This window comes from Paenibacillus sp. NPDC055715, from assembly GCF_053617595.1.
Window position 1 is genome coordinate 1 of the sequence record NZ_JBSHGA010000007.1, and the last position, 57,312, is coordinate 57,312.

Annotated in this window: 56 protein-coding genes, 1 rRNA gene, 2 pseudogenes and 1 riboswitch; of the genes and pseudogenes, 18 read left to right on the forward strand and 41 right to left on the reverse strand. The window is 47.7% G+C overall.

From position 1 onward, the window contains the following. From ACWGOO_RS13100 to ACWGOO_RS13130, 7 genes and pseudogenes are all read right to left on the reverse strand, one after another. Positions 1-82 (reverse strand): 16S ribosomal RNA (locus ACWGOO_RS13100); the annotation flags it as partial. 500 nt (positions 83-582) lie between these two features. Next, positions 583-1,953, reverse strand: a complete 1,371-nt coding sequence (locus ACWGOO_RS13105) for an NCS2 family permease (RefSeq protein ID WP_452484029.1) — start codon at positions 1,951-1,953, stop codon at positions 583-585. A gap of 437 nt (positions 1,954-2,390) precedes the next feature. Then, positions 2,391-2,693, reverse strand: a pseudogene (locus ACWGOO_RS13110) (zinc-binding dehydrogenase); the annotation flags it as partial. 82 nt (positions 2,694-2,775) lie between these two features. Continuing rightward, the gene (locus tag ACWGOO_RS13115) at positions 2,776-3,162 is read right to left on the reverse strand and encodes a MarR family winged helix-turn-helix transcriptional regulator (protein ID WP_452484031.1); all 387 of its coding nucleotides are present in this window, start codon (positions 3,160-3,162) and stop codon (positions 2,776-2,778) included. Between the two features lie 156 nt (positions 3,163-3,318). Further along, a pseudogene (locus ACWGOO_RS13120) lies at positions 3,319-3,486 on the reverse strand (LLM class flavin-dependent oxidoreductase); the annotation flags it as partial. A 124-nt stretch (positions 3,487-3,610) separates the two neighbouring features. Next, a complete protein-coding gene (locus ACWGOO_RS13125) occupies positions 3,611-4,066 on the reverse strand; it encodes a LysR substrate-binding domain-containing protein (protein WP_452484033.1) in 456 nt (151 codons plus the stop codon). Further along, positions 3,996-4,277, reverse strand: coding sequence for a helix-turn-helix domain-containing protein (locus ACWGOO_RS13130; protein WP_452484482.1), 282 nt, complete (start codon positions 4,275-4,277; stop codon positions 3,996-3,998). The genes ACWGOO_RS13125 and ACWGOO_RS13130 overlap by 71 nt, the downstream gene beginning before the upstream one ends. 148 nt (positions 4,278-4,425) lie before the next feature. Between ACWGOO_RS13130 and ACWGOO_RS13135 the strand changes: the two genes are divergently transcribed. Beyond that, positions 4,426-5,199: a Gfo/Idh/MocA family protein gene (locus ACWGOO_RS13135; protein WP_452484035.1), complete on the forward strand. Its 774-nt coding sequence runs from the start codon at positions 4,426-4,428 to the stop codon at positions 5,197-5,199. Between the two features lie 112 nt (positions 5,200-5,311). Here the strand turns inward: ACWGOO_RS13135 and guaA are convergent, their stop codons facing one another. After that, the gene (guaA, locus tag ACWGOO_RS13140; RefSeq protein WP_452484037.1) at positions 5,312-6,850 is read right to left on the reverse strand and encodes a glutamine-hydrolyzing GMP synthase; all 1,539 of its coding nucleotides are present in this window, start codon (positions 6,848-6,850) and stop codon (positions 5,312-5,314) included. Positions 6,851-6,994: 144 nt separating this feature from the next. Between guaA and ACWGOO_RS13145 the strand changes: the two genes are divergently transcribed. Further along, positions 6,995-7,651, forward strand: a complete 657-nt coding sequence (locus ACWGOO_RS13145) for a DedA family protein (RefSeq protein WP_452484039.1) — start codon at positions 6,995-6,997, stop codon at positions 7,649-7,651. Positions 7,652-7,682: 31 nt separating this feature from the next. Here the strand turns inward: ACWGOO_RS13145 and ACWGOO_RS13150 are convergent, their stop codons facing one another. From ACWGOO_RS13150 to ACWGOO_RS13170, 5 genes are all read right to left on the reverse strand, one after another. After that, the gene (locus ACWGOO_RS13150; protein WP_452484040.1) at positions 7,683-7,829 is read right to left on the reverse strand and encodes a hypothetical protein; all 147 of its coding nucleotides are present in this window, start codon (positions 7,827-7,829) and stop codon (positions 7,683-7,685) included. Between the two features lie 234 nt (positions 7,830-8,063). After that, positions 8,064-8,543 carry a thioredoxin-dependent thiol peroxidase gene (gene bcp / locus ACWGOO_RS13155; protein ID WP_452484042.1) on the reverse strand — a complete coding sequence of 160 codons (480 nt, stop codon included), beginning with the start codon at positions 8,541-8,543 and terminating at the stop codon, positions 8,064-8,066. Between the two features lie 30 nt (positions 8,544-8,573). Next, on the reverse strand, positions 8,574-9,362 hold the full coding sequence (locus ACWGOO_RS13160; RefSeq protein WP_452484044.1) for an ABC transporter permease: 789 nt from the start codon (positions 9,360-9,362) through the stop codon (positions 8,574-8,576). Between the two features lie 4 nt (positions 9,363-9,366). Further along, entirely contained in the window at positions 9,367-10,161 is a 795-nt protein-coding gene (locus ACWGOO_RS13165) for an ABC transporter permease (protein ID WP_452484046.1), read from the reverse strand. After that, on the reverse strand, positions 10,154-11,203 hold the full coding sequence (locus tag ACWGOO_RS13170) for an ABC transporter ATP-binding protein (RefSeq protein WP_452484048.1): 1,050 nt from the start codon (positions 11,201-11,203) through the stop codon (positions 10,154-10,156). Before ACWGOO_RS13170 ends, ACWGOO_RS13165 begins: the two co-directional genes overlap by 8 nt. A gap of 104 nt (positions 11,204-11,307) precedes the next feature. Between ACWGOO_RS13170 and ACWGOO_RS13175 the strand changes: the two genes are divergently transcribed. The 6 genes from ACWGOO_RS13175 (at position 11,308) to ACWGOO_RS13200 (ending at position 17,276) form a co-directional block, all read left to right on the forward strand. Further along, positions 11,308-12,429: an LCP family protein gene (locus ACWGOO_RS13175; protein WP_452484050.1), complete on the forward strand. Its 1,122-nt coding sequence runs from the start codon at positions 11,308-11,310 to the stop codon at positions 12,427-12,429. Between the two features lie 84 nt (positions 12,430-12,513). Then, positions 12,514-13,842: a glutamate-1-semialdehyde 2,1-aminomutase gene (locus ACWGOO_RS13180; RefSeq protein WP_452484484.1), complete on the forward strand. Its 1,329-nt coding sequence runs from the start codon at positions 12,514-12,516 to the stop codon at positions 13,840-13,842. Positions 13,843-14,070: 228 nt separating this feature from the next. Beyond that, positions 14,071-15,030, forward strand: coding sequence for a DMT family transporter (locus ACWGOO_RS13185; RefSeq protein ID WP_452484052.1), 960 nt, complete (start codon positions 14,071-14,073; stop codon positions 15,028-15,030). 21 nt (positions 15,031-15,051) lie between these two features. Then, entirely contained in the window at positions 15,052-15,180 is a 129-nt protein-coding gene (locus ACWGOO_RS13190) for a hypothetical protein (protein ID WP_452484054.1), read from the forward strand. Between the two features lie 197 nt (positions 15,181-15,377). Next, complete coding sequence (locus tag ACWGOO_RS13195) at positions 15,378-15,968, forward strand: MarR family winged helix-turn-helix transcriptional regulator (protein ID WP_452484056.1); 591 nt, start codon at positions 15,378-15,380, stop codon at positions 15,966-15,968. A 42-nt stretch (positions 15,969-16,010) separates the two neighbouring features. Continuing rightward, on the forward strand, positions 16,011-17,276 hold the full coding sequence (locus tag ACWGOO_RS13200; protein WP_452484058.1) for an acyl-CoA thioesterase/bile acid-CoA:amino acid N-acyltransferase family protein: 1,266 nt from the start codon (positions 16,011-16,013) through the stop codon (positions 17,274-17,276). A 348-nt stretch (positions 17,277-17,624) separates the two neighbouring features. Here ACWGOO_RS13200 and ACWGOO_RS13205 read toward each other — a convergent pair whose 3' ends face one another. From ACWGOO_RS13205 to ACWGOO_RS13230, 6 genes are all read right to left on the reverse strand, one after another. Then, positions 17,625-17,867 carry a hypothetical protein gene (locus ACWGOO_RS13205; RefSeq protein ID WP_452484060.1) on the reverse strand — a complete coding sequence of 81 codons (243 nt, stop codon included), beginning with the start codon at positions 17,865-17,867 and terminating at the stop codon, positions 17,625-17,627. 34 nt (positions 17,868-17,901) lie between these two features. Continuing rightward, complete coding sequence (locus ACWGOO_RS13210) at positions 17,902-18,768, reverse strand: inositol monophosphatase family protein (protein WP_452484062.1); 867 nt, start codon at positions 18,766-18,768, stop codon at positions 17,902-17,904. Between the two features lie 161 nt (positions 18,769-18,929). Continuing rightward, positions 18,930-19,931 carry a UV DNA damage repair endonuclease UvsE gene (uvsE, locus tag ACWGOO_RS13215; protein ID WP_452484064.1) on the reverse strand — a complete coding sequence of 334 codons (1,002 nt, stop codon included), beginning with the start codon at positions 19,929-19,931 and terminating at the stop codon, positions 18,930-18,932. A 130-nt stretch (positions 19,932-20,061) separates the two neighbouring features. Beyond that, complete coding sequence (locus ACWGOO_RS13220; protein ID WP_354454903.1) at positions 20,062-20,376, reverse strand: hypothetical protein; 315 nt, start codon at positions 20,374-20,376, stop codon at positions 20,062-20,064. 100 nt (positions 20,377-20,476) lie between these two features. Continuing rightward, positions 20,477-21,565, reverse strand: a complete 1,089-nt coding sequence (locus ACWGOO_RS13225) for a D-alanine--D-alanine ligase (RefSeq protein ID WP_452484066.1) — start codon at positions 21,563-21,565, stop codon at positions 20,477-20,479. Between the two features lie 72 nt (positions 21,566-21,637). Next, positions 21,638-22,633, reverse strand: coding sequence for an amidase domain-containing protein (locus ACWGOO_RS13230; RefSeq protein ID WP_452484068.1), 996 nt, complete (start codon positions 22,631-22,633; stop codon positions 21,638-21,640). Between the two features lie 457 nt (positions 22,634-23,090). On the opposite strand from ACWGOO_RS13230, the gene acnA reads away from it, so the two are divergent. Further along, positions 23,091-25,802 carry an aconitate hydratase AcnA gene (gene acnA, locus ACWGOO_RS13235; RefSeq protein WP_452484070.1) on the forward strand — a complete coding sequence of 904 codons (2,712 nt, stop codon included), beginning with the start codon at positions 23,091-23,093 and terminating at the stop codon, positions 25,800-25,802. 216 nt (positions 25,803-26,018) lie between these two features. Here the strand turns inward: acnA and ACWGOO_RS13240 are convergent, their stop codons facing one another. The 3 genes from ACWGOO_RS13240 to ACWGOO_RS13250 all read right to left on the reverse strand — a co-directional run bounded on the left by ACWGOO_RS13240 (position 26,019) and on the right by ACWGOO_RS13250 (position 27,736). Next, positions 26,019-26,252, reverse strand: coding sequence for a hypothetical protein (locus ACWGOO_RS13240; protein ID WP_452484071.1), 234 nt, complete (start codon positions 26,250-26,252; stop codon positions 26,019-26,021). Further along, a complete protein-coding gene (locus tag ACWGOO_RS13245; RefSeq protein ID WP_452484073.1) occupies positions 26,239-26,643 on the reverse strand; it encodes an AAA family ATPase in 405 nt (134 codons plus the stop codon). The genes ACWGOO_RS13240 and ACWGOO_RS13245 overlap by 14 nt, the downstream gene beginning before the upstream one ends. A gap of 256 nt (positions 26,644-26,899) precedes the next feature. Continuing rightward, positions 26,900-27,736, reverse strand: a complete 837-nt coding sequence (locus ACWGOO_RS13250) for a YitT family protein (protein WP_452484075.1) — start codon at positions 27,734-27,736, stop codon at positions 26,900-26,902. Between the two features lie 482 nt (positions 27,737-28,218). Here ACWGOO_RS13250 and ACWGOO_RS13255 point away from each other — a divergent pair, with 482 nt between their 5' ends. Further along, entirely contained in the window at positions 28,219-28,371 is a 153-nt protein-coding gene (locus tag ACWGOO_RS13255; protein WP_354454896.1) for a hypothetical protein, read from the forward strand. 192 nt (positions 28,372-28,563) lie between these two features. Here ACWGOO_RS13255 and thiC read toward each other — a convergent pair whose 3' ends face one another. Continuing rightward, a complete protein-coding gene (thiC, locus tag ACWGOO_RS13260; RefSeq protein ID WP_452484077.1) occupies positions 28,564-30,351 on the reverse strand; it encodes a phosphomethylpyrimidine synthase ThiC in 1,788 nt (595 codons plus the stop codon). Positions 30,352-30,533: 182 nt separating this feature from the next. Then, a riboswitch (TPP riboswitch) is annotated at positions 30,534-30,646 on the reverse strand. Positions 30,647-30,900: 254 nt separating this feature from the next. Next, complete coding sequence (locus ACWGOO_RS13265; protein WP_452484079.1) at positions 30,901-31,644, reverse strand: IclR family transcriptional regulator; 744 nt, start codon at positions 31,642-31,644, stop codon at positions 30,901-30,903. 299 nt (positions 31,645-31,943) lie between these two features. Here ACWGOO_RS13265 and ACWGOO_RS13270 point away from each other — a divergent pair, with 299 nt between their 5' ends. Next, positions 31,944-32,981 (forward strand): alpha/beta hydrolase, encoded by a 1,038-nt coding sequence (locus ACWGOO_RS13270; protein ID WP_452484081.1) that lies wholly within the window; start codon positions 31,944-31,946, stop codon positions 32,979-32,981. Between the two features lie 256 nt (positions 32,982-33,237). After that, positions 33,238-34,629: a Fe-Mn family superoxide dismutase gene (locus ACWGOO_RS13275; protein WP_452484083.1), complete on the forward strand. Its 1,392-nt coding sequence runs from the start codon at positions 33,238-33,240 to the stop codon at positions 34,627-34,629. 36 nt (positions 34,630-34,665) lie between these two features. On the opposite strand, the gene ACWGOO_RS13280 is transcribed toward ACWGOO_RS13275, so the two are convergent. From ACWGOO_RS13280 to ACWGOO_RS13310, 7 genes are all read right to left on the reverse strand, one after another. Continuing rightward, positions 34,666-35,496, reverse strand: a complete 831-nt coding sequence (locus ACWGOO_RS13280; protein WP_452484085.1) for a lipoate--protein ligase family protein — start codon at positions 35,494-35,496, stop codon at positions 34,666-34,668. Between the two features lie 208 nt (positions 35,497-35,704). After that, a complete protein-coding gene (gene folE, locus ACWGOO_RS13285) occupies positions 35,705-36,298 on the reverse strand; it encodes a GTP cyclohydrolase I FolE (RefSeq protein WP_452484087.1) in 594 nt (197 codons plus the stop codon). A 54-nt stretch (positions 36,299-36,352) separates the two neighbouring features. After that, positions 36,353-36,607 (reverse strand): YneF family protein, encoded by a 255-nt coding sequence (locus ACWGOO_RS13290; protein ID WP_452484088.1) that lies wholly within the window; start codon positions 36,605-36,607, stop codon positions 36,353-36,355. 107 nt (positions 36,608-36,714) lie between these two features. Then, positions 36,715-38,448 carry a tRNA epoxyqueuosine(34) reductase QueG gene (queG, locus tag ACWGOO_RS13295; RefSeq protein WP_452484090.1) on the reverse strand — a complete coding sequence of 578 codons (1,734 nt, stop codon included), beginning with the start codon at positions 38,446-38,448 and terminating at the stop codon, positions 36,715-36,717. A 55-nt stretch (positions 38,449-38,503) separates the two neighbouring features. Beyond that, positions 38,504-38,941 carry a ribonuclease HI gene (rnhA, locus tag ACWGOO_RS13300; protein WP_452484092.1) on the reverse strand — a complete coding sequence of 146 codons (438 nt, stop codon included), beginning with the start codon at positions 38,939-38,941 and terminating at the stop codon, positions 38,504-38,506. Between the two features lie 101 nt (positions 38,942-39,042). Then, positions 39,043-39,627, reverse strand: coding sequence for a signal peptidase I (gene lepB / locus ACWGOO_RS13305; protein ID WP_452484094.1), 585 nt, complete (start codon positions 39,625-39,627; stop codon positions 39,043-39,045). A gap of 130 nt (positions 39,628-39,757) precedes the next feature. Further along, positions 39,758-40,183: a GNAT family N-acetyltransferase gene (locus tag ACWGOO_RS13310; RefSeq protein ID WP_452484096.1), complete on the reverse strand. Its 426-nt coding sequence runs from the start codon at positions 40,181-40,183 to the stop codon at positions 39,758-39,760. A gap of 522 nt (positions 40,184-40,705) precedes the next feature. On the opposite strand from ACWGOO_RS13310, the gene ACWGOO_RS13315 reads away from it, so the two are divergent. Beyond that, positions 40,706-41,320, forward strand: coding sequence for a superoxide dismutase (locus ACWGOO_RS13315; RefSeq protein WP_452484097.1), 615 nt, complete (start codon positions 40,706-40,708; stop codon positions 41,318-41,320). Positions 41,321-41,458: 138 nt separating this feature from the next. On the opposite strand, the gene ACWGOO_RS13320 is transcribed toward ACWGOO_RS13315, so the two are convergent. Continuing rightward, positions 41,459-42,337: a helix-turn-helix transcriptional regulator gene (locus ACWGOO_RS13320; RefSeq protein WP_452484099.1), complete on the reverse strand. Its 879-nt coding sequence runs from the start codon at positions 42,335-42,337 to the stop codon at positions 41,459-41,461. A 164-nt stretch (positions 42,338-42,501) separates the two neighbouring features. Here ACWGOO_RS13320 and yiaY point away from each other — a divergent pair, with 164 nt between their 5' ends. Then, on the forward strand, positions 42,502-43,656 hold the full coding sequence (gene yiaY, locus ACWGOO_RS13325) for an L-threonine dehydrogenase (RefSeq protein WP_452484101.1): 1,155 nt from the start codon (positions 42,502-42,504) through the stop codon (positions 43,654-43,656). Positions 43,657-44,036: 380 nt separating this feature from the next. On the opposite strand, the gene mutY is transcribed toward yiaY, so the two are convergent. Both mutY and acpS read right to left on the reverse strand, forming a co-directional pair. Next, the gene (gene mutY, locus ACWGOO_RS13330; RefSeq protein ID WP_452484486.1) at positions 44,037-45,266 is read right to left on the reverse strand and encodes an A/G-specific adenine glycosylase; all 1,230 of its coding nucleotides are present in this window, start codon (positions 45,264-45,266) and stop codon (positions 44,037-44,039) included. Between the two features lie 4 nt (positions 45,267-45,270). Continuing rightward, positions 45,271-45,675 carry a holo-ACP synthase gene (acpS, locus tag ACWGOO_RS13335; protein ID WP_452484103.1) on the reverse strand — a complete coding sequence of 135 codons (405 nt, stop codon included), beginning with the start codon at positions 45,673-45,675 and terminating at the stop codon, positions 45,271-45,273. 178 nt (positions 45,676-45,853) lie between these two features. Between acpS and ACWGOO_RS13340 the strand changes: the two genes are divergently transcribed. Further along, the gene (locus ACWGOO_RS13340) at positions 45,854-46,681 is read left to right on the forward strand and encodes an alpha/beta hydrolase family protein (RefSeq protein ID WP_452484105.1); all 828 of its coding nucleotides are present in this window, start codon (positions 45,854-45,856) and stop codon (positions 46,679-46,681) included. 91 nt (positions 46,682-46,772) lie between these two features. Here ACWGOO_RS13340 and nadE read toward each other — a convergent pair whose 3' ends face one another. The 3 genes from nadE to ACWGOO_RS13355 all read right to left on the reverse strand — a co-directional run bounded on the left by nadE (position 46,773) and on the right by ACWGOO_RS13355 (position 50,001). Further along, complete coding sequence (gene nadE / locus ACWGOO_RS13345) at positions 46,773-47,582, reverse strand: ammonia-dependent NAD(+) synthetase (protein ID WP_452484107.1); 810 nt, start codon at positions 47,580-47,582, stop codon at positions 46,773-46,775. A 102-nt stretch (positions 47,583-47,684) separates the two neighbouring features. Further along, positions 47,685-48,119, reverse strand: coding sequence for a BrxA/BrxB family bacilliredoxin (locus ACWGOO_RS13350; RefSeq protein WP_452484109.1), 435 nt, complete (start codon positions 48,117-48,119; stop codon positions 47,685-47,687). 142 nt (positions 48,120-48,261) lie between these two features. Next, positions 48,262-50,001 carry a two-component system sensor histidine kinase NtrB gene (locus ACWGOO_RS13355; RefSeq protein WP_452484111.1) on the reverse strand — a complete coding sequence of 580 codons (1,740 nt, stop codon included), beginning with the start codon at positions 49,999-50,001 and terminating at the stop codon, positions 48,262-48,264. Between the two features lie 304 nt (positions 50,002-50,305). Here ACWGOO_RS13355 and ACWGOO_RS13360 point away from each other — a divergent pair, with 304 nt between their 5' ends. Then, positions 50,306-51,571, forward strand: a complete 1,266-nt coding sequence (locus ACWGOO_RS13360; RefSeq protein WP_452484113.1) for an NAD(P)/FAD-dependent oxidoreductase — start codon at positions 50,306-50,308, stop codon at positions 51,569-51,571. 136 nt (positions 51,572-51,707) lie between these two features. Here ACWGOO_RS13360 and ACWGOO_RS13365 read toward each other — a convergent pair whose 3' ends face one another. Both ACWGOO_RS13365 and ACWGOO_RS13370 read right to left on the reverse strand, forming a co-directional pair. After that, on the reverse strand, positions 51,708-53,378 hold the full coding sequence (locus tag ACWGOO_RS13365) for a ribonuclease J (RefSeq protein WP_452484488.1): 1,671 nt from the start codon (positions 53,376-53,378) through the stop codon (positions 51,708-51,710). An 83-nt stretch (positions 53,379-53,461) separates the two neighbouring features. Next, positions 53,462-53,731: a hypothetical protein gene (locus ACWGOO_RS13370; RefSeq protein ID WP_452484490.1), complete on the reverse strand. Its 270-nt coding sequence runs from the start codon at positions 53,729-53,731 to the stop codon at positions 53,462-53,464. 83 nt (positions 53,732-53,814) lie between these two features. Between ACWGOO_RS13370 and ACWGOO_RS13375 the strand changes: the two genes are divergently transcribed. After that, positions 53,815-54,447: a LysE family transporter gene (locus ACWGOO_RS13375; protein ID WP_452484492.1), complete on the forward strand. Its 633-nt coding sequence runs from the start codon at positions 53,815-53,817 to the stop codon at positions 54,445-54,447. Between the two features lie 20 nt (positions 54,448-54,467). Here the strand turns inward: ACWGOO_RS13375 and ACWGOO_RS13380 are convergent, their stop codons facing one another. Continuing rightward, entirely contained in the window at positions 54,468-55,805 is a 1,338-nt protein-coding gene (locus ACWGOO_RS13380) for an amino acid permease (protein ID WP_452484115.1), read from the reverse strand. A 218-nt stretch (positions 55,806-56,023) separates the two neighbouring features. Further along, a complete protein-coding gene (locus ACWGOO_RS13385; RefSeq protein ID WP_452484117.1) occupies positions 56,024-56,458 on the reverse strand; it encodes a hypothetical protein in 435 nt (144 codons plus the stop codon). Positions 56,459-56,735: 277 nt separating this feature from the next. Between ACWGOO_RS13385 and ACWGOO_RS13390 the strand changes: the two genes are divergently transcribed. After that, positions 56,736-57,200 carry a MarR family winged helix-turn-helix transcriptional regulator gene (locus tag ACWGOO_RS13390; RefSeq protein ID WP_452484119.1) on the forward strand — a complete coding sequence of 155 codons (465 nt, stop codon included), beginning with the start codon at positions 56,736-56,738 and terminating at the stop codon, positions 57,198-57,200. Positions 57,201-57,312 lie beyond the last annotated feature (112 nt).

Below are 57,312 nucleotides of genomic sequence, written 5' to 3' on the forward strand. Positions count from 1 at the left end.
TTCTAAAACAACCCCGCTCGACTTGCATGTATTAGGCACGCCGCCAGCGTTCGTCCTGAGCCAGGATCAAACTCTCCATTAAAGACCAACCGAAGCTGGTTTATAGAAAGAGCGATTCGCTCATTTTGAAACTGACGAGATAAAATATCTCTTTTTTTGCTCCAGCTCCGTTCAGCCTTGCGGCATGTCCGAAACCTTTGCGATTTACTCACTCGTTGTTCAGTTTTCAAAGATCAAACATTTCTTTTTTGCCGACTCAGCTCATCGCCTTACCAACTCTTATATCTTATCATACCCGAACCAAATTTGCAAGCTTTTTTTAAAATCTTTTTTTGTAACACTCGCTCGCAGTATTGTGTTTCTTGGCCGGAATTAGAATATATCATATACGGGATAAGTTTGCAAGCATTTATTGCATTAATTTTCGAAAAGCTCTATTTGTTATTCATTCTTCTTCTATTTAATATTACCCAGTCTGTTTCGGACAGTAAATAACTAGAATAAAAAAAGAACCCCGCTCCCTAAAACAACGGGGAAAGAGGTTCTGTATTGCAAAGAGATTTTTCAAGTTATATCAAGTGGTTATTCCGAACCCATAAAAGCAAACCGGATCACTACAATAATAGCAAGCACCCACATGAGCCAGTGAACTTTAACTTTGTTGCTGGTAAATAGGTTACTGAATACAGCCAGAACCACGTAAGATAAAATGCCGCCAGAAATACCATTGGCGATTCCGCCTGTAAAAGGCATCAGAACGATGGTCAGGAATGCCGGGAACGCCAGTAGGAAATTATTCCAGTCAATGTTACGAACCTGGCTCATCATCAGTACACCCACGATAATCAGCGCTGGAGCAGTAGCCGCGGAAGGCACAACCAGTGCCAACGGTGCGATAAAGAGGGCTAACAGGAACAGAACGCCTGTCGTTACAGCAGTCAGACCCGTACGTCCGCCTTCTTCTACCCCTGCCGAGCTTTCTACGAATGCTGTAATGGTACTTGTGCCCAATACTGCGCCGGTACTTACGCCAATGGCATCCACTAGCATAGCTTTACCGATGATTTTCTCACCTTTTTTCTTATCTTTCATTATACCTGCGCGTGTAGCCGTACCTACCAGTGTACCAAACGTATCAAACAACTCTACAAATGTGAAAATAAAAATGATATCAAACAGCCCGATATGCAAAGCAGCCTTCAAATCCAACTGGCCCACTGCCAAATTACTAAAATCAGGAATCCAGTGACCTGTTGTCAAACTGTTCAGATTCGTTACGCCCATCGGAATACCGATCAATGTAGTAGCTACGATACCAATTAGCAAAGCGCCTTTAACACGAATAACCATCAGCGCTGCGATAATGAGCAAACCGATCAGAGCCAGCAGCGCATCCTTTTGATGAACCAAACTACCCAAAATCAGATTAAAAGCATGGCCCGGAATCGGCTGACCTACATCTGTCCCTGGAACGATACTTACCATAACCAGATTACAAAGCTTAAAACCAACAATGGTAATAAACAAACCGATACCTACTGTAATAGCTGTCTTTAGATTTTCCGGAACCGCAACAAGCAACATCTGTCTCACTCGTGTCACGGTTAAAATCAGAAAGACGATACCGGATATAAATACAGCGCCAAGTGCCGCTTGCCAAGTGATCATACCGTTGGAGCTCAAGACTACGGTCATAAAATAAGCATTCAAGCCCATACCCGGAGCCATGCCAATGGGCACATTAACGAACAACCCCATTAGAATAGTGACCAGTCCTGCACCTACCGCAGTGGCAAAAAAGACGGCTTCGCTGGGTATCCCTGCTCCAGTCGGCCCCAAAAAGGTATTGTTAACCACCAAAATGTAAGCCATGGTCATAAAAGTAGTAATCCCCGCAATAATTTCTGTGCGGACGTTCGTTCCATGTTCCTTTAATTTAAAGAAACGCTCCATGAGTTGTAATTCCTCCTACGCAAAGCATACTCGTATTGTTATCGTTCATTTGCTGTAATATTCGCATTCATAAGCGCTATATTACATCCGTTATTTTAGGCCGTGCCCTACTGCTTGTCAACACAAAAAGCGAATATTGTAATTTAATCACATATGTATTGTTCGGAAAATAGAAAGCCCGCCAAGCTGTTATATCGCTGACGGGTTATCAATTAGGCGAATCAGATATTTTTGTACTTATTAAAGGCATTCGTGGTGTCCGGTATATTTTCCAGATAAACGATCTTACCTTTTGCTCTTTTACCGCATACCGCCCATTTGGTTCCATAAGCAGCAGATTCTCCGGGCACAGGCTTTCAACCCTCATACATATGCTTGATTTCAACAAGTCTTCCTTCAAAGAACATGTTTAAGAATATTACATATATTAACAGTTATTTGTTAAAATTGCTAACGATGGATATGATCCGTCCGGTGTGTTTTTTCAGAACTCTAAAGCTGTTTTTCTGAACATTTCCACCCATCGTATCGAACACGTCCACGTCGGGCAATGCATCCTCGAAACGGGTCGTGCGGTAATCAATACTATGATCGGCTCCTAGTGAAGCAAGCTGCTCATAATTGCGCTCGCTGGCTGTCGTAATGACATGGGCACCAGCTTGTTTGGTAAACTGGATAGCGAACATGTCGACACCCCCTGCGCCTGCGTGGATCAATACCTTTTCACCTTTGGCCAGTTGACCGCTACTTTCACAACGACTTGATGGGCCTGTTGGCTTAAGATTGAGTACTTCTCTTTCCTCCAGTTCCTCCTCGCGTATTTTACATATTCCTCACATTAGTAGACATACGCTGTAATGCATTTGTCAAAGAAACAATTTCCTCATCAGCAAACTCACGTAGCAGCTTGTCCTGAAAGGCTTGTCTTTGCTCTGACAAAACTTGCAGCTCTCGAATCCCTGATTCTGTTAGACGAATATAGGTCACACGCTTATCCTGCTCTTTTTTGCTGCGGATAATCAGACCTTCCTCCTCCAGCCTTTTCAGATGCCGGGTTACCGCCGCTCCGTCCAGAACCAGCAAATGCTGAAGCTCCAGCTGACTTAATTCCTGTCGATGATCAATGTGATATAAAATCTCGACCTTGGTAAAGCTCGTTTTTAACTGCGCTTCAAAAGCGGTATTCATTTCTTTACACAAAAGATGCATACGGTAAAACAATTGGCTTTTTTCAGAGCAATGTTCGATAATACCTCCTCCTTTCTACATTATACTTGACCCATCAATTTATATGTCAATTATAATACACCCTTGCCGAGAACGAGCAATGTTCAGCGGCTCTTTTACAGAGAAGAACTCTCCTTTATGGTCGAGCGAGGCAAACTGCCTTGCTACTCTGAACGGCTTGCTATATGTAGAAGAAAGAGTGCTTACAAGCCCAATGTTAGAAGTCACACCTCCCAATACAGAGAGAAGGGTAATTGGCTCAAACCGATGAAGGTGATGAGGAATGGAATGCTCATTAATGTATAAATCCATCTGTAATGGTGCCGCTATGCCGAGGTACCGCTTCCAACGCCGTGAAGGTTTGCCCCTAATCTTAATTGCTTTGCCCATACCTGTTCCACCTTTCAGGTTATCCAACTCTCCTATCTATTTAGATCGTATTATTGATTTCGATAAATTTATGTTCAATCGCTGTCATTTCGTGATTTGGCCGGGTTATTAAATACGTATCCTTGTAGCCGAAGGTTGAGGGAGTGGGCAAATAGGATGTTACTTTAAATTGCCGCGCCAGCTTTTTGAACATAAGGGTGATTTCCATTCCCATCAAGGCGAATTCCACCATCGTATCAAACACACCGACCTCCACCACCTCGCCATGAGTCAATTGCATGTCCTGATACATCTTCTCCAGATGCGTGAGATACAGGCAGCCATCCGACAGCACGATAATAGAGGCTCCTTGCAGCACCTGTTTGAGGTCTGAGCCTTCATGTATGCCTTTCCCCACCAGCACCAGCTCTTCACGGCATATTTTTTTATAGTGAATATACGGGTTGGCGGGGTACCCTGTAACAAAAGCAATATCGAGCTCGCCGTCCAGGATCAATCGCTCTATTTCCGTGGTGGTTCCGGTTTTTAAGGTAACAGAAGCCTGCGGGTGTCAGCTCCATGCCACGGGGCTTTCGGTAAAATAACGCTGTGCCGTAATGGGCCTCAAGCTTTTTTATTTTGGCCGTCATGTTCGATTGCAGGTGATTCAGCTTTTGGGCAGCTTCTGTCAGGCTTCTCAGCTCTGCCACCGAAACGAATGCCTGCATATTTTCGATATTCACATCCCTTCACCTTCCATCAAATAAAATGATACCTACATCATAAACAAGCATTATTATTTATGTGTTCAGTGTATTATATTGGCCTTGGACGCTATTTTCCACCCTCATTTTAAAAATTCAGGAGGTATGCAACATGGTCAAAAAGAAGATTCGTGCAGGTGTTGTTGGAGGCTCGATGAATAACAAATGGGCGAGTCAAACGCATATTCCGGCTTTACTCAAGCATCCGAACCTGGATATCACTGCCGTAGGTACTTCCCGTATGGAGAGTGCGCAGCAAAGCGCAGAAGAAGTAGGGGTGGCACTGGCTTTTGATGATGCGAAAAAGCTCGCAGCTTCCGAGGATGTGGACATGGTAGTAGTGAGCGTAAAAGTTCCCCATCATTACGGAGCGGTGATGGCGGCTATTCAAGAGGGGAAGCATATTTTTTGTGAATGGCCCTTGGGGGCAAACACTGCGGAAGCCTCTGAAATAGCTACAGCAGCAGAACAAGCGGGCATTCATCATACCGTCGGCTTGCAGGCGCGGCAGGATCTTGAAGTGCAAACGATGAAAAAGCTGGTGAAAGACGGGGCGATTGGTGAAATTGTGTCCTGTCATATGCAAGTAGCTACTCGGGGTAAAGGAGGACGGATAGATCAGGATACGGCTTATTTGCTGAATAGAGCCAATGGCGCCAATCTTCTGACGATTAACGGGGGACATTCTCTGGACGCGCTGCAATACATCGTTGGCGAATTCCGTGAGCTTTCGGCCATCACATCATCTCACTATAACGAAGCCACTATTCAGGAAACGGGTGAAGTCATTCCCAAGGATACTGCGGATCAGATTCTGATTCAGGGGTCATTGGAGAAGGGGGCAACGGTATCCGTCCACGCTGCATCAACTACTGGACCACATTGAGGAATCGGCTGCAACCGGAAGAAAGATTGTATGGTAATGGGTTATAAACAAAGAACCTTCAAAACCACGATAAATGTGGAGATAAAGGTTCTTTTGTTAATCATTTAAAATACTATTCCCACTCAATCGTAGCTGGTGGTTTGGAGGTGATATCGTACACGATGCGGTTGACGTTATCCACTTCGTTTACGATACGTACCGAAATTTTCTCCAGCACATCCCAAGGGATACGTGCCCAGTCGGCGGTCATGCCGTCGATAGAGGTTACGGCACGGATTCCTACGGTATAAGAATACGTACGGGCATCGCCCATTACGCCAACACTCTTCATATTCGGCAGAGCGGTGAAGTATTGCCAGATTTCCCGGTCCAGACCGGCTTTGGCAATCTCCTCGCGCAAAATGTAATCCGATTCACGAACAATCGTAAGCTTGTCCTCTGTGACTTCACCCAGCACGCGAATGGCAAGACCCGGACCTGGGAATGGCTGACGCCATACGATCTCAGGTGGCAGTCCGCATTCTTCCCCGACTTTACGCACTTCGTCCTTGAATAACGCATTCAGTGGCTCGATCAGCTTGAACTTCATGTTTTCCGGCAAACCGCCCACATTATGATGAGATTTAATGGTCTGAGCCGTTGCTGTTCCGCTCTCCACGATATCCGTATACAACGTACCTTGTGCCAGGAAAGTAAAATCGTCGAATTGAGCAGATTCTTCCTCAAACACATAGATGAACTCGTTACCGATGATTTTACGTTTTTGTTCCGGATCATCGACTCCTGCCAGCTTGGACAGGAAGCGCTCACGTGCGTCAATTTTGACAACCTTCATATCAAATTTGCCAACGAAAGTTTCCATTACGCTTTCAGCTTCACCCTTGCGCAGCAGTCCATGGTCAATGAACATACATGTCAATTGATCGCCAATCGCTTTATGAATGAGCATCGCTACGACGGAAGAATCCACGCCGCCACTTAAAGCGCACAATACTTTTTTGTCGCCTACTTGCTGACGAATTTCACGGATCTGATCTTCAATGAACGACTCCATCGTCCATTTACCATCACAACCGCACACTTCATACAGGAAGTTGCTAATCATCTCATTACCATGAATGGAATGACGCACCTCTGGATGGAATTGTACCGCGTACAGATTCCGCTCCGGATGACTCATCGCTGCAATCGGCGCGCTTTCCGTTCCTGCATCCAGTTTAAAGCCGGATGGCAGATCCGTAACATGGTCTCCGTGGCTCATCCATACGGTCTGACGGGATTCCAGACCTTTGGCCAATCTCGTATCCTCATTGAATTGCACGTCTGCTTTACCGTACTCACGCTTGCCTGCACGTTCAACTTTACCGTCCAGTTGGTGAGCCATCAGCTGCATACCATAGCAAATACCGAAAATAGGAATTCCCAGATCGTAGATTGCCCGGTCAACCTGAGGGGCATTTTCTGCATATACGCTGGAAGGTCCACCTGAGAAAACAATCCCTTTCGGTGCCAGTTCTCTCAGCTTCTCCGCAGGCGTATTGTATGGAAGGAGCTCGCTATACACGCCGAGATCCCGTATTCTTCTTGCGATTAACTGGTTGTATTGTCCTCCAAAGTCGAGAACTACAACGATTTCATTAGGCTTATTCATTACCGTGCCTCCCTCAATTGTTCGTTTCATTATACGCAACGATAAAACAAGACGTCAAGAAATCAACCGGAGTTGAGCGGACATGAAAATATTGTTAGAATAAATTAATTCTAAATTATGAATCTGTTGGTAGGAGTGTAAACGATGGAAGTGCTGAAATGGATCGCGCAATTGTTCGAAGAATACGGATATGGCGTCCTTTTTTTCGGCTTGCTGCTGGAATTTATTGCTCTACCCTTTCCCGGGGAAACCACGATGGCTTATGCGGGATATCTTTCCTATTCAGGTACGCTGGATTTTGGAAAGCTGGTGCTGCTGGCTTTTTTAGGCACTACCATCGGAGTAACCATTACCTACTTTATCGGAAAATGGGCCGGACTCCCCTTTATCCAAAAATACGGAAAATGGGTTTTGTTATCGCCGGACAAGCTTGAAAAAACGCAAAAATGGTTTCAACGTTACGGGTACGGGCTCATTTTTCTCGGATATTTCATTCCTGGTGTCCGGCATTTTACGGGTTATTTTGCGGGAATTATCGCCCTTCCCCTGCGTAAATTTGCCTTGTATGCGTATAGCGGCGCTCTGTTCTGGGTCATCCTGTTTCTTGGCATCGGCAAGGTGTTCGGTCCGCAATGGGATGCCATGTTCAATTTGGTGGAACTGTATGCGCTGCGAATTGTCGCCATCATCGGCATTATCCTTCTGCTATATATCGTTTATCGCTGGAGAGCCTTCCTGTTTAGTTCTTTCCGCAAGTCCGACAAATCGGTGAAAACCAGTAGCAAAAACGATCCAGAATAATTAGACTCCCTCGCTTTACGGCTGCGAGCCCTTATATAGTACATCGAAATACGATAGATATCATGACAAATCCAGCGCCGCCAACCCAACCTAATATACGCGGCTTCATGATTTCCACCGCCACCTCTGCTCCAAACATGGATAAGCCGATCATCCCTTGACTCCAGGCTGTCAGCATGCCCAACAATGGCCCTTTTGATACCCTTGTTCTTTCTGGGTAGATTGGGATTTGACCAACTCGGTCATTATTCCCTTGAGCTTGTGGGGCATTTACGCAATCAGGCAGAAAAGAAAACAATCTAATTAAAAATTGTACAAAAACCTGAAATAAAAAAAATCCAAAGATTACACATCAAAAACACCCTCTGAGACTAAAATATAGCCTGTGTCCCAAAGGGTGTATGGATGTTTATTATTTCTCCAGTTCTCTAACATACTCCAGCGCGTTATCAATATGTCCTCTGACTCTCAAACCACGCCATTCATGAATCAGAATACCGTTCTCGTCAATGAGGAAGGTGGAGCGTACGATCCCCATATATTGCTTGCCGTACATCTGCTTTTGCTGCCATACGCCGTAAGCTTCCGCCACCTGATGCTCCTCGTCCGCCAAAAGCTGAAAAGGCAAACCATATTTAGCGATAAACTTATCATGCTGCTTGAGCGGATCAGGGCTTACTCCCAAAATAACTGTGTTCAAGCCTTCAAACTCCGTATGTTTATCCCGAAAATCACAGGCCTGTGTCGAACAACTGGAAGTCAAATCCTTCGGATAGAAATACAGTAAAGCCCTGCTGCCTCTATAATCAGACAACTTGACGGTCTTCCCTTCACTTCCCGGCAATTCAAAGTCCGGCGCGGGTTGTCCAATAACGGTAAATGTCCTGGACATCTCATCATCTCCTATCTTGTGTAATCCGGTCTAAGAACCTGCCCCTCTGTAGCGCCGGATACCAAAATTCCATGCCAGTAAGCCCAAGGTTAGAAATACAGCTCCCATGACCGGGGTCAGCAGCGCCATATGCCGCATATCCTCCCGATGGAGGAACAGAGATGCCGGATATACGCCGACAAAAGCAAAAGGCAGAATCCAGGTCAGCACGACCTGAATTGCACGGTTATAGATGGTTACCGGATAACGTCCATAGCTCTGCACATTGTACATAAGCGGAATAATTCCTGTAGGTGCGTCTGAAAAGAACGAAATAGAAGTCAATATGGTGTAAATTCCCGTATAAATCGCTACGGCACTTAGGGTCATGGCAATTAGTGCCGGGATGAACCACCACGCCATATGCAAGTCCATTTGCGCCCCGCTGATTCCCATAATAACCAGACCAATCACCGATCCAACCAACGCGGGCGGGTTCACATTTTCAAGAAAGATCTGGAACAGATTATAGGCAGGGCGCGTCATGACCCGATCCAGTTCCCCTTTTACAATATAGCGCTCGCTAAAGTTCCAAAGGTTGACGAAACAGCTGAATAGTCCGAAAGGAACCATAAAAAAGCCATAAACAAACACAACTTCATTTTCACTCCAGCCGCCCAAGCTGTTCGTATGCATAAAAATGACCAATATAAAAATAAGATTGGTGGCCTGAAACAGCAGGTTCGAAATGACCTCCACCCAAAAATCGGCACGATAGGTGAGCCGCGACTTCATGTAATTTTTTAAATATTCGCTAATGAGACCTAAATAGTTCATCATCGGCTTACCCTCCCTGCACGAACAGACGTCTGCGCGCCAGTCGCCAAATGATGATCATCGGCAAGAGCAGAACGATCAGCCAAATGATTTGGATACCCAGCACATTCCAAATCCCAACGCCTTTTACTCGTCCGGTAAATACGGAGCCGGGCAAATACGTAATTGCCTGAAACGGCAACCATTGGGCGAAGGTCGCCAGCCAGCCCGGAAACAGACTGATGGGCAGAATCAAGCCGGAGAACAGGTCCACTACCACCCGCTTCATTCGCATCATACCTTCGTTATTTTCAACGAAAAAGGCCGTCAGGCCAGTAATAACATTAATCTGGGTGTTGATGAGAAAGCTGAAAAACAGCATGATAAGAAAGCTAATCCAAGCTACAGGATCACTGGGCAGTGTCACCGGAAACAGCAGCATGGCAATCGCCATGCCCGGAATCATAAACAACAGGAAACGGAACATACCCTCGCCAAGCCCTTGCATAAATTTAACGAGTACGTAGTTATACGGTCGGATCATCTGTATGGCGATGCTTCCGTCACCAATATCAGTCGAAATTTCACGATCCAGATTGTTAAAATAAAACGCCCTTGCCATCCACGATACTGCTACATAGGTCGTCATTTGAGCAGCGGAAAAGCCGCCAATGCTACCCGCGTCCCCGTATATAGCCTTATATGTGAAATAATAAACACCAATATTCATGGAATAAATGATAATACCTGAATAATAGTTCATCCGATAAGCAAGCATGGTGAGAAACCGGATGCGAATAAAATCTGTATATACGCTAAGCATGAACTTTGGCCTCCACTGCAGGAAGCACGGGATTGCCCTTGCGTTCCGCCGAGCCGGACTGGTAGATGCTGCGCACGATATCATCCGTATTCGTTTCAATGATTTTGATATCCGTAATGTCCGTACGCCCTACTACGCTCGCCAGCACATCCGATACATTGATATGAAGTGGTATCCACACCTTGGCAGCCAGATCGTTATCGGCCGACCAAGCCAGCGGCATATCCGCTGTCCACGCTTGCAATTGCTCAAGGTTCGTGGGAATGCCGAACTGGAACTGCACCTCGCGGCCTGTACCCCAGCGTGCCTTCAAATCCTCCAGACCTCCGTCATAGATGATATTCCCGTCATCCAGCATAATGACGCGCGAGCACAGCGCTTCAATATCCTGCAAATCATGGGTTGTCAGCAATATCGTCGTCCCGTAATCCCGGTTCATGTCCTTCAGGAACTCGCGGATTTCGGACTTCACCATAATATCGAGTCCAATGGTTGGCTCGTCCAGAAAAACGATGGACGGATTGTGCAGCAGCGCAGCCACCAATTCACAGCGCATCCGCTGCCCGAGACTAAGCTTGCGCACCGGACGGCTTAGCAGGTCCTGTAATTGGAGCCGCTCTACCAGCTCATCCAGCCTGCGTTTGAAGTCTACGGCAGGAACCTGATATACTTTGCGCAACAGCTGAAAAGACTCAATCACGCCGATATCCCACCATAGCTGGCTGCGCTGTCCGAAAACAACGCCGATATTACTTACGAATTTCTCGCGTTCCTCGTAAGGAACATAGCCGCCTACTTTGAGATGTCCCGAGGTCGGCACGAGAATGCCGGTCAGCATCTTGATCGTGGTTGACTTTCCAGCTCCGTTTTCACCAATATAGCCACATATTTCTCCCTGAGGAATACCAAAGGAAATATCTTTGACCGCGGCCACCTCGTTGTATTCGCGGGCGAATAAATCAAGGAAGGCTCCTTTCAGGCCTTCGCGATTTTTTTGTACTTTAAATGTTTTGCGCAGATCCTGCACATCAATTGCCAGCATGTCATACCTCACAGTCAGGATTTTGAAAAATCCATAGTTAAATTGATTGTGCTCTAAAAAGAAATTATAATGTAATGAATTGAAAAGCGAAAGGGAGAGCATCCATGACAAACAGAACCAAAAGAACGGTATGGACGGTTCTTGCCGTGGTTATCGTCGCGATTGTCGGCTTTGCCGTGTACTATTTTACATCCATTTATAATCAACTGGACAATCTGCATAAAGAGGGCGCTAATTCCCCCTTCAAAAATGTAAAGCAGGTCGATCAGGTGCGCACACCAAACCCGCCCAAGTGGGAAGGTACAGATCCGGTCAACATTTTGCTGATGGGTGTCGATGGTCGTGGTATCCAAAAAGGGGAAGTCCCCCGGTCGGACAGCATGATGGTCGTATCGCTTGATCCCGTCAAGAAAAAGATTCATCTCTTCTCTATTTTGCGCGATACGTACGTGGATATTCCCGGCTACGATAAAAATCGGATTAACACCGCCATTACTCACGGTCCCAACACGGCCATGAAGACGGCTGGCGATCTGCTAGGCATTCCGGTGCAATATTATGTGTATACCGATTTCCAGGGGTTCATTAAGCTGGTGGATGCCGTAGGCGGTATTGATTTTGAAGTCGAAAAGGATATGCATTATACAAGTAATGCCGATAAGCATGAATACGATATTAATCTGAAAAAAGGCATGCAGCATTTGGACGGCAAGACGGCGCTTCAATATGTGCGCTTCCGTCATGATGCCATGTCGGACTTCTCTCGTTCGGGACGGCAACGTGCATTTTTGGAGGCCGTAGCCCAGAAAATGCAGAGCACGACCTCCATTGCCAATCTGCCGAGCATTTTGGAGCAGGTGAACCCGTATATTGATACGAATCTCAGTGTCAACGATATGTGGAAGCTGGCGAATGTCGGCTATCAGAGCAGCTTTGCAGGCAGCGAGCAGGTTCCGCCGATGAAGTTGCTTGGAGAAAAAAATTTAGGAGGCGCGCAGGTTCTTACTGTCCGCGATCCGGAAGAATTGAAAAAGTATGTGCAGGATATATTCAATAATCCTCCTGTACAGACACAGGAACAAAATAAGGATCAAAACAAAACGAAGCAACCGGACAGTGCATCATCGTCCAAGCCAGATAAGGCTTCTTTCACGGGTGGCAGCAAAACCATTAGTGATGCTGCTGCCACACAATCGACAACAAAGACAGGACAAAAAGAGCTATAATGATGTATGCAGGGGGCAGCCGTAAACGCTGCCCTTTGGCGTGTATATATCCTATTTTGATGAACGGAAAGGAAGTTCTGGATGATGAAACGGGAAACCTCCGAAGCATTATATAAAGAAGCACTGGAACATATTGTCGGGGGCGTAAACAGTCCTTCACGCTCTTTCAAGGCTGTGGGCGGCGGCGCTCCGGTATTTATGAAACGCGCCAAAGGCGCTCATTTCTGGGACGTGGATGATAATCGGTACATTGATTATTTAGCGGCTTACGGCCCTATTATTACCGGACATGCCCACCCTCATATTACCAAGGCCATTAGTGAGGCGGCGGCGAACGGGGTATTGTACGGAACCTCAACGGTATTGGAGATCAAGCTCGCCAAGATGGTCAAGGAAGCCATTCCATCCATGGACAAGGTCCGGTTTGTAAATTCCGGCACAGAAGCAGTCATGACGACGATCCGTGTTGCACGGGCCTATACGAAGCGAAATAAGATCATCAAATTTGCAGGCTGCTATCACGGTCACTCGGATCTGGTGCTCGTAGCCGCAGGCTCCGGCCCTTCCACGCTGGGCATACCGGACAGCGCAGGAATTACGACCAACATTGCAAGTGAGGTTATTACTGTGCCTTTCAATGATCTGGACGCGCTGCGCCAAGCCTTGGAGCGTTGGAGTGACGATGTGGCAGCGGTCATGGTTGAGCCGATTGTCGGTAATTTCGGCATGGTGATGCCGCAGCCCGGTTTTCTGGAAGGGCTATGCTCGATGGCACGGGCGAACGGTTCACTCGTCATTTATGACGAGGTCATCACCGCGTTCCGCTTCCACTACGGCTCCACCCAAACGTATACAGGCCTGGACAATCATGATGCGATTCAGCCGGATTTGACCGCACTAGGTAAAATCATGGGCGGCGGTCTGCCGATCGGCGCCTACGGCGGCAGCAAGCATGTGATGGAGCAGGTTGCTCCGCTCGGCCCGGCTTATCAGGCAGGCACCATGGCGGGTAACCCGGCTTCCATCTCGTCAGGCATTGCATGCCTTGAAGTGCTTCAAGGCGAAGGCGTGTATGAAGAGATGGAACGTCTGGCTGTGAGACTGACGGACGGTATCGCTTCCTCAGCCGAGCGCCATGGCGTGCCGTTGACAATTAACCGCATCCGTGGAGCATTCTCCACCCATTTCTGCGATCATCCAATCACGAACTACGATGAAGCGCAGGATACGGACGGCGAAGCGTTCGCTTCCTTCTTCCGCCATATGCTGGATCGCGGTATTCATCTGGCCCCATCGAAGTACGAAGCATGGTTCCTCACAACGGCGCACACGGATGAAGACGTAGATGCTACGCTGGAAGCGGCGAACGATTCTTTCCGTGCAATGGCACAGGGCAAGCAAGCAGATCAGTAAATGATGGAATGTTGATAGGATAAGAGCCGGAAGCAGCTTTAAGGACTGGGATATCCCACCTTTGAGACTGCCTTCCGGCTTTTTTTTTCAAACTGTACCCGTACAGTTGTACGTTTTATGGATTGTATCAAGTGACGCCATCCGGGTATATTGGGAGGAGCAACATGTTGAAAATCATTCAGGATAGGCTAATGAAAACAAATGCCTGAGCCATTACGGAGGTTTATCATGCACAGTCGTTCCAAAACGGGAGCCGCCTATCTGGCTGCTCTCAGCTATGCCGCTATACTCGGTTTTTCATTTTTGTTTGTGAAGCTGACGGTTACAGAGGCCAGCCCGCTGGATGTAATCGCCCACCGCTTTGCTTTGTCTTTTATCGCTTTGACGGTTCCAGTACTGTTGGGCTGGATCAAGATTAACATCACGCGGCGTGATATCCTGCGTATTTTACCGCTGGCGCTACTCTCGCCTTTAGTATATTTTCCACTGCAAGCCTTCGGGCTGATGAGCACTTCTTCATCGGAAGGCGGCATCATTCAGGCTACCGTTCCTATCTTCACGCTGCTGCTGGCATCCTATTTTATTAAAGAGCGTACAACGGTTGTCCAAAAGCTTTCCTTGCTGCTCTCTGTAGCGGGCGTTATTTTTATATTCGTGATGAAAAGTGGAGCGTCGCTGGCTTCGAACAGCTTCGGGGGTATTCTTCTGCTCGTGCTATCTGCGATATGCCTCTCCGGCTATAATGTACTGGCTCGCCCATTAACGCAAAAATACAATCCGCTGGAGCTAACCTACGTTACCTCCATCCTGGGATGTGTCGTTTTTAACTTGGTGGCCCTGGGATATCATACGATAAATGGTTCCTTGAGCGCCTATACCGCCCCACTGGTGAAGCCTGACTACTGGCTGGCGCTGGCCTATCTGGGCATTCTGTCAACGCTTATAACCTCGCTGCTATCGAGCTATGCGTTGAAGCGAATTGAGGCGTCCAAAATGAGTGTGATCGGTAATTTGTCCACTCTCATTTCCATGATTGCGGGTGCTTACATTTTGAAGGAGCAGCTCGCGTACTATCATATTGTCGGGGCCGTTATTATTATTGTCGGGGTGTTGGGCACCAATTTTGGAGGTCGGAGAAACTTCGAGCCGCGAAAAGCATCTGCTGCAAAACCACTAAAAGTGAACTGAAAAGGGATGTACATTTTACTTGTGGAATGGTTAAATATACAAAATTGTATGGCGATGATGGAAAAAAGTAGGCGGAAGAAGAAAACCATGCGCGAGGTACGGGATGCGATTGGGATCGGCTATTTTGACGTTAACACTTCTCCAGAATGATGAATATACAAAAAGATATCCCCGAGCTGTCGTTTATTCCGGCTCGTGGATATCTTTTTTAGTTCATCTATTTCGCTTAAAAATGATTCACTCAGGGTTGAATAGGCCAATTAATTAAACAGTATATTGACGAATGTGAAATGTGGTGTTATTATCATTTTAGACAATATATTGTCTAAAATGAATGGAGGATATATATGGACAGTTACAGAGAGATATTTCTAATGCTACAAACTTATGCAACAATGTTCTCTCTTGCCAATAAGCTTCAAGTGCAAGGTGATAAATACTTTGATAAATTAACATCAAGGCAGTATATGACAATGATAGCAATTGCTCATTTACCCGAAGATGAAACGACACTAAACAATATTGCGAGAAAGTTAGGCACCACTAAACAAAGCGTGAAACAACTGATAACAATCATAGAAAATAAAGGATATATTATCACTTTACCAAGTCAAAAGGACAAGCGTGCTATTAATGTTAAATTTACTGAGTCAGCAAAGCAGGTGTTAATGGAATGTGGTGAAAAAAGCCTGCATTTTATGACAGATATCTTTAAAGATTTCTCTATAGAAGAATTGGAAGTATTGTGGAGTTTATTAAAGAAACTGTATCGTTTTGATGGTGCAGAGCAAGATGGTTTTGAGGAAGAAGCTAAGATGGGCATGGATGAAGATAAAAATGAATTAAATGTGAGAGCATTAAAGGAATTTGAACGATTAAGGAACAAGTCTAGAAATGAAAGAGAAAAAACGAATAACATTGATAAAGTAAACGATTAGAAAAAATTTTTCTAATCATATTAACAAGGGGGGGATTACCCTATGAAATTGCAGATAGAACCATTAGTAGCGCTTTGCGATAAAAGGATTAGCATATCCATATCTGAGTTGCCACCATTTGGGAAAGTCAAAATAAGTGCTTCTATGAGTTTACCATGGGCAAAAACCGTAAAGTTTGAATCTTTCGCTTGGTTTACAGCTGATTCACGTGGTAATGTAGATTTGTCAAAACAAAAAGCCGATTCTGGAACCTATGACTTCATAGATAGCATGGGGCTAATTGTATCTATGAAAATGGTTGTTGGAAAACTCAAAGATATTGTCAAAAATATATCTATAAATAATAGTCTATTCATTGACATTGTAGCTGAATGTGAAAAAGACAGGGTATGCGCAAAATTAGAACGTTTATTTAAAAATCCAGAAGTTAAAAACCTCAAAATCACAGATGAATTTGTTGGAGAATTGTTTTATAGTGAAAACACTAACAATGTAACAATTGTGACATTAGGTGGAGCAGATGGGAATAAAGACGCTCTTTCGTTCATTTCAGCTCTATTGGCTTCTCATGGGTTTAATGTTTTATCTCTAGCATATTTTAATGATAAAGGATTACCTAAACAGCTTGCGGAAATTCCACTTGAATATTTTGAAAAAGTATTTCAATGGCTTAAAAAAAATCCAATAACAAATGGAAATGATATATATGTTCATGGCACCTCTAAAGGCGGCGAACTGGCACTGTTACTTGCATCAAGGTATTCAATCATCAAAAAGGTAGTAGCGGTTGCCCCACACGCATATTGCTTTCAGGGACTTAACTACAAAAATGTTTCGTCGTGGTCATATGAAGGAAAGTCTATGCCGTTTATACGCTTAAAGAACCGCATTTTATTTACAAACATGTTAGATTCTTTCATGAAAAATAAGCCATTTGGATACGCCTATATGTATAAAACTAGTGTGAATACTGCAAAGAACAAGGAAACTGCACGAATTAAAGTAGAACATGCAAAAGCCGATATATTATTAATTGCAGGTGAGAAAGACAACATTTGGAACACCTATGATGGCTGTGTTGAAATAATGGATACTTTAGCAAAATATAATTACAAGTATAACTATAATCTTTTGGCTTATGAAAATGCAGGGCACCCGTTTCCTTTACCCTATATCATACCAGTAGGTGTAACAGCCAGTATGAGGTTAGCACCAAGACTTGTTTTTGCTACTGGTGGTACATTAGAAGGAAATGCACATATACAGATGGATTCATGGAATAGAACCATTGAATTTTTTAAGGAATAAGCAAATGACATGACATAGACATTAATAAAAATATCTTTAGTAAAAGTAGAACGAGAGCGCAATTTCCGTATATATAATTGGGGTATGAAATGCTCTTGGAGTTTATTCTTGAGACGGATTATCAAGCTAATTCCTTCCAAAATCATACGCTCATCATCAACCAGCAGCACCATTTTATGATGGATTTCGGCATTTTTGAGAGCGATTTTAAAATAGATGAATCAGTGGATGTCGCCTCCTTTGCTCGTCCTGTCCGGTTCAGCCTGAAATGGAGATTGCCTGATAAAGCTGTACATCATACAAAATACCCCAAGCCTTGGTCATGCGGCAAGAGGTATTTGTGTTCGCTCAGCGTTTGTTGGTTGGTTCCGATGGATCCGCCTTGCTCATATATTCATCATATCGGTCGTCCAGTTCCCGTGCCATGCTGCGGTATTTACGCGTCTCCTCCACAATAGGGTCGATATGGGTTTGAATCCGCACCTCATATTTAGGAGTGAGCCGTTCGCGTTTTTTGGCCTCATTCTCACGAATTTCGCCTTCCATCAGCATTTCACTGAGCTCGCGCTCCAATTCTTCGGATTGGCTCATCACGATTCCCTCCATCAGAATGATCTGCGTTTTATTATAACCCGGTTGCGTCTGCTTCTTTCAGCACTTGAATGAGTTGAGAATGAATAGCCGTATTGGTCGCTGCAATATGTCGCACACTCAGGTCATAAGGTCTGCCGAGCGTATCTGTGATCGTTCCGCCCGATTCCTGCACCAGCAGAGCGCCCGCTGCCACATCCCAAGCGTTCAGACCGATTTCACAGTAAGCTGTAAGCCGTCCTGAAGCCACATAGGCTAAATGCAGTGCTGCCGAGCCAAGTGCCCGGATGCCTCTCACCTGAGGTGTAAGTGCCTGTATAATCTTCATATTCAGCGGCTGTGCAAAAGTGCGGTCCGGTGGGAAGCCGATGCACACCAGACTGTCTCCCAGTGTTTCTTCTCTGGATGCCCTCATCAGATTGCCATGCACATACGCACCCTTACCTTTTTCAGCCACAAACATTTCGTTGCGGGACGGATCATAAATGACACCGACAATCACCTCTCCACGGTGAGCCAAGGCGATAGATACACTGTAGTATGGCAGGCTGTGTACAAAATTGGTTGTGCCGTCTATCGGATCAATAATCCACAAATATTCCTCTTCACGAGCAGCCTCCAATGCACGGGCCGAAGCCTCGGCACCCGGCTCTACGCCCTCTTCGCCGAGAATGACATGGTCGGGAAAATGGGTAAGAATCAGTCTGCGGATCATCTGCTCCGCGCCTTTATCCACTTCGGTCACAAGGTCCGTAGAGGATTGCTTGGTGCTTAACTGCTCAACGGTACCCAGTCTGCTTTTGATCCATTCCCCAGCTTTGGATGCTGCGTTAATCGCCACGGCCGTATAGCTTTTTCCTGATACGATATAGGGAACCTTTTCGTTTTCATGTTCGTTCAACGTGTTCACTCTACTTTCTATATCATTGTTACGTGGTTTACGAAGCTGCATTACGGCACAGTCTCTTAACCATCTCTATTAATGGTACACACATTCTAGTATACACAATAGGCTTCATAAAGTTTCTATATATGTGAGGTTTATCCGCGGTGCACTATTTTTTAAGGCGTAATTTCTACTGAAGCCCCATCCAGCGCCTTCACCCCGTCACCTTCTCGTACGCTCAGTTCCTTCATCAGTCCCATCAACGCTTCATCCTTACGTTTGGCTTCAAGCATGACATCAATCTGATCGGTATATCCGGCAATGTTACGCAAAAAAGTAAGCAGCGGCTCCACCTGAACACCGTCCGCATGACTGCGGGGGTCTTTTTCACTTTTGGGACTGGACGCATGGATTTTGGGTGGCAGTGGATGATCGGGAGAAGAGCCCGCTTGAGCCAATTCCCCTTTCCATGTATCCAAAATGCCAGGCCACAGCTCCCACGGCTTCTCGCCCTCGTTATTTACCCATTGATGATGAATGTCGAGAACCATCGGCAGCCCCGTCCGCTTGCACGCTTCCAGCGTTTCCACCGCATTAAACGTTTTATCATCATTTTCCAGCGTCATTCGTTCTCTTAACGAAAGCTCCAGCGCATTCACCTGCTCTACAAAACGCTGACTCGACGTTATCTTGTCTCCATACGCGCCGCCGATATGAATGTTGTTCTTGGCATCCGCACCGAGTCCCATCGCCTCCAGCATCGCTTTATGATGCTGGAGATCGTTAATGGAGCTTTGCAGTACTTCCGGGCGGGGAGTGCTCAGCACTGTAAAATGATCCGGGTGAAACGATACTCTCATCCCGTTCTTTTTAACATAATTCCCGACCTCTGCAAAATCAGCGGCAAGCGCCTGAAAGGGGTTCCAGTCACTCAAATCCTGATGAGTCGCCAGTGGAATCAGCTTGGATGAAAAACGGTAAACCTTGATATCGCTCGCCCGATTATGACGCAGCAACCGCAGTGTATTATGCAGGTTTTCGGCTGCAATTCGTTCCAGCTTGCGGATCGCGGCCTCTCGATCTCCAATTTTGTTAAAGCTGGCCATCGTCATCGTTTTAGAGGGCGATGCATTTTGTACGGTGACCGACATGGCTACATAGCCGAACCTTACTATCATAGGTGTCCTTCCTTTCAGCAGATCGCAGTAGATGGCAAGACCGCTTTCGTTCTGTGACCTCAATCTTTATTCTACTGATCATACCCGGAAAATCCCCCTCTGATTCGGCATTAATCTGTCCTTCACCTGTCTATTGCACTCCGAAAAACATTTCATCCGCCAATGCGGTCTGAATTCTTGCTTCCTCTTCATTCAGCTTGCGAATGAGGTTCATTTCCACCTCGGTCACTTCGTCGCCCTGAAAATTGATTTCGGCAATACAGCCAACAATCTGCACGATGGCTACTGCCACGTTGTCCACGCTGTAAGCGATGACCTTCTGGCCTGTCGGGAACACACGCAGGCCGGATTTAACCATTTTGCCGCGTCCGTATTCCAGCAGTTCGTACAATTCCTGTTCGCTCTTGAATTTGCACACCGAGTTAAATTCGGTTTGAAAGCCCATGTTTAGCCGCCACCTTTCGTGATTAAGGACTTTTGCAAATCCTAATTGTAAACCGTATATATGAACAAAAAGGGGAGTGATCAGCTCCCCTCGGTTCGTTTTATGAGTTCTCATAGTGCAGCGCAGACCTGCGTTCATAACGCTCCAGTGCGAGCGCAATCATGCGGTCCAGCAAGCTTTGATAGGATACGCCCGTTTCTCTCCACAGCAATGGATACATACTGAACGGCGTAAAGCCCGGCATCGTGTTTACTTCATTAATAAAAATATGTCCGTCCGAACGTCTGACGAAGAAATCGGCACGGGAAATCCCGCAACCCTCCAGAGCGCGGAATGCTTGCAATGCGGCTTTACGGATACGATCCGCCACTTCCTCGTCCAACGGTGCCGGAATGAGCATTTTCGATTGGCCGTCCGTGTATTTGGCAGCATAATCGTAATAGTCGCCGGACGATACAATTTCGCCCGGTACGGAAGCAATCGGCTCGTCGTTGCCGAGTACGCTAACCTCGACCTCGCGGGCATCGACATACTCCTCCACAATGACCTTCAGATCAAATTGCAGAGCCAGCTCGACTGCCTTTTCCAGCTCTTCCCGGTTATTAGCTTTGGAAATGCCGACACTTGATCCCAGATTCGCCGGTTTGACAAAGCACGGGTACCCTAACTCAGTTTCCATGTTGCGCACCAGATCATGACTGGTTTGTGACCACTGTGTACTGTTAAAATAACAGTATTTCACTTGCGGCAATCCTGCATGCTCAAACAGCTTCTTCATAACGCCTTTGTCCATTCCTGCGGCAGAAGCCAGCACGCCTGCACCGACATAAGGCATATCCGCCATTTCGAACAAGCCCTGAATCGTTCCGTCTTCACCAAAGGTACCGTGCAGTAGCGGGAACAGTACATCCAGCGTCTGCTCTCCGTACAGCTTGCCGAACAACGTATCTAATGCCGCCTTCGTACCGCCCTCTGCCCGCTCCAGCTTCAATTGCTCTACAGAAGCCAAAGGTGCGTCAAGCTGCGACCCTCTGCGCCAATCGCCAGCCTTCGTAATATAAAAAGGAATAATCTCATATTTCTCAAAATCAAAAGCGTTCAGTACCGCATACGCCGTTTGCAGCGAAACCTCATGTTCGCCCGATTTGCCGCCGTACACCAGCCCTACGGTCAATTTTTGTTTTGCCATGCTTATCCTCCGCTTTCCTGCTTTCGTCATTGTGCCTGATTTGCGTCACTGTACCTGTTATAAACATTTCATTTAAAAATAGTCGGCGATATGATAAAAGCGATACACCGTGTTGTCCGTCCACGCATACGAATTTTTGTAGTCCCAATAACGATGTCTGGAGCTTACCGTATGCGCATTGACAAGCGGCATCCCGCCCGCATCAAAGGCCGTTACCACCGTGCTGTGCTGAAAGATGCCGTCACCATCCCAATCATAAAAAATGACGTCCCCCAGCATAAGCTGCTCCGGACGGCTCACCTGTTCGGCGGTCAACCCCCACGAGCTGGAGCCCAAATACCGCTCCAGACTGTTGGAAACCGCCCAACTGTAGCTCCACAGCTCACGTCCGGCGACCCGTCCTTTGTACCACCAGCCTGATTCTCTTTTACCAGTATAGTGGATCGGTGCGCCCCCTGCAAAGAGGCATTGCGAGATATAATTGGTGCAATCCACATCAAAACCTTCAAACTCCGGGTTGAAGCTATCCCACCACTGATCCGCATAGGCTGCCGCTTCTTCCCGGCGATATCGGCTGGGGCGTGCTGATGAGCCAAAGCCCAGTACACCGCGATTCAGCAGCGGCAAATTTCCTCCCTGATTAAACGAAGCCTGCTCAAAAGGAACCTCTCCCCCCGCAGGCTTTCTTTCTGCCGGATCACGCTCGATTCTTGCCACCTGCCAGGCTTCACCCTCGCGCGTGAACGTCAGACGTTCCCGTTCAATACGATCCTCCCGGTGGGTCATTCCGCCTTTTTCATAAAAGAGCCGGACATGCAGCTGTACATCCACCACAGCCTCTTCCGACGTATCCTGCACAATTCGCAGCGGCTTGGCGCGTGTTTCGCTACGTAATGGAACGGCGTTCCGCTCGTTATACCACTGTTCCAGTCTGGCCGTACGGGCCGCACGCTCCATCCGCTGACCTACCTCCAGATATTCATCCGGCTGCGGAGCGCCGTTTACCTCACTCCGATTATATTGGTTCACATAAGCAAAAAGGGCCTGCTTCCATTCCCGCTCCCCCATCCCTGTCCCTCCATTTCCGTCTCGCCATCCCTGTTTTGGGAATAGCCGGGATACTGAATAACTTTCTTACTTCCCTCTATAGCCTGATATGGCTCTCTATACTATAAGTATGAATCTCTAAAGCTTGGTATGAACACCGAAACACGAGTAAGAGAAACGTTTTATTTTCCAGGCTTCGACGTATACATTAGGCCAAAAAAACTTTACGGAATCAATTGAAAACGGTATACTTAATGCATAAGCATTATTTTGAAATTAGGTTTCATCTAATGAAACGAGTTAAAAACATCTTCTCCTCTATTATGAAAATAACGGTTACCATAGGTTAATCGGTTATTCTTCAAATCAGCTATGTTGCTTTCATGAGAGCGCAACCAAATTAAACCAACTGTGCAAGACGTCGAAAAAACGACATCCCTATTTTCCCTCAAACATCCACTTCAAGGAGGTAATACTTATGTCAGGAAAAGATCAATTCTCCATTGCTCGCAGTCTGGAAGTTGACGGCAAGCCTTACCGTTATTACAGTCTCAAGGCACTGGAGGAACAAGGAAAAAGCGGGATCGCCAAGCTGCCTTTCTCCATTAAAGTGTTGCTGGAAGCCGCTGTGCGCCAATTTGATGGACGCGCGATTACAGAGGAGCATGTGCAGCAGCTTACAGGCTGGGCTGAACATCGTGACACCAACAAAGAAATTCCGTTCATCCCTGCACGCATCGTGCTTCAGGATTTTACCGGCGTCCCGGTGGTTGTCGATTTGGCAGCCATGCGCGATACTGTGAAAAAAGCGGGCGGCGACCCGAAACAAATCAACCCGCTCGTACCCGTCGATCTCGTTATCGATCACTCGGTTATGGTCGATGCTTTCGGTACCAGTGAAGCGCTGGATTATAATATTAATGTAGAATTTGAGCGTAACGAGGAAAGGTACCGTTTTCTGCGCTGGGCGCAAACGGCGTTCAACAACTTCCGTGCAGTGCCACCGTCCACCGGTATCGTCCATCAGGTCAATCTGGAGTATCTCGCATCCGTGGCCGCCACCAAAACCATTGACGGCGAAACCGTCGTCTTCCCGGATTCCCTCGTGGGAACGGATTCCCATACGACGATGATTAACGGCCTCGGTGTCGTAGGCTGGGGCGTCGGCGGGATTGAGGCAGAGGCGGGGATGCTCGGGCAGCCACTGTATTTTGTCACTCCCGATGTGATCGGCTTCAAGCTGACAGGCAGCCTGTCGGAAGGAGCTACCGCTACGGATCTGGCGCTGACAGTCACTCAAATGCTGCGTAAAAAAGGCGTGGTCGGCAAATTCGTCGAATTTTACGGCCCAGGCCTGGCTAATATCAGCTTGGCTGACCGTGCGACCGTTGCCAACATGGCACCGGAATACGGTGCAACGATCGGCTTTTTCCCGGTTGATGCCGAAACGCTGGCTTACCTGCGCAGCACCGGACGTTCCGATGAGCAAGTCAGCCTCGTAGAGGAATATTACAAAGTGCAAGGCATGTTCCGCACATCCGACACGCCGGACCCTGTGTTCAGCGATACGATTGAGCTGGATCTGGCTTCGGTTGTACCGAGTCTCGCTGGACCCAAACGTCCGCAGGACCGTGTCGAGCTTAGCCGCATGAAGGAAACCTTCGAAGGCATTATCCGTACTCCGGTGGACAAAGGCGGCTATGGACTGAGTGATGAAAAGATCGCGCAGAAGATCCCGCTGACCCATCCTGACGGCTCCACCAGCGAGCTGGGTACTGGCGCAGTCGTGATTGCAGCTATCACAAGCTGCACGAACACCTCCAACCCAAGCGTTATGCTGGGCGCGGGCTTGCTTGCTAAAAAGGCAGTAGAACGCGGGCTTAAAAAGCCGGGCTATGTGAAAACCAGCTTGACGCCAGGCTCCCTTGTCGTGACGGAATACCTGCAAAAAGCAGGGCTGATCGGGCCGCTGGAAGCACTCGGCTTCCATGTGGCTGGCTACGGCTGCGCGACCTGCATCGGTAACTCTGGTCCGCTTCCTGACGAAGTGAGTCAGGCCATCACAGACCATGATCTGACGGTTGGTGCGGTCATTTCCGGCAACCGGAACTTTGAGGGCCGCGTGCATGCGCAGGTCAAAGCCAACTATCTTGGCTCACCGCCACTGGTTGTTGCTTATGCGCTGGCAGGTACGGTGAACATTGATTTGGTGAATGATCCGCTCGGTTATGATCAGGACAATCAGCCTGTCTATCTGAAAGATATCTGGCCAACTTCCGAGGAAATCAAGGAAGCAATCAGCCTGTCTCTCAGCCCGGATATGTTCCGTCGTAAATATGAGAATGTATTTACTGCCAACGAAAAATGGAACTCCATTCCGGTTCCTGAAGGCGAATTGTATGAATGGGATGAAAAATCAACCTATATTCAAAATCCGCCATTCTTTGAAAAACTTCAAGATGGTGTGCAGGATATCAAGGAAATTCGTAATTCCCGTGTACTTGCCTTGCTGAGCGATTCGGTCACGACGGATCATATCTCACCAGCAGGCAACATCGCCCCTTCCAGTCCGGCAGGACTGTACTTGAAGGAGCATGGCGTGGAGCGCAAAGACTTCAACTCCTACGGCTCCCGTCGCGGTAATCACGAGGTCATGATGCGCGGTACATTCGCTAACATCCGTATTCGCAACAACGTGGCTCCTGGCACCGAGGGTGGCGTGACCAAATACTTGCCGACAGATGAGGAAATGTCCATCTACGATGCATCTATGAAATATCAGGCAGCCGATCAAAACCTGATCGTTATTGCCGGCAAGGAATACGGCACAGGCAGCTCCCGTGACTGGGCGGCCAAAGGTACGCTTCTGCTGGGCGTCAAAGCCGTCATTGCCGAAAGCTTTGAGCGGATTCACCGCAGTAACCTGGTCGGCATGGGCGTGCTTCCACTGCAATTCCATGAAGGCTACGGCTGGTCCAACCTGGGTCTGAACGGTCGTGAAACGTTTGACATTCTCGGCATCGACAATGACGTAAAGCCGGGTCAAGAGCTTACCGTTGTAGCCAAACGCGAGGATGGCACGAAATTCGAGTTCCCGGTCACTGCCCGTCTGGACAGCACCGTCGATATCGACTACTACCATAACGGCGGCATTCTGCAAACCGTATTGCGTCAAATGATTCAAGACTAAAGAGCCCATGAATAATAAAAATCCCCTTCAAAATGCAGTGAAAACTGCAAATTGAGAGGGGATTTTTAACTACGAAAACATACTCGAAACATTCAGGATAAAACATATGCCTATGATTGAAAATACGAGGGTTATAAGAACTGTGATGAGATCAGATACATTTTTCAAAATATGCATAAAAACAGAGCAGACGGAATAATAAATACAAATCGTTTTTTATGAAGGTTTAGATAGTCTACTAATTGTATAAATATGGCCTTTGGATAATTGCACATTCTCTACAAATACCTTAGTGGTTAACCACTTTAAACGAATGAAATCTACCCCTTTTGAACCCGTGAGAGTATTAAAGCGGTTAGTATAAAAATTAGTCTCATCAAACTTAATAGGTAATAATCCTTCTTTAAATTGAAAGCGCAGATTGCTTTCTTCAAAGCTAATCGTGGTCATAAAACGACTCCTGCTCCCTATTATACAAGTCCATAAACTCTTGTTGAATTGGATTATGTTGTAATTCTGAGATTAGCTTTTGAGATTCAAATTGAATATCACCTTCATCTTGATATAAGGTTATAAATCGTATATCCAGCTTGTCTTTATTGCTGTATTGCTCAAAAAGGGAAAGTTCTTGTTGAAGAAAATAACTATGCGTTGTAATGAATATTTGCACTCCCATTTCAGCTAACGCGATAAGCATTTCTTTTAAAGCAGGAATCATTTTAGGGTTGATATTTGGCTCTGGTTCGTCCCAAAAAAGGATTGTATTCTCAGTTAACGTTTCATTGGATATTAATTGTAGTAAAGTAGACAACTTACGATAACCTTCAGCAAGAAGACCCATTTCTATGCTACCTAAACCTTTAAAACGTTCGTTTTCCCTGTACCAGTTTCTCCACTGATGATATTAATATGTCTAGCAAATGGAATGCGAACGCTAGAGAATAAAGTGAAGTCAGTAAATTCAACTTGCGTTATATGTTGATTATTTGAAATAAAAATCACATAGTGGTTCATTTTTGAATAGCAGCAAACAAGCCGGTCCCTCAGGACCGACTTCCAACCATGTTCCCCTATAACCTTTCCTTCGCACCCGCCAGTTACTTCGAAATATCCAGAAAACCCTCTCCGAACACATCCCGCACGTCATGAATGGTGATAAATGCTGCTGTGTCGATAGCCTTCACAATCTTTTTAAGCACCGACACCTCTTGCTTGCTGATGACGATATACAGAACTTCTTTCGGATTTTTCGTGTAGTACCCATGGCCTGACAGAACCGTAACTCCCCGATCCATTTGGGTAATAACCATCTCGGCAATTTTGTTTTGATGCTCCGAGATAATCATGACCGCCTTTTTAGGGTTTAGCCCCTCAATCATGAAATCCATAACCTTTGTGCCGACGTACAAAATAACGATGGTCAGCATGAGCTTTTCCGGGCCAATAATAAAATAGGACGAAAACGCAACAATCAGATCAAAAAACAGCAAGCCATAACTGATGTTCCAATCCAGATACTTGTTGGCGATCCGGGCCAAAATGACCGTTCCTGCTGTTGTACCGCCCACTCGCACGATCAAACCAATTCCGATACCCACCAAAACCCCGGCAAATACGGCATTAATCGTCGGCTCATGTGAATCAATCCGCCAGTTGGCCGTTACATGTAAAAACAGCGAGTTAAAAGCAACCGCAATCACGGTGTACAAGGTCGTTCTCTTGTCCAAAAATTTATATCCAACAATCAGCAGCAAACCATTGATCACCAGATTGACGATCGAGGGGGACCACTTAAACAGGTAGTACAAAATGATCGTGACCCCTGTAACGCCCCCCTCGCCAAACTCATTCGGGATCACAAACAGATTAACAGCCAGCGCGAAAAAAAACGCCCCCAGAATAATAAATGCGATGTCTGCAATTCTTTTTTTCATATATATCCTGATCCTTTCTCAAACATTTCAACGGATGAATCGCCAGACGGATGGGCTTACTCTAGCAGCTAAAACACGCTTACAATCAGTTCATGGTATCCACTACCAAACATAAAGTCAATACAACTTTGACACTTTAGTTCGCCACCAGACTGACTTCATATTTACTTATATAAGGATATTCAACAAAAAAAACAATCCCGATTACCAAACTAAGAAAACGGGCCTCTGGCCCTTGTTTTGGGCCTAGGCACATTTTCCCTCAGAATGACCATCCGCCTAATCCAAATTTTGGACACGTATGACCATTTTCCTGTTTTATGTCAAAAACGTTTTAATTTGAAATATTGCGTTTATAATGATTGAATCATTGCCAAGCAGCCTACCCAGTATTACGACATCAAGTACATACGAGCAGTCCTATACAGACGTCCAAGCAACTCAATCTGAATTTGACGAAATGGAATTGGAGGAACACCCCCATGAATACAATGAACTTAACTGTACACACCCTGATGCCCTTTCACCATCAATACCAACGTGCCAACGCGGTGAGTATGCAGAAGAAAGAAGATAACTCGGAGAAGAAGCTCAGCTTTCAGGACATTTTGAATGAGAAAATGGGTAAAAAATAAAGTAGCCGTTGATCCGGTTGCATGATTTCGCTTTACATAAGCTAAAAAGCCGTGGCTTCCTACATCATCTGTAGAGAACCACGGCTTTTGTATTCATACGTCTATAAGTTCATACCTTCATGGATATAGAGCCTCTGACGAGCTTGCCAGTGCTCTCCATTTGGCTTCCCGGTTGATTGACTCGCTACCTATTTACTGCCCGGCATCCCGATACTGCTCTGCCTTCTCACGCATCCCGGCGGATACCGCTTCTTCGGTATTCAGCCCCTTGTCCGCGGCATAGGCGCGAATGTCCTGCGTGATACGCATACTACAAAACTTGGGACCGCACATCGAGCAAAAATGAGCTTCCTTGGCGCCCTCTGCCGGCAGCGTCTCATCATGGTAGGACAAGGCCCGCTCAGGGTCGAGCGAAAGATTGAACTGATCGCGCCAGCGAAATTCAAAGCGTGCCTTGGACAAAGCATCATCCCGTTGTTGCGCCCGTGGATGGCCCTTCGCCAGATCGGCAGCATGTGCCGCAATTTTGTACGTAATGACACCCTCGCGGACATCATCCTTGTTCGGCAGGCCCAAATGCTCCTTCGGCGTAACATAGCATAGCATGGACGTCCCGAACCAACCGATCATCGCCGCCCCGATAGCCGAGGTAATATGGTCGTAGCCAGGTGCAATATCCGTCGTGAGCGGTCCCAGTGTATAAAAGGGAGCTTCCTTGCAAATCTCCATTTGCAGGTCCACATTCTCCTTGATTTTGTGCATCGGGACATGTCCCGGCCCTTCAATCATAACCTGAACATCATGTTTCCAGGCAATTTGCGTTAACTCGCCCAACGTAACCAGCTCAGCAAACTGTGCTTCATCATTCGCATCGTAGATACTGCCCGGACGCAGACCGTCCCCGAGGGAAAAGGCCACATCGTAGGCTTTCATAATTTCGCATATTTCTTCAAAATGCGTGTACAAAAAGTTCTCCTGATGGTGCGCAAGGCACCAAGCCGCCATGATCGACCCGCCACGGGACACAATTCCTGTCATTCTGCTTGCCGTCATTGGAATATACCGCAGCAGCACGCCCGCATGAATTGTAAAATAGTCCACGCCCTGCTCGGCCTGCTCAATCAGTGTGTCACGATACAGCTCCCACGTTAGCGCCTCAGCTTCGCCGTTCACCTTTTCAAGCGCCTGATACAGCGGTACAGTCCCAATCGGCACAGGGGAGTTACGGATGATCCATTCACGCGTCGTATGGATGTTACGGCCTGTGGACAGGTCCATGACCGTATCCGAGCCCCAGCGTACAGCCCAGGTCATTTTCTCCACTTCCTCCTCGATGGAGGACGTAACCGCAGAATTACCAATGTTCGCATTAATCTTCACGTGAAAATGACGACCAATCACCATCGGCTCACTTTCCGGGTGATTGATATTCGAAGGCAAAATGGCTCGTCCTGCCGCCAACTCCTGCCGCACAAACTCAGGCTCCACCCCTTCGCGGATAGCCGCAAATTCCATTTCGGGCGTAATGATCCCTTGCCGCGCATAATGCATTTGCGTCACGCTGCGCCCTTCCTGCGCACGGAGCGGACGGTTGGTGACGCCAGGGAATTCCGCCGCCTCCCGTTTGGAGCCGGGCTTCAAACCGTTATCCTCCGGCTTGACGGAGCGCCCCTCGTAAGCCTCCACATCGCCCCGTTCCAGTGCCCAAGCTCGCCGGAATGGAGGCAAGCCCTTACGGATATCGACCTGATAGGCTTCGTCGGTCATGGGACCGCTCGTATCGTACACACGTAACGGCTCATGATGCTCCGTGCCCTGCGGCGTATGTGTGGGATGCAGGGCGATTTCACGCTCCGGTACGGCAATGTCCGGCCGCGAGCCTTGAATATATACCTTGCGGCTCCCCGGAAAGGGCTTCCCCCCTCCTGACTGTTCATCCACTGCGTTCCCTACTGTTTCTTCTGTTTCTGTCGGTTTCATTGTCCATTCCTCCCGTTTCGATGAAATAACACACCGATCCGGAACCATCCCCAGGCTGGCTATCTATGCAAAAAAGCCGGTTCCCCAGGGAACCGGCTAATCTAACGAAACAGCTATCCAGACAGCTACACACGCGGAAACATACTCCGATGCATTGCCGTAGACAGCGGCTGCGTATACATTTCAATGGCCGATTACTTCCCTACGCTGGTATGATCCAGATCAGGTGCAAAGGGTCCGGAATCCAGTGCGATTCCATCTCAGCCCGGCATTACAGGCTCCCCCAGTAACTGCGATATGAATTTCATCCACACAATCTTGTGATGATCCTACATTCATATCCTGTCGCAGATCTTTCGTTAGATCTGCTAGAGTGGCGGTAATCTTTCGCCCGCCCTACAATTCTGTTCGCATGAGGCGGCTATAACTGACAACACGCCATCCCCATCAGATTACTTCAAATTTACGGCTTTGGCAACCCTTCTCTGGTTCCTTTTTCCAAGATCGCCTTCAAAATTTGCTCTGGTTGCCCATTGCTCTTAATCCTTGTTACGGAAGCATAAGCCCCATTTCCTTTGCCGCCTCGATCAAAACCGGGACAAAATCATGCAGCGTCTCAGGAGCTAGTCGGCTGACCGGGCCGGATACAGACAAGGCCGCAGCGACCTGTCCCTTCCGATTCACGATAGGCGCAGCCACAGCAGCAGCGCCCGACTCCCGCTCCTCATAGCTGGTCGCATAGCCCTTCTCACGAATATCCTGTAATTGAGCCTTATAGACCTCCGGGTCTACCGAGGGCAGCCATTCGTCCCCGCTTAGCAGGGCTTCCAGCTCCTGCGGCGGCATAAAGGCCGCCAGTACCTTGCTGGAGGCTCCTACAGCCAGCGGCATGCGCGCACCCACTGGCGCAACGCGACGGATCGCCTGATTGCTCTGCACGGCCTGAATGCGGGTACGCATGCTACCATCGCGCAAGTATAAGCTGACCGTTTCGCCCAGACGATCACGTAATCCTTCCATCGCTGGCTGTAACAGTATCGCCGGCTCGTCGCTTTGCGACAGATGGGTGGACAGCTCCCATATCCGGATGCCAAGCCGATATTTTTCCGTTGCGGCATTCCGAACGACAAATCCCCGATCCTCCAACGTGGTCAGCAGCCGATGGACGGTACTTTTATGCAAACCAATTTTGGAAGCAATCTCTGTCAGGCCCAGATCGGAATCTCCGGTAAAACACATCAATATATCAAGCGCACGCTCCACGGCGCGAACGGTTAATTTACGGTCTTCCATTGTGAACCGCTCCTCTTTGTTCCATATTCGTTTCACACCATGAAACATGGTTACATAAATTATATAGAATAGTCGCGGCTACTGTAAACCAATGTTTTTATGACAGCCATATTACAGAACGAGAACAAACATCGACAAATCTTTGCATCATTTTTACTTTTCCGGTTCAGACGTTGACTTTGGATAACACGCATCATACGATAATAGGTATCTATACGGACATAAACGATTATTTTCAAGTGGAATTGTACCTAGAATTCTATGAAACAAAGTTCATTTTTATATAAGGAGGCTCTTGCATGATTTCGACATCCCAGCGCAGCTCTCAGTTACAGCATGCTGTTCAGGAGCCGTCCACCCCACTGGTCAACCCCCGTCTGCTGCGGTTCAAGCACGTTGTCATAGCCCTGCTGCTGTCGGTCGTATTTTTTCTGTTGTTTTGCTTTATTGCCCTGCACGCCTATATCGCATGGGTACTGACGAATCCAACCGTCGCGCCACTGTACTCGAACCCAATGCAGGCCAAAGGCATGCCCTACGAGGAAGTCAACTTCCCCGCCAAGGACGGTAGCCGGATGGTACAGGGCTGGTACATCCCGGCAGGTCAATCGCGCAAAACGATTATTTTCAGCCACGGTTACGGGGCTAATCGCGAAGAAAGCTGGATTCCGATGTATGACCTGGCGCATTATGCCCACCGTTTGAATTTTAACGTTGTCATGTTCGATTACGGATTCGCATCACAAAACAGCAAAGCCGTGGCGACCGGAGGTAAAGCGGAATCCCAGCAGCTTCTCGGGGCGATCCAGCTTGCGAAGCAACGCGGCTCCTCGGAAATTATCGTATGGGGCTTCTCGATGGGGGCAGGAACCGCCCTTCAGGCGGGCTTGCAAACCAAGGATGTGGACGCCATGATTTTGGACAGCACCTTCCTGTTGGAGCCGGATACGCTGTACCATAACATTCATAATCAAATTGATCTGCCGCGCCATCCGTCTCTGGAAATTCTGGAGCTGCTGTTTCCAGTCTTGAACGGTACCAGCCTGCATCAGATTCCATATCAAGAGGTCAAAACGGAAAACTATCCGTTCCCGATCATGTTCGTACATGGGACGCAGGATGAAAAAGCTCCTTACCCGATTGCGGAAAAGCTTGCTGCCAATCAGACCAACCCGCTTTCCAGTGTATGGATTGTCAAAAACGGGCTGCATGAGCTTATTTTCAGAGAGCATCCACGTGAGTATTTGCGGCGAGTATCGACGTTTTTAAGCGGTGTACAGGAGCTGGAGGACAAGAAAATGATCGCTAATGCCAGTAAACAAACGACTACGAAGTAATGGTTCTATTTTAGAAGCCGTACTCCTTTCAACCTGGAGAAGCCCGTCTGTGGACACCTAACCCGTGCCGCAGCGAGGCTTCTCTTTTTGCGTCCAGCTATGTATTCATTGCCCCACATTACATGTCCGAGCCGGATCGGGGGAGTTTGTAGACATATTCCCGATGAGACGGCGAATATACTGGGTACGTATGCACCCGGGTCAGGTTCTTGGGACCAGCCCGGATAGCCATAGTGAGATACAGGAGGTAAAAACGATGCTGAGTACTTACGGGTCTTTCCTGCCCTTACGTGTGCTGGAGGAAATCCGGCATTGGAAGCAGCAGGAAAGCTGGCATGTGGAAGTGATTAAGTCCGCTACAGAGGGCCTGGAGCCTGCTTACGTGCGGCTGCTGGATGACTGGAGGACGGTATTCGAACAGACGGAACGCACCGCTATAGAGCTGCTTGAAGAGCAGCGAAGCGCCCTCGATCCGGCAGATCAGGCGTGGCATCGTCAATGGGAGCAAACGTCGGCTGCTGTACAAGCACAAGCCAGGCAATCGGGGCAGTCGAGAGAATTGGGGTCAGGATCGGTGCCAGAAGAGTTACAATCGACTGAGGCAACGGCAGGAGTGACATCAGATTCACAGCCTGTCTCACAAGAGCTGAATCGTCGTCTGGACGAATTGCTGCAAACCGCAAACCGCCAGTCACAGGAGTATGTACGGCAGCTCAGTCTGCTGACCGAGCACAGCCATGCGGTACGGCAGCAGCCGAAATCCACGGGAGTTGTGCTGCATGCGGCACATGAGAGCCAGTATTTCCTGATCTCGACCAATCCCTTTCAGGAGCCCGGCTCCATTGCGCGGGCCACTGCATTGTATCATGTAGCGGCAGAAGGCGAGGATTATCCCGAGGATACGCTGCGAGAGCGGCAGACAGGCGGCACGAGGTGGGAAGGGCCGTGGGCGAGCAAAGACAAAGGCGTTCAGTCCAGCCAGACAGAGCCTTCGGCTACGGAAAAAGCCTCCCCCGGCCGACCGGTTCCCATCGGGGGACATCGTTTACCGCCGCTTCCTTATCCCTATAATGCGCTTGAACCGTACGTTGATGAAAAAACGATGCGTATTCACCATGACAAGCATCATCTAAGCTATGTGAATGATTTAAACAAAGCGGAGAAAAAGCTGGAAGAGGCCCGGAAAACGGGTGATTTTGACCTTGTGAAGCATTGGGAACGCGAGCTTGCGTTTAATGGCGCAGGCCATTATCTGCACACTCTTTTCTGGACGATCATGAGTCCTCAAGGTGGCGGAACACCAAGCGGACCGCTGGCGGAACAGATTAAAAAGGATTTTGGCAGCTTCGACGCATTCAAGAAGCAATTCAGCTCGGCAGCCGAGAAGGTCGAGGGCAGCGGCTGGGCCATCCTAACGTGGAGTCCACGTGCAGGACGGCTTGAAATTTTGCAGGCTGAAAAGCACCAGAACCTGACTCAATGGGAGTCCATTCCGCTGTTGGCGATTGATGTGTGGGAGCATGCCTATTACTTAAAGCATCAGAACGAGCGCAACAAATACATTGAGGACTGGTGGCATGTCGTTAACTGGCCTGAGGTCGAAAAGCGCTACACCCAAGCCTCAAAGCTGAGATGGCAGCCGTTCTAAGCTAAGACTCCTCTGTAGCTAGAGACATGCTTCACACTACACCTGCGAATCGTATCGCTCTCTGAGCGCCGCCATTTGCTCCGTCAGTCCTTGCGGCTGCACCAGTGAGCCATCGGCAGGCAAAATCGCCGCCCGACTTTCGACTATACGGCGCAGCGATGCCGTATACGCCTCAACAGACGGCACCCCGGCCAGCTCCGCCAGGCTGCCCATCGTTGCCGGATTTACCTGCGGATAATCCGGCTTCGGCACGGCCGACCGCGCAGCTCCGGCTGCCTCCGCATAGAACCGCTGCACCGCCTGTGCGCGCTCCGTGCCACTGCCCTCAATCATCACAAAGGCCGTGATGATATAGGCCTTGGCCTGCCGCCGCTGCGCAATGCCGCAAAACTTACGGCCTCGGACGCTGACATCGTAATCGCCGGGACAGAAGGACCCGGCGATTTCCCCGGTCTGCACCTCGGCGGACCATGGGGCCAACGCATCGGCAATCAGCCCCGCCATAAGCCGAAAATCTTCATGCAGGCTGATCGCCCGCTGCGGATTCGGCAGGATCAGGGACAGGTTCAATACTCCCCTGTCCAGCATGACGGCCGCTCCACCCGAGGGACGCACGCATACCGAGGTTCCGGCATTCCGCACACGCTCCATCGCCTGCGGCGCGTACGGAAGCCTGCGGTCCCGGTGGCCGATCACCAACGCAGCCGGGTGCCGCCATAGATGCAAAATAGGTGCAGCTCCTTGCCCTACTTGCCGACAGGCCAGTTCCTCCCACGCCAGTGGAGACAAAACATCCGTCTGAGTGGTCGCGATTGGCGCTTCAAGCCATTGCAGATCAGGCAAAACCGTTGTTTTGTCTGCTGACATAAGTACATTCTCCATACTGTATCCCCTATCTTAAGAATAACTGTTATCCATAGGCTAATGGTAATTTTCAAGGCAGCTATGTTGCTTCTTTTCTTATCATCCTTCTCCAGTCCAGCTACCGTCCACCTATTCTCATGATAGCAAAAAAGGGTGGCTACGCCTATGCGTAAACCACCCTCTTTTGTTCATCACCGTCACGCCTATCCGGTCAGTCCTTGAGCAGCGAGAGGAACTCTGCACGCTGCGCAGCATCATCACGAAACGTTCCGCGTACCGCAGATGTTACCGTTTTGCTGCCAGGCTTTTTGACGCCCCTTGCGCACATGCACAAGTGCTCTCCTTCCACGACTACCATAACCCCGTGAGCGGAGACCGCTTCATTTAAAATATCTGCAATCTGTGCCGTAATGCGCTCCTGAACCTGCAATCGGCGCGTTATAGCCTCAACCAGACGAGCAAGCTTGCTTAGTCCTACAATTTTACCGCTGGGTACATAGCCGATATGCACTTTTCCAAAAAAAGGAGCCATATGGTGCTCACACTGGCTGTAATAGACGATGTCCTTCACAATCACAAGCTCTTCGTGATTTTCGTCGAATGTTACACCCAGTGCATCCCGGGGATCAACCTCATAACCCGCGAATATCTCCTCATACATGCGCGCTACGCGTGCCGGTGTTTCCAGCAACCCATCACGCTTAGGGTCCTCACCGATCAGTTGTAAAATCTGCTCCACATGGTACTCGATTTTATCCCGGTTATCCGCAGCTTTGCGGTTAATATAATCTTTTACGCCAGCCACAGTAATCCTCCTCTATGCAGCAACCTGATGCGGCATCCTTGCTCACGTTGCTCATTATTTCCGACGGCCCTGATTTTTACGCGGACCAGGCTGACTTTTGGAGAACTGTTGGTTCTTCATCATCTGCTGGGCTTTTTGCATTTGCTTCCCATTCAGGTTGTAACCCATCTGTTTGGCCATTTTTTGCAGCGTTTCAGGGTCGTTTTGCATCTTTTCAAGCTGTTTGCGAAGATAGTAAGCACCGATGAAAAATCCCCCGACCAAACCAACAATCAGGGTAATGATTGGAATGACAATATTCCACACCACGAAGTCGTCACCTCTGTATATTTATATGAAACATCTTAAATTATGCACGAACCTATCATAGCAAAACATGGGACAGCTAGCAAATCACAATTTGCAAACGTATGTCCTCATTCCTTCTCCAAATCCAGCAGCTTCATCTTGGCCGGCAGGCCCCCAGCATACCCAACCAGACTCCCGTCTGCACCCGATACCCGGTGACATGGAATCAGAATGGGCAACGGATTTTTGTTGTTCGCTCCGCCGACTGCACGTACCGCCTTGGCCCGGCCAATCGACTCCGCGATATCCTTGTAGGACACGCTCTGCCCGTACGGAATATTTTGCAGCGCACGCCATACCTGCTCCTGAAAAGGGGTACCTCTCAAATCATAGGGCACAGTGAAATCTCGCCGTTCTCCGGCAAAATATTCACGTAGTTGATCCGCAGCCTCGCGCAGCTTTTCCGGCTGCTGCACATAGACATATTCCCTGATCCATGTACGGGCCCATTGCTGAAGCAGTGCCTCCTTCGCATGAAAAACGCCAAAATCAATCCGGCATAGCCCCCGTTCCGTTGCACACAGCGTCAAAATGCCTATAGGTGTCTCCATTTCATCATAATAAATCGTAATCGGTCCCTGCTGTCCTTCATCCGTTACTTCTGAGGCCTTTTGCTGTTCAGCCTGTTCTTGTTCCTCAAGTTTGGAATGCGCCTGCGCAACCATTTCGCGTACTTGCTCATGTTGTTCCTTCTCTGATGCTTGCTTGATCGCTGTCATTGCGTTTTCCCCTCCAATTCGGCTCAAAGCCCATGCCGCCGTGCCCCGAAGCTCAGGACGCGGATCATCCAACAGAACCTCCGTCAGCTTGGGCACGGCGCTAATATCCTTGAAATTGCCGAGCGCAATAACCGCATTGCGCTGAATCGGCTTCTTTCCCCGCCAGGCCGCCGCACTTTGACCAAATCTCTCTTTGAATTCACGATTGCTCAAATCCAGTAACGGCAGCAGCAACGGCTTCACAATTTCGGGATCAGGTGTAAGCTCAGGATGATGATCCCAGTTGAGGCCCCGATTTTTGGGGCATACGATTTGGCAGGTATCACATCCGTACAACCGATTCCCGATTTTCAGCATAAATTCCTCATCCAGAAAGCCTTTCGTTTGCGTCAAAAAGGACACACACCGCTGGGCATTGAGCTGCCCCGGCCCGACAAGCGCACTCGTAGGGCACGCATCTAGACATTTGGTACACTCCCCGCAACCGTCCGTCACCGACTCATCCGGCTGAAAAGGGATATTCGTCAGCAACTCGCCGAGATAAATCCATGATCCCAGTGTCGGTGAAATCATCATCGTGTTTTTGCCGCTAAAGCCAATACCCGCCCGCTCCGCAACAGCCCGGTCTGATAGCTCCCCGGTATCCACCATGTTTTTCATAATTGCGTCGGGAACCCGTTCACCTATAAAAGCCTCCAGCTTTTCCATCGCCTCGCGCAGCACCAAGTGGTAGTCCTTACCCCAGGCGGAACGCGCCAAAATACCACGGTACTTGCCTTTGTCCGACTTCGGCGGGTCCTTCATTTTGGAAGGATACGCCACCGCAATGGCAATTAGGGATGCAGGCTGCGAACCGTACAGCTCCGGGTAGATCCGTTTATCAATGTCTGGCTCCTCAAAACCGGATTCATACCCTTTGGCGCGATGCTCTTCCAATATGGCTTTCAGAGACAGAAAGGGATCCGCGGATGCGAACCCGATGGAGTCGATGCCCAACCCCGGAGCTGCTTCGATAATCTCCTGCTTGAGCGAGGCCCAATCCAAAGCGGTCCCGGTAGCCGTTGGTGTCTGTCCGCGTTGCATCCGATACTCACCTCTCTTTCATATCTTAAATTTCAACAGAATAGTTCAGCAGATGCTACCGTAAATTTTTAACAGCGCTGGTCGCCAAGAAATCACAATGATTGTTCAGTTCGTTGTCACTGTGACCTTTGACCTTCACATAATCGACCTCATGCTTGCCCATCAGTTCCCACAGTTCTTCCCATAACTCCTTGTTTTCAACTGGCTGATTTTTACTGTTGCGCCAGCCGTTACGAAGCCAATTCTTAATCCAGCCCTGTTTGAAGCAATTTACGACATAGGCGGAGTCACTGTGTACCTTTACTTGGCAAGGCTCCTTGAGCAGCTTGAGCGCTTCGATCACGGCCTTGATCTCCATGCGATTGTTTGTCGTCATTTTTTCGGCCCCAGACAACTCCTTGCGATGTTCTCCATATAGCAAAACAACGCCCCAGCCCCCAGGACCGGGATTTCCCGAACAAGCACCGTCGGTATATACCATCACTTCTTTCATAATTTCTCTTCCTTTCCTGATCGGTAACCGCCTGCACCGTCATGGTCCTGACGATTTGCACATGTTCCGCATTGATTTTCAGCATACAGACTATGGTTGCTCTACAGCCACTTCCATTGGGATAACGGCCAAAATACAAGCTCCGCACGCCCCAGCAAATCCTGAGATTTAATGCTGCCAAAATATCGGCTATCCTTGCTTCCCGCGGCGTGTCGGTTATCGCCCATGACAAAAAAGTGCCCCGACTCCACTGTAAAAGGGCCGTAATTACCGTCCTTAATCTCCGAGTCGGTGTAAGGCTCGTTTTGCAGCTCGCCGTTCACATATAGATGATTATGCTCAACCCGGATTACATCCCCGGGAGTACCTATCACTCTTTTCACTAAAAATCTCGGGCTGGACGGTTTGGAGTCAGGATCTTGTAATATCACGATATCCCTCCTGCCCGGATCATGAAAATTGTAAAGCAGCTTGTTAACGAACAAATGCTGGTTTTCCATAAGCGTCGGCTGCATTGAATGTCCCCTGACCGTGGACAAATTAAACACGAACAGATTTAGCAGCAGCAAGACAACCATCGCGATCAGAAGAGTTACCAGCCCATCGCGTATATAACTCCAACGACCTGCATGTTTGGACGTTTCCGGCGTAGGAAGCGGGCCTGACGAAGGAGCCAGTGTGTCCATAATAAACCTCCTCAACCCTATTATAAATAGAAAAGCATATCCCGTACCCGATTGCAACGGTTACTCAGATATGCTCTAAATGGAAATATTAGCTTTAAAAATATTCGATTCTCTTTATATCCATTGTCGATTAATGAGGAGCCAAAATGCTGAGCTTCTGAAAAGTCTGTAAAATCTGGCTTGCCCCATAGCCCATCGCTTCATACAAAGGCATGACCGCGCTGTTATGCTTGTCTCCGGCTACCCAGATGCGGCTAACCTTACGTTGCTGAAAACGCTGCTCCATGAACTCCACAAGCGATCTGCCAATTCCCATCCGGCGATGATCCGGGTGAATAGCAATACGATAATAACAACCCTGATTCTGATCAATCGTGCCGATCAGGGCACCAACCAGCTCCCCATCCTCTTCCGCAACGACGATCAAGCCAGAATCCCACGAAAGTTGACGGGCAAAAGCACCCACCGTCTCTTTGTAGCACTCCTCAGACAAGGCAATCTGCATGAGTTCCATTACTGGATTCACATCACTCAATTGAAAGGAACGAACGTGCATAAGTAATATCTCCCTTTTCGTAAGCTTAATAAGACAAATTGAGACAGCACCGTCATTTTACATAAATCCTTAAAGTTCTTAGCATGGTGTTAATCACGAGGCCATATGATAAAAATGCATACGATCTACTATATATGAATTAAAGAACAGGAAAAGGGCTATGCCCTCAAGTTCGTCATATCCGTAGACATGATTAGATATAGCTGACGACAAAAAAGCCGAAATTTCTGCTTCTTTGACCATTAAACCACACTTTTAGATGGAATACATCCCTTTTCCTCATGTAAACGCTGTATATCAAGCGTTTACATTTTGAAGCTGCATAATTCGCCTCTTATTACCTATACACCATGTATTCCAAGCGGGTTTTTGGACATGATAGCTACTAGGTCATATTGCCCAGTTTGCTATTTTACAAACAAAAATGTTGATAAAATAGACTGAATGCGGTTTAATATAACTCACAGGGGTATTATTACATAGGAACACCTTACCCAACCATATTATCAGGAGGGATTTACTATGGCATTTCAATTACCAGAACTTCCTTACGCGAAAGACGCACTGGAGCCACACATTGACGCGCTCACAGTAGAAATTCACCATGATCGTCACCATAACACATACGTAACAAACCTGAACGCAGCTCTGGAAAACGCTCCTGAACTGCAAAGCAAAAGTCTGGAGGATCTGATCTCCAATCTGGACAGCGTTCCTGAAAGCATCCGCACTGCGGTTCGAAATAACGGTGGCGGACACCACAACCACAGCCTGTTCTGGGAAGTTATCGGCCCGAACGGCGGCGGACAACCCACTGGCGCCATTGCTGAAGCAATCAGCAACGAGCTGGGCGGCTATGACAAATTCAAAGAAGACTTCACTAAAGCAGCTACAACACGCTTTGGTAGCGGCTGGGCTTGGCTGGTTGTCGGCAAAGACGGCAAGCTGGCAATCACTAGCACGCCAAACCAGGATAGCCCGCTGTCCGAAGGTCTGACTCCGGTACTCGGACTGGACGTTTGGGAGCATGCTTACTACCTGAAATATCAAAACAAACGTCCGGATTACATTGCAGCATTCTACAATGTTATCAACTGGGATGAAGTGAACAAACGTTACGCAACAGCGAAAAAATAAGCTGGTAACCCTATAATAAAGGGGCTGTCCCAAACGTAGATTTTCTACGAGTGAGACAGCCCTTCTCCATTTAAAATGGTGTAAAAGAGAAGATGTAAACACAGAGGCCGGCCCCTTTTACTTTTTCATAGTTTCACATTACGTAAGAATCACTTGGCGCTGCACACTCATCTGATACTGCTTAGGCGTAACGCCATACTTCTTTTTAAAAAGTCCAATAAAATAGGAAACGCTCTCATAACTCAAATCAAAAGCGACTTCCGTCACGTTCCGGTGCTGAAGCCATTGCTTGGCCAGCTGCATTTTTTGATTCGTAATATAGTCGTGCGGGGTTAATCCTGTTATTTTTTTAAACTGATTCGTGAAATTCGCATGTGACATATTATAGTTATCCGCCAAATCCTTCACATGCCTGATGCCGGGCAAATGCTCCTGAATGTCACGAATCGCGCGGAACACAGGATGCCGGTCGTTCGTGAGCAAATTCCGTTCAAGCACCTGCATCTGTAGCAGATGATAGGCCATTTCCTGAGCACTCAGATCAATCAGGAAATTTTTTCTTTCGGCGGGACGTGACATATACTGCTTGATCCGCTCCATAGATGCGGTAAGTGAATCCGCCTTTTCGTTCAGCTCGCAGCGAATCACCGAATGAGTCGGGAAACTCTCCTGGATCTGAAATTCCTCCTCTACCACGTTCCTTAACCGTTCCATCAACTGACCGCTTAATTCAAAGACCAGTGCCTTGGTTTGTTCTTTGATTTTCATTTCAACGCTGGACTGGGGAGGAAGCAGGATAATCTCCTGAGAATCGTATTCAAAATGCTCCGTTTCATTAATTTTGACTTCTTTTCTCCCCTCCAAAATCGTACACAGCTTCGGGCATTCATATGAAGCATATTTCTCGCAATAATTCTCTGGAAGATCATAATACAAAATTCTGATCAGATTGGTCTCATATCCATATTGCAGTTCGCTATAACGATTAAAATCGCCTAAAATCTTGGAATGCTCCATCCGTTTCACCCTTTTAAAAAATCATGATATTTTATAATAAAATGCGCTAGTTCCCACCAATATAGGGCAGTATGATAAGGATATAAGGATAGTTGCGAAATCCTTTAATTTCATCATTATACGTCTATTTACTCCAAAATAATAATAAAGGTGGATGCATATTTATGACGGGAACTTCCAAATTCATGATGCCGGGTATGAGTCTGATGGGCTCAGGCGCACTGGCGGATGCAGGTACCGAAATCGGAAAATTGGGCTTTAAAAATGCATTGATCGTAACTGATAAGCCTTTAGTTGACATTGGTATTGTGAAAAAGGTAACAGATATGTTGGATAGTCTAAACGTAAAATCCGTCGTATACAGCGGCACTCAGCCGAATCCCACGGTTTCAAATGTAAACGAGGGATTGGAGCTGTTGAACCAAGCCAAGTGCGACTTTATTATTTCGCTCGGAGGCGGGTCACCGCATGATTGTGCCAAGGGAATCGCGCTTTTGGCCTCCAACGGCGGACAGATCGGCGACTACGAAGGCGTGGATAAATCCGAGAAGCCTTCCTTCCCACTGATTGCCATTAACACCACGGCAGGAACGGCTAGTGAAATGACCATGTTTTGTATTATTACGGATGAAAAGCGCCATATCAAAATGGCGATTGTCGACAAGCACACGACACCACTCATTGCCGTCAATGATCCTGATCTAATGATGGCTATGCCCAAGTCATTAACTGCCGCAACGGGGATGGATGCGCTCACTCACTCTATTGAAGCTTATGTTTCCACGAATGCCACACCGATCACAGATGCTTGCGCGCTTAAAGCCATTGAACTGATTCGGGATAATCTGGTCAAAGCCGTCGACGACGGAAACGATGTAGAAGCCCGTAGCCAAATGGCCTACGCCGAATTCCTCGCGGGGATGGCATTCAATAACGCCGGATTAGGCTTTGTTCACGCCATGGCGCATCAATTGGGTGGCTTCTATAATCTGCCGCACGGGGTTTGTAACGCCATTTTGCTGCCGCATGTAGAGCGCTATAACGCTAAGGCTTCCGCCGTACGGCTCACCGACATTGCCCGTACACTTGGCGAAAAAACGGACGGTGTTACACCGGAACAAGGTGCCAACCTCGCCCTGCACGCTATCGAAAAGCTGGCTAAACGGGTCAACATCCCTTCCGGCCTGGAAGAACTTGGTGTCAAACGCGAAGATTTCGCTGTTCTCGCCGCCAACGCACTCAAAGATGCCTGCGGTGCAACCAATCCGATTCAGCCTACGCAACAAGAAGTGATCGACATTTTTGAACAAGCGATGTAAAAAAAAGAAATGGCTCAACAAATGTATAATCAAAATGAGTAGAAAAGGGCTATTAGCTCATTCCTACTCATTTTTTCATGATCTGTACTTACCATCTGTAAGATATGCCGAAAACAAAATTTCAATTTTCATTATTATTCTGTAATTTGAATCTAACCTAAGTCAAGTAACATGATGCACAGTAAACTCAAGAGCTTGTACTCCCCTTCATCTCATAGTAGCCCTCCTGCAAATTGAAAATCTGTAGGTGTACATTTGAGAAATAATCCAAATCATAATCCGATACTCCCAGTTGTTCAAAAATGTTAATATCGTAAAAATTATACACTATTGAATATTCATAATGTAATTTTTTTTCGAAACAAAGCAGGAACCTGAAATCAGGTTCCTGCTTTCTTTGCAAAATATTCGGTGATCAGATCGAGGAACACCTTGGGAAACGCCAAGGTGTCCATATCGGCCTCACTGATCCAGCGGTACCCCGCAGGCGGCGCCGTGCGCTCCTCCTGCTCCGCCTGTGCAATCAGCGCGCCTGGCTTCGCACCGCCGATGCTATAGCCTGCCCGCTGCTCGGCAGCCAGGGGCTGTCCGCCCGCCTCCCCGGCAGGGCTGGCGACCTCTTCACACTGGAACACACGCAGGTTCCAGTGAATGTGGCTGAACGTGTGCTCCGCCTCACGTACAAACCGCACCGGACGGGCGAGCACGCCCTCCGCCAGCAAATGAGCCGCCAGGTGGTCCATGGCTGGCTCATCCGGCATCGGGCCGTTGTAGTCTTCCGGCCCGACAAGCTCGTGCGGCAGCTCCCACATGCGGGCCAACAGGCCCTTGGCCGGGCGCTGACGCACGAGTATGCGGCCTGAATTCGCGCCGCTGCCCTCGATGAGGGCGACGGAACGCGGCTCCAGCCGCGGCGGCTTCGCCTTCGTCTTGACCGGTAGCGTCTCCTCGCGACCTGCCAATCGGCCGGAGCAATGCTCCATGACCGGGCAGGTCAGGCAATGGGGCGACTTCGGCGTGCAGACCAGGGCACCCAGCTCCATCAACGCCTGATTGAAATCGGAGGCTCTCCCTTCGGGGATCAGCTCCCGCACCAGACTTTCCATATGCGCTCGCGTGCTACCCTTCATGATATCCTCCTCAATCAGGAAATAGCGCGACAGCACCCGCATCACATTCCCATCCACAGCAGGCTCCGGTCGATTGAAGGCAATGCTCATAATCGCTCCCGTCGTATATGGACCTACGCCTTTCAGAGCGGCGACAGCCTGCGTATCATCCGGCACCTCTCCGCCGTGAAGCTCAACCACTTGTTTCGCTGCCGTTTGCAAATTCCGTGCCCGTGAATAATAACCTAGCCCTTCCCACAGCTTAAGCACATCCTCCTCGGGTGCTTCCGCCAGCGCCTCAATCGTCGGAAAGCGTGCAATAAAGCGGTTAAAATACGGTATCACCGTATCGACACGCGTCTGCTGGAGCATAATTTCCGAAATCCAGATGTAAAAAGGATTCCGGTGGCGGCGCCACGGCAAATCCCGCTTGCATTGTGTATACCAATTCAGCAGCTCGAAGCTGAAATAACGTTTTTGTTCCAATGTATGGGTAGTCATCACATCACGTCTCCTTATATTCAACAATCGCAAAAGCAGAGGCAATGTTGGGTTGATGTGTAATACTCAGGTGAATGCTGTAATCCGAGCGGCCCGTACCCGGCAGCCCCAGTCTATCCCACGCGGGAGCAGATAAATAAACCGCTGGCTTGCCCCCAGGCTCTGGTAAAATATCCATATCGCCGAACCCGATCATCTGCCCGATTCCGCAGCCGAAGGCTTTCGTTATCGCTTCCTTCGCGGCAAAGCGCCCTGCTACAAACTCCACCAGCCTACCTTTTCGCTCCACAGCAAGGTCGCGTTCAGCCGGGGTCAACACCCGATTTAAAAAAGCGTCTGCATGCTTGCCTGCCAATATGTCAGCCATCCGGCTTATTTCCAGCACATCATGTCCGATTCCGTAGATCATTTGGGTATTCCCCGTCCTTTTATACTTTACTGCACCTATTGTAACAGCGTGTCCACATCATGGCGAGCCACAAAGCCATAAAAGCAGCACCAAAATATGCTAAAATAAGAGAGGCTTTATGCGCATGTTGATTTAGCTTATATACCCATTTACAATTCCCGTAGAAAGGAAGGATAGGATGTCAGAATCACTCGTTATTGAAGCAGGAACAAAAGCAGGTACAGATACGGTAATCCGGGCTTCCTGGTTCCCCGCCAAAAATACAGCCAAAAGCTTGCTCGTCATCGCTCATGGCTATAAGGGCTTCAAGGATTGGGGCATGTTTCCCAATATAGCGGAGGCCTTAAGCTTAGACAACCATGTCGTGACCTTCAATTTTTCACATAACGGCATAGGTGAAGATCTGGAAAATTTTACCGAGCTGGAAAAGTTCGCACGGAACACCTACAGCCGGGAACAAGAAGATTTGGACGTATTGCTGACAAATCTGAGAGCACGCCACGAATTCAGAGAGCTGCCGTTGTTTCTGTTAGGACATAGCCGAGGTGCGGGAAGCTGCTTCATATATGCGCTGGATCATCCGGACGAGGTTTCAGGCGTCATTTCATGGAATGGCGTGACTGATCTGGACCTGTTCACCTTGCCGCAAAAAGAGGAAATGCGGACCAAGGGGCGCAGCTACGTATCAAACGCCAGAACCGGGCAGCAGCTTCCGCTGGATCTTGTTATTTTGGAAGATCTGGAGCAAAATCGCCAACGCTTTGCCATCGTGGACCGGCTTAGAGACAGCCAACTGCCTGCCGTACTCATTCAAGGCACCGATGATTCCAAACGTCTGCGTGAAGGATCTGCCCTGCTTACCTCGGTTCGTCCTGATATTGAATGGGTGCAAATTCAAGGGGGCAATCATACCTTCAATACCGTTCACCCGTTCCAGGGAAGCAGCCTTCCACTGGATCAGGCGATTACCGAAACCCGCCGCTTCATTGAATCGATTACCAATTAAACTATACCCTGCCGTCAATATAAACGGCGATCCGCCGGGCGGATCGCCGTATTATTTATTTTACAACTCCATAAATTGTTCGCTGTTTAGTTTAAATGCCTGGAATGCTTGTCCGCTTATGCGCTGTGCGTGTGAAGAAGCTTTCCAGCTTCTCACGTGCCGCCGGGTCAATTTCCTTGCCTTCCAAATAGTCGCTGTTCGCTTCGTAAGAGATACCCAGTTCTTTTTCATCCGTCTGGCCTTCCCACAATCCCGCTGTAGGCGCTTTGTCCAGAATAGCCTGCGGAACTCCCAGGTAACTCGCCAGCAAACGAACCTGACGTTTGTTCAGCGTGCTGAGCGGCGTGATATCAACGGCACCATCGCCCCATTTGGTATAAAAACCTGTGATGGCTTCCGAAGCATGATCCGTACCCACAACGAGCAAATTCAGTGCATTCGCGAGCGCGTACTGAACCACCATACGTGTTCTCGCCTTCACATTCCCTCTCACTTGCGGAGTCATGGAACGCTCAAGACCGATATCCTTCAACGAATGCTCTACTTCCACGGCAATCGTGTCCACCGCTTCCTGAATGTTCGTTTCTCCGGCAAATTTTAGGTTGAACGCTTTGGCTACCGCGTAGCTGTGCTCGATATCTTCCTGCTTGCCATACGGCTGGAATACTCCAAGCGTTTTGTACTCTTCGCCTTGCTCCTGCGTCAGCTCGTCCGTAGCCTGTTTGCACAAGGCAGCCGCTACGGCACTGTCGATCCCGCCGCTGATGGCGATCAGCAGACCCTTGCTTCCGGTTTTCGTGACATACGTCTTGAGGAAATCCACACGCTTGCGGACCTCAGCCTCTACGTTAATGGTAGGTTGTACTCCCAATTCAGCAATAATCTGTTCCTGCAAACTCATCAGATATGCACCTCTTTTTTAGGGATTTCCTTCACAAGCCAACATGCAAAAGCCCCGGCAAGTTTCGCAAGCGAAAAATGCCGGGGCATAGCTTGAGCAGTTTTACCGGCAAAAACGATCAAATGCACTGGTCAATTCAGCAGCGATTTGAGCTGCCGAACGATCCTCCACCTGATGACGCTCGATGAAGTGAACCAGTTCGCCGTCTTTCAACAGCGCGATCGAAGGAGAAGATGGTGGATACGGTGCGAAAAATTCGCGCGCCTTCGCCGTTGCTTCCTTATCCTGACCAGCAAAAACCGTGTACAGGTGATCCGGTGTAATATCATGCTTCAGCGCTTCAGCTATACCCGGTCGGCATTGACCTGCGGCACAACCGCATACCGAGTTCACAACGACCAGCACTGTACCTTTGGCATCAGGCAGCTTGGCCTCCACATCTTCCAGAGTACGCAGCTCCTGGATTCCGAGACTTGTCAGTTCATCGCGCATCGGCTGAACAGAATCTCTCATATATTGATCAAAAGACATCGACATATTCGTTCACTCCTTTTCGAAAAATCATGTATATTACGTTGCTTAATTTCATCCTCTGCCGTGTTAAAGACATGGACATCTAAATTTTATTATACAATCTTTTTCATGTAATTTGCAAAAAGCCGGATATATATTTGTACAATTATTTCTGTATGGAATTCATGGAAGGTGATTCAGAATGATCCCTGTGAGTTGGAATAGTTCTACGCAATCGAACTCTAAACTGCGTTCCCATTCCTTCCACCGAATCGACGGCAATGGTACCGTGATGGCGTTCCACAATGCTTTGGCATAAGGCCAGGCCCAGACCTGTGCCTTTCGTTTTGGTCGTGTAAAAAGGCTGGAACAGCTTTTCAAGCTGACTTTGCGGAATGCCTGGACCCGTATCCTTCACTCCCAGCTCCACAAAATCGCCCTCTTCATGAGTTGAAATCGTCAGCACGCCTTTATCCCCCATAGCCTCCATCGCATTACGCGACAGATTAAGCAGCAATTGCTTCATTTCCTTGGGGTTCAAATGTAGCCTTGTGACATGATCCTCCAGCTTCAGCTCAATCGTCTGTCCTCTCAAGTTGGCATCTGCCCACAACAGAGGAGTGAGTTCACGAATAATGTCATGAAGATGGCATTGCTCCTTCTCGACATTTCGGTTCTGGGCAAGTGACAGGAAATCGTTAATAATTCCGTTCGCCCGATCCAGCTCATCCATCACAATACGGTAGTAATGACTTAGGGAGTCGGGACTCTTCTCGCGCATGAGCTGTAAAAAACCGCGCACAACTGCCATCGGATTGCGTATTTCATGAGTAATGCCCGCCGCCATCTGTCCGACCAGACTAAGCCTCTCGACATTACCCAGCTCACTGCGCAGCGTCTCCAGCTCTGTAATGTCCTGCAAGGCGATAATGACACCAGTCGTTTGGCTTACATGTTTATCACGAATGGGAAAGAAGCTTGAGAAAAACACTTTGGGAGGCACATTTATAAGGTCAGCACCTGCCTCTCCTTCAAGGGCCCTCGCAACCCGCTCATTAATCACTGGTGCAGTGTTAAAACCAAACGGCGGTGTCAAAGGACGGCCCACCACCTCAGGCAGCGTAATAAACGGATCGACGTCCCGATAGAGTTCCAGCATCGTTTTGTTCATATGTATAACCCGTTCTTCGCTGTCCAGAGTGACCAGGGCCAACGGCATCAGATCCATAATTTGACGCAGCTTATCGGCTTCAATTAAATATTTGCTCGTATACTCAGTCACATCCCGCCGTAACGCCAGCTTCTCAAAGGCATAATGCATCAGACTGACGACCATAAAGCTTGCCAGTACACCTGCTGCAATATTCCACAGCGTCGTAAAGAAATCGGAAACGTATACCCAGACAACTTGTTTGCCCCACAATAGCAGAAATAATGACTTAAGCAGCATATCAGCCGCAACATAGGCAGAAATCAGAAGTTTTTTGTCCAACAATGTTCCTCTTTGAAAGAACTTGACGTGCAGCAGCATAAAAGGAAAAAGAATAAAACCCGTACCCACATACATTGGCGACATTGCCGTAGACTGGGCTATAATCAGAACACTGACTAGCGCAGAAGCGGCAAGAATAAATGCGGTGCGCCGTCTGCCGTACATGATGCCAACAGCGAGGGGGATTATTCCCAAGTTGAAAGACAGGCCATAAGGAGACTGATATTGAAAGAGCGAACATAGCAATATGACCGGCAAACAACACAAATAAAGGAGCCCTTGATTAGATCCGGGAAGCAGAATGCCGCCCCAAACCTTTTTCTTATCCCCACAATCCGTTAATATAGAGAAAAAACCCGCCGACATCACGGCAAGGAGAACTTGAAGCACACTTTCCTTCAACGCAGTTAACAAGGACTTCTCCCCCTCATCATCTTTCCTTGACGTCGTTAGTTGAATTAAAGCACAGGCTACAATATATTACAATATATGTGTTAAAACCTCGGTATAAAACGACAAAATCTGCGAACACCAGATAGATATGAAGATGACATCTTTACGCATTTTCCGAAAAAAACGAGATGACGACTTTCTATATCTTTTTATACAAAAATACCGTGATAATGTGTATCTAAGGTAATGGTATTACAATATGTGTACATCCTGTTACCCCATAGTTAGGTTTTCGAAAAATTTTTCAACAAAAAGGAAGAGGTTCATGACATACGACGTTATTGTGATCGGAGGCGGCTCAGCGGGATTAATGGCCGCTGCGGCAGCCGGCAGTGAGGGCGCCAAGGTGCTTTTACTCGAAAAAGGAAATAAACTCGGACGAAAGCTGGGTATTTCCGGTGGAGGCCGCTGCAACGTCACGAATGCAAAAGAGCTGGACGAGCTGATCCGGCACATCCCCGGCAATGGCCGTTTTCTGTACAGTGCGCTGGCGGCTTTTGGCAACCGGGACATCATCGCCTTTTTTGAACAACTGGGCATAGCCTTGAAGGAAGAAGACAACGGGCGTATGTTTCCGGTGACGGATAAGGCCAAAACGGTTGTCGACGCTTTGGTCAACAAGGTTCGTTCTCAAGGAGTGGACATTCGGACAGGAAGTCCCGTACTGGAGGTTCTTTACAAAGAAGGCCATACTGCCGGGGTAAGACTGCGTTCCGGTGAAACCCTTCGCAGCCGCAATGTTATTGTCGCGGTCGGCGGCAAATCTGTTCCGCATACAGGCTCGGAAGGTGACGGCTACGCATGGGCCGAGCAAGCAGGACATACGATTACCGAGCTGTATCCAACTGAGGTTCCGTTGACGTCAGGTGAGACGTTTATTCAGACAAAGGAGCTACAGGGGCTGTCCTTGCGCAACATCAGCCTGACCGTGTGGAATGCGAAGCAAAAGAAGGTCGTCGTCCACGAGGGAGACATGATTTTTACACACTTTGGCCTGTCGGGTCCCTCCGCCTTGCGATGCAGTCAGTTTGTCGTAAAAGGGATGAAAAAGGATAAGACTAGCACGGTACTGCTGACTCTGGATTTGCAGCCTCATAAGCATGCCGATGAAGTCTACCGTGAAACACTGGAGCTGGCGGCAGCCGATGCCAAAAAAGCGATTAAAAACGTACTCAAGCCTTATTTGCCGGAACGCCTGATTCCGCTGCTGCTCCAGCAAACCGAGCTGCGTGGGGACTTGACGTACGATCATATTCCGAAGCAGCAATGGCAAGAGCTAGCCCATCGAATCAAGGCATTTCCGATCCGGGTGAACGGTACGCTCTCTCTGAAGGAGGCGTTCGTTACCGGAGGCGGTGTGAATTTGAAGGAAATGAATCCGAAAACGATGGAGTCCAAGCTGATGCCGGGATTGTTTTTCTGCGGTGAGATTTTGGATATTCACGGGTACACGGGCGGCTATAATATTACGGCGGCGTTTACCACGGGACATACGGCGGGAACACAGGCTGCTTTAAACGAGATGCTGTAGGAGTGTGGAGACGCCACTGCATTCTCGTTTCTTTGAGGAGATAGGAAAGGGAAATGAAAAAGACTTAAATCAGTCACATTACTGATTTAAGTCTTTTTTTGATTAATAGCGTAACGCCAAAATCCATGCCATTTTCTTAAACCTCAATAATAATAGGTAAAATCATGGGTCTTCTCTTGGTCTGACTGTAAATGAACCGGCCAACATCATCTTTTAACATCTGCTTAATCAGACCCCACTGACTCATTTCGATTTCTGTTAACTCGTTCACTGTGGACATGATCGTGTCATGGATCTGATTCATGAGCTCTTCGGAATCTTTAACAAATACAAAGCCTCTTGAAATGACCTCTGGCGTTGCGAGCATGTGCTTCTCGTTTTTGCTCAAAGTCATCACAATAATCAGCATTCCGTCTGAAGAAAGCTTTTTACGATCTCGCAGTACAATATTACCTACGTCACCTGTTACCAGCCCGTCTACCAGACTATTGCCGGATGGTACTTTGGGCCCCAGGGATGTCCTTCCCTCTTCGATCTGAATAGTGTCACCGTTATGGACAATAAATACATTCTCCATAGGAATCCCCACAGACTCTGCTAGCTGACGATGCTGATATAACATTCTAAATTCACCATGTATGGGAATCAAATACTGGGGTTTCATCAGGGTCATCATTAATTTTAACTCTTCCTGGCTGCCATGACCGGATACATGCATCCCTGTGGTGCTGCCTGATCCATAAATAACGTTGGCGCCCAGTACGTACAGGTTGTCAATCACTTGGGAAAGATTCCGTTCATTCCCGGGTATGGCTCCTGCTGCAATAATTACAGTATCCCCGGGCAAAATTTCGATTTTGGGATGCAAGGAATTGGCTAGCCGGGACAGCGCAGCCATCGGCTCGCCCTGACTTCCTGTACATAAAACTGCGATTTCTTCTGCAGGAAACCGCTCTGTTTCTCCCGGCTCAATCAACAAGTCCTCGGGCATGTGCAAAAAACCCAACTCCTTAGCCACCGACACCACATTTACCATGCTGCGTCCGAGTAAAACCAGTTTGCGGCCTGTTTCCACAGCCGCGTCAATGACTTGTTGGACACGGTTCACATTGGAAGCAAACGTGGAAATAAATACTTGCTGCTTTGCTCTGGCGAATGCATCCAGAATATGCCCGCCAACCAAACGTTCTGAAGGAGTAAATCCCGGTCTTTCCGCATTTGTACTTTCGGAAAGAAGCACTTTAACCCCTTTTTTTCCAATTTCGGCCATTCGATGAAGATCCGGAAAAGGTCCGCTTACGGGAGACATATCAAATTTGAAGTCACCGGTATGAACCACATTTCCTTCCGGTGTCTGAAAAAAGACACCCAGGCAATCCGGGATACTGTGGACGGTGGTGAAAAAGGATGCCTGAATCTTACCCACATCAATGGTTGAATTCGCATCTATAAGGTGAAGCTCGGCATCACGCAAAAGGTTATGTTCCTTTAGCTTAATCTTAATTAATTCGATGGTGAGCTTTGTCCCGAATACGGGAATGTTGATCTGCTTGAGCAGATAAGGAATGCCTCCGATGTGGTCCTCATGTCCATGAGTCACGATGAGCGCTCTGACTTTGTCCTGATTTTCCAGCAAATAGGTGACATCCGGTACAATGAGGTCAATACCAGGCAAATTTTCATCAGGAAACTTGGAGCCACAATCGATAACGACAATATCCTGATCGTATTGGATGAAATACATGTTTTTCCCGATTTCATTCACACCGCCTAGAGCAGCAATGAGTAATCTATTATCAGCAAGCATCAAGTTTATTTCCTCCTTAGGAAAATGCTATCCATATTATTCATTTTTCACGTAAACTTATGCACAAAAAGAAACCCTTGTCTCTAAAAGACAGGGGTTCTCACTTGATTTATTAAATACCCACCGCAGCAAAAATAGCAGCAACACAGGATGGGGAATGGCTTGAAGATTACCTTCAGCCACTGTCCAAAGCTGATCCGGGCAATGGCCAATCCCGCCAGCAGTACTCCGCCTGTTGGTGAAATTAGATTGGTTAACCCGTTACCGAATTGGTACGCTGTGACTACTGCTTCATGATTAATGCCTACAAGATCGCCAAGCGGTGCTACTCCTACAATATACGTACAAAAAATACGGTCTTACAAATGGGTTTGTCCGAATAAACTAAAATAGACAAATACATAACATCCAATAAATACTCAAGGAGGAAAACAGCATTAATACATTTATCGGATATGTCTTTCTTGGTCTGTCACTTTCGGCCCCCATCGGACCGATCAATGCCGCACAGTTGGATCGAGGTATTAAGAATGGGTTTTGGCACGCCTGGTTTATTGGACTTGGTGCAATCACAGCAGACATTATCTATATGCTGCTTGTCTATTTGGGAATGATCCACCTTCTTAATGCTCCGTTTGTCAAAGCTTTTTTATGGATGTTTGGTTTTTTCGTGCTTGTGTATACAGGCCTTGAAAGTATTAAACATGCAGGTGTGATTTCAGAGTCCGAATTAAGGGGAAATGGTAATACCATAACTAACTCATTTGTATCCGGCTTCCTAATGTCATTATTTAATCCTCTTTCCATCCTTTTCTGGCTTGGCATTTACGGATCAATACTGGCAAACGTCGCTAATACATATCCAGTACAACAGCTATTGATCTATAGCGGAGCCATTGTATTAGGCGTGCTGCTCTGGGATGTGACCATGGCAGCCGCTTCAAGTATTTTCCGTAGATTTCTAAAAACCGGATTGCTTAAAACCATCTCTTGGATGTCCGGATTATCCCTTGTAGGCTTTGGCTTTTATTTTGGTGTACAGGCATTTCAATTACTTTTTTTTCGCTAACTCTTGGCTTCTTGACAAAATTACCGGGATTCCTTCGCGTGCTTTCGACGAACCCATTGAACAATGAGGTCACATATTGCAATTAACAAGACAAGCAGTAAGCTTATGTAAACCCCCGGGCGGCTAAGCTTATGAAAAAATGATCCGACCACGGCCATAGCTATCAACAATAATCCAATCCAACGTTTAATGTTGCTTAATCTGCTCGATTCCAGTAACTTACCTGAAGACAGTAAAATAAAGCACCAGTTATACAACAGCATTAAACCCGCTGCAGTTGTGATATATTCATATACTTTTCCCGGCAGCAGCGACGACAACACGATTGCTGAGATTAATCCAACGGAGATCAAACTAAGTGCATAAAGAGGATATTTGCCCTTCCACTTCCGTGAAAACAGTGTGGGCGCATCTCCTTCCTGTGCAAGGGTAATCATCATAGAAGTCTCTGCGTATAGAGATGCTGTCATCGTTGAGAACCCTGCAATAATAAGCACTCCGTTAAATAAATGAGGCACAAAGGCCAGATGGTCGCTGCTGAGCGCAAGCACAAAAGGACTTTCCTTCGGATTAAAGGCACTTAATGGTACCATAGACACAGCCAGCCCAATAGAAAGCACATACACCACAGCCAGCGTCATCAGCATCACTTTTCCGGCTTTGGGTGCTTCCTCCGGGTTTTGAAGTCGGTTAGACATAATTCCGAGCACTTCAATACCTCCGTATGCATAAAAGGCAAAAATAAAAGATGACCACAATCCTATGCCACCGGTTGGAAAAAAGTCTTTGTAACTGATGGGGAACTTCGGATTATATTTTCCTCCTCCAATCCAGCCTACCAAAAGAGCAACCGCTAAGACCAGAAACATAACAATAGCCGCTATCTTAATGATGGCCAGTACATTTTCAACACGATCAAAACCCTTATTGCCAAAAAAAATAATTACAAGCCCTAAGATCCCGAAGCCTGCCGCAAATATCCACATCGGTATCTCAGGGAACCAAAAGCGTGAAAATATAGACAGCGCGGTTAGTTGGCTCCCATTAATAAGCAGCTCCGAGAACCAATATACCCAACCACTGCCGAAGCCTGCCCAATTTCCAAATGCTTTTTGGGCATAGGACCGGAAAGAACCCTGTTCTGGATGATCTGCTGTCATTCGCGAAAGGGCATCAAACACGACATACGTTCCAACCGCTGCCAAAAAGTATGCAATCAGCACGGCTGGGCCACCAATGGAAATCGCTAAGCCGGACCCGAGGAAATATCCTGTTCCAATAGTCCCTGCAACCCCTAACAAGCTAAGCTGCCACCATTTTAGTTTTTGATCTTTTTGCATATCAGACGGTTTATCCATTTAGAAAATCACCCTATTCCTGAATTTAAGACAGAGCTCCTTGTTTTTTAGATTGCCCTTTCTAATATATTTCATGTGGAGAATGACTTTCTTCATCAATAAAGAAACACCAGCAAACCTGCTCAAGGTTTACTGGTGCTTTTTACTTCACAAAACTGTCAAGAGCCTTTTTGGAACTAAGAAACAACCACCTGATCGACATTGCGTCATCATGTGAGTCAAATATGGATGCTTCCAGAAAATCCATCCACTTCGTCCTCCGGTTGTTGATCGGAGCTGACGTTGTGCTTTTTTGTCGGGATGCTGTTCGTTGAGGATGAGCCGTTTTTATAGGCTTCGCTCCAATCTTCGTTGATGGTATGTGCGGGGATAATCCAGTCATCCGGGCTATAGCCTGGGTTGTGTGTACGCACACTTTCTTGCAGGCCGGGGATTGCGCCCCGATCAGAAGTGAGGTTCCCTGACTCGATCATGCTTCCTTCATAGGCTTGGCAAATTTCCAGCGCAGACAGTACATCCTGATTCTCAATATGAACACTCAGACCTGTGTCACCGTTTGTGCTGGTGGTGTACCCAATTTCTTTTAATGTCTCACAGGCACGGGCGGCCTGCTGCGGATCACGAAATTGAAAACGGAAAGAGCCCGTCTCCATGTGCCTCATCTCCTCTGTTGTATCTTATTTTGGGTCCAAAATATATATATTTTTTAATATAACCATTTGGAACAGAACTTTAACATTGAAAACCTTTATTTTTCAAAAATTTACTTTAAAGCTTTGAAATTAAATAGTTAAAAAAACAGCTACTGTGACAAAACGCATGTTTTCCCTACGTAAATCCCTTTATGCTAGTAACAAGGGTATGGTTGCCCGGTCATCCAAACCGAGCGGTCAAAGGATGCCCAAATCCATACATAAAGGTGGAATGAAGATGATAGATTACAGGACACTGGTGACACAGCAATCCATGCATTTGTATAGCGTTTTTGGCAAGTCATTCAAAAGTGTAAATGAACATGCGGTTGCTGGCATCAAAACGATGGGCTTCAACCCAACGGCCTTCGCCGTGATGGAAGTTTTGTATCACAAGGGCGCGCAGCCGATCCAGCAAATTGGAGCAAAGCTGCTACTGCAAAGTGGAAATGTCACCTATGTTATCGACAAGCTGGAGAGCCGCGGTTATTTGCATCGTCACCCGTGCGACCAGGATCGTCGGATTATATATGCGGAATTGACGAACGAAGGACAACGCGTCATGGACGAAATTTACCCAGACTATACACATCAGATTGAACGTGCTTTTAGCGGAATTAGCGAAACCGAAAGAGATCAGCTTATCGGTTTGCTCAAAAAGCTAGGCCGTAGCGCTGACAATCTGGCACCTTATCACAGATAGTTTTATCCAATCAGCAGTTTTTAGGCGTTTAGCTCCTATAAATCCGACATTAAATAGAAAAGTCCACCCCGTTTTTGTACTCGGGGCGGACTTTTCATAATCATCATACAAG

What these genes read in the sequence shown, in the direction of transcription:
- ACWGOO_RS13105 (WP_452484029.1), bottom strand. Translation starts at nt 1,953, where the DNA reads ATGGAGCGTTTCTTTAAATTAAAGGAACATGGAACGAACGTCCGCACA.
- ACWGOO_RS13115 (WP_452484031.1), bottom strand. Translation starts at nt 3,162, where the DNA reads ATGCATCTTTTGTGTAAAGAAATGAATACCGCTTTTGAAGCGCAGTTA.
- ACWGOO_RS13130 (WP_452484482.1), bottom strand. Translation starts at nt 4,277, where the DNA reads ATGCAGGCATTCGTTTCGGTGGCAGAGCTGAGAAGCCTGACAGAAGCT.
- ACWGOO_RS13135 (WP_452484035.1), top strand. Translation starts at nt 4,426, where the DNA reads ATGGTCAAAAAGAAGATTCGTGCAGGTGTTGTTGGAGGCTCGATGAAT.
- guaA (WP_452484037.1), bottom strand. Translation starts at nt 6,850, where the DNA reads ATGAATAAGCCTAATGAAATCGTTGTAGTTCTCGACTTTGGAGGACAA.
- ACWGOO_RS13145 (WP_452484039.1), top strand. Translation starts at nt 6,995, where the DNA reads ATGGAAGTGCTGAAATGGATCGCGCAATTGTTCGAAGAATACGGATAT.
- ACWGOO_RS13150 (WP_452484040.1), bottom strand. Translation starts at nt 7,829, where the DNA reads ATGCTGACAGCCTGGAGTCAAGGGATGATCGGCTTATCCATGTTTGGA.
- bcp (WP_452484042.1), bottom strand. Translation starts at nt 8,543, where the DNA reads ATGTCCAGGACATTTACCGTTATTGGACAACCCGCGCCGGACTTTGAA.
- ACWGOO_RS13160 (WP_452484044.1), bottom strand. Translation starts at nt 9,362, where the DNA reads ATGATGAACTATTTAGGTCTCATTAGCGAATATTTAAAAAATTACATG.
- ACWGOO_RS13165 (WP_452484046.1), bottom strand. Translation starts at nt 10,161, where the DNA reads ATGCTTAGCGTATATACAGATTTTATTCGCATCCGGTTTCTCACCATG.
- ACWGOO_RS13170 (WP_452484048.1), bottom strand. Translation starts at nt 11,203, where the DNA reads ATGCTGGCAATTGATGTGCAGGATCTGCGCAAAACATTTAAAGTACAA.
- ACWGOO_RS13175 (WP_452484050.1), top strand. Translation starts at nt 11,308, where the DNA reads ATGACAAACAGAACCAAAAGAACGGTATGGACGGTTCTTGCCGTGGTT.
- ACWGOO_RS13180 (WP_452484484.1), top strand. Translation starts at nt 12,514, where the DNA reads ATGAAACGGGAAACCTCCGAAGCATTATATAAAGAAGCACTGGAACAT.
- ACWGOO_RS13185 (WP_452484052.1), top strand. Translation starts at nt 14,071, where the DNA reads ATGCACAGTCGTTCCAAAACGGGAGCCGCCTATCTGGCTGCTCTCAGC.
- ACWGOO_RS13195 (WP_452484056.1), top strand. Translation starts at nt 15,378, where the DNA reads ATGGACAGTTACAGAGAGATATTTCTAATGCTACAAACTTATGCAACA.
- ACWGOO_RS13200 (WP_452484058.1), top strand. Translation starts at nt 16,011, where the DNA reads ATGAAATTGCAGATAGAACCATTAGTAGCGCTTTGCGATAAAAGGATT.
- ACWGOO_RS13205 (WP_452484060.1), bottom strand. Translation starts at nt 17,867, where the DNA reads ATGAGCCAATCCGAAGAATTGGAGCGCGAGCTCAGTGAAATGCTGATG.
- uvsE (WP_452484064.1), bottom strand. Translation starts at nt 19,931, where the DNA reads ATGATAGTAAGGTTCGGCTATGTAGCCATGTCGGTCACCGTACAAAAT.
- ACWGOO_RS13220 (WP_354454903.1), bottom strand. Translation starts at nt 20,376, where the DNA reads ATGGGCTTTCAAACCGAATTTAACTCGGTGTGCAAATTCAAGAGCGAA.
- ACWGOO_RS13225 (WP_452484066.1), bottom strand. Translation starts at nt 21,565, where the DNA reads ATGGCAAAACAAAAATTGACCGTAGGGCTGGTGTACGGCGGCAAATCG.
- ACWGOO_RS13230 (WP_452484068.1), bottom strand. Translation starts at nt 22,633, where the DNA reads ATGGGGGAGCGGGAATGGAAGCAGGCCCTTTTTGCTTATGTGAACCAA.
- acnA (WP_452484070.1), top strand. Translation starts at nt 23,091, where the DNA reads ATGTCAGGAAAAGATCAATTCTCCATTGCTCGCAGTCTGGAAGTTGAC.
- ACWGOO_RS13240 (WP_452484071.1), bottom strand. Translation starts at nt 26,252, where the DNA reads ATGACCACGATTAGCTTTGAAGAAAGCAATCTGCGCTTTCAATTTAAA.
- ACWGOO_RS13245 (WP_452484073.1), bottom strand. Translation starts at nt 26,643, where the DNA reads ATGGGTCTTCTTGCTGAAGGTTATCGTAAGTTGTCTACTTTACTACAA.
- ACWGOO_RS13250 (WP_452484075.1), bottom strand. Translation starts at nt 27,736, where the DNA reads ATGAAAAAAAGAATTGCAGACATCGCATTTATTATTCTGGGGGCGTTT.
- ACWGOO_RS13255 (WP_354454896.1), top strand. Translation starts at nt 28,219, where the DNA reads ATGAATACAATGAACTTAACTGTACACACCCTGATGCCCTTTCACCAT.
- thiC (WP_452484077.1), bottom strand. Translation starts at nt 30,351, where the DNA reads ATGAAACCGACAGAAACAGAAGAAACAGTAGGGAACGCAGTGGATGAA.
- ACWGOO_RS13265 (WP_452484079.1), bottom strand. Translation starts at nt 31,644, where the DNA reads ATGGAAGACCGTAAATTAACCGTTCGCGCCGTGGAGCGTGCGCTTGAT.
- ACWGOO_RS13270 (WP_452484081.1), top strand. Translation starts at nt 31,944, where the DNA reads ATGATTTCGACATCCCAGCGCAGCTCTCAGTTACAGCATGCTGTTCAG.
- ACWGOO_RS13275 (WP_452484083.1), top strand. Translation starts at nt 33,238, where the DNA reads ATGCTGAGTACTTACGGGTCTTTCCTGCCCTTACGTGTGCTGGAGGAA.
- ACWGOO_RS13280 (WP_452484085.1), bottom strand. Translation starts at nt 35,496, where the DNA reads ATGTCAGCAGACAAAACAACGGTTTTGCCTGATCTGCAATGGCTTGAA.
- queG (WP_452484090.1), bottom strand. Translation starts at nt 38,448, where the DNA reads ATGCAACGCGGACAGACACCAACGGCTACCGGGACCGCTTTGGATTGG.
- rnhA (WP_452484092.1), bottom strand. Translation starts at nt 38,941, where the DNA reads ATGAAAGAAGTGATGGTATATACCGACGGTGCTTGTTCGGGAAATCCC.
- lepB (WP_452484094.1), bottom strand. Translation starts at nt 39,627, where the DNA reads ATGGACACACTGGCTCCTTCGTCAGGCCCGCTTCCTACGCCGGAAACG.
- ACWGOO_RS13310 (WP_452484096.1), bottom strand. Translation starts at nt 40,183, where the DNA reads ATGCACGTTCGTTCCTTTCAATTGAGTGATGTGAATCCAGTAATGGAA.
- ACWGOO_RS13315 (WP_452484097.1), top strand. Translation starts at nt 40,706, where the DNA reads ATGGCATTTCAATTACCAGAACTTCCTTACGCGAAAGACGCACTGGAG.
- ACWGOO_RS13320 (WP_452484099.1), bottom strand. Translation starts at nt 42,337, where the DNA reads ATGGAGCATTCCAAGATTTTAGGCGATTTTAATCGTTATAGCGAACTG.
- yiaY (WP_452484101.1), top strand. Translation starts at nt 42,502, where the DNA reads ATGACGGGAACTTCCAAATTCATGATGCCGGGTATGAGTCTGATGGGC.
- mutY (WP_452484486.1), bottom strand. Translation starts at nt 45,266, where the DNA reads ATGACTACCCATACATTGGAACAAAAACGTTATTTCAGCTTCGAGCTG.
- acpS (WP_452484103.1), bottom strand. Translation starts at nt 45,675, where the DNA reads ATGATCTACGGAATCGGACATGATGTGCTGGAAATAAGCCGGATGGCT.
- ACWGOO_RS13340 (WP_452484105.1), top strand. Translation starts at nt 45,854, where the DNA reads ATGTCAGAATCACTCGTTATTGAAGCAGGAACAAAAGCAGGTACAGAT.
- nadE (WP_452484107.1), bottom strand. Translation starts at nt 47,582, where the DNA reads ATGAGTTTGCAGGAACAGATTATTGCTGAATTGGGAGTACAACCTACC.
- ACWGOO_RS13350 (WP_452484109.1), bottom strand. Translation starts at nt 48,119, where the DNA reads ATGTCGATGTCTTTTGATCAATATATGAGAGATTCTGTTCAGCCGATG.
- ACWGOO_RS13360 (WP_452484113.1), top strand. Translation starts at nt 50,306, where the DNA reads ATGACATACGACGTTATTGTGATCGGAGGCGGCTCAGCGGGATTAATG.
- ACWGOO_RS13365 (WP_452484488.1), bottom strand. Translation starts at nt 53,378, where the DNA reads ATGCTTGCTGATAATAGATTACTCATTGCTGCTCTAGGCGGTGTGAAT.
- ACWGOO_RS13380 (WP_452484115.1), bottom strand. Translation starts at nt 55,805, where the DNA reads ATGGATAAACCGTCTGATATGCAAAAAGATCAAAAACTAAAATGGTGG.
- ACWGOO_RS13385 (WP_452484117.1), bottom strand. Translation starts at nt 56,458, where the DNA reads ATGGAGACGGGCTCTTTCCGTTTTCAATTTCGTGATCCGCAGCAGGCC.
- ACWGOO_RS13390 (WP_452484119.1), top strand. Translation starts at nt 56,736, where the DNA reads ATGATAGATTACAGGACACTGGTGACACAGCAATCCATGCATTTGTAT.